Origin of the sequence: Natronococcus sp., from assembly GCF_047921035.1 — an archaeon.
Taxonomy (GTDB): Archaea; Halobacteriota; Halobacteria; order Halobacteriales; family Natrialbaceae; genus Natronococcus.
In genome coordinates, this window is record NZ_JBLRWX010000004.1 from 1 (window position 1) to 55360 (window position 55360).

Annotated in this window: 51 protein-coding genes and 1 tRNA gene (1 of these 52 cut by a window edge); 28 read left to right on the plus strand and 24 right to left on the minus strand. The window is 66.8% G+C overall.

Annotation, left to right across the window (positions count from 1 at the left end):
* The first annotated feature begins 828 nt into the window (after positions 1 to 828).
* The gene (locus ACNA7R_RS01635; protein WP_416281790.1) at positions 829 to 2727 is read left to right on the plus strand and encodes an asparagine synthase-related protein; all 1899 of its coding nucleotides are present in this window, start codon (positions 829 to 831) and stop codon (positions 2725 to 2727) included.
* The gene (locus ACNA7R_RS01640) at positions 2720 to 3922 is read left to right on the plus strand and encodes a carboxylate--amine ligase (RefSeq protein ID WP_416281791.1); all 1203 of its coding nucleotides are present in this window, start codon (positions 2720 to 2722) and stop codon (positions 3920 to 3922) included. The genes ACNA7R_RS01635 and ACNA7R_RS01640 overlap by 8 nt, the downstream gene beginning before the upstream one ends.
* A gap of 39 nt (positions 3923 to 3961) precedes the next feature.
* Here ACNA7R_RS01640 and ACNA7R_RS01645 read toward each other — a convergent pair whose 3' ends face one another.
* A complete protein-coding gene (locus ACNA7R_RS01645; protein ID WP_416281792.1) occupies positions 3962 to 4861 on the minus strand; it encodes a polysaccharide deacetylase family protein in 900 nt (299 codons plus the stop codon).
* A 115-nt stretch (positions 4862 to 4976) separates the two neighbouring features.
* On the opposite strand from ACNA7R_RS01645, the gene ACNA7R_RS01650 reads away from it, so the two are divergent.
* Together ACNA7R_RS01650 and ACNA7R_RS01655 are read left to right on the plus strand one after the other, a co-directional pair.
* Entirely contained in the window at positions 4977 to 5642 is a 666-nt protein-coding gene (locus tag ACNA7R_RS01650; protein ID WP_416281793.1) for a peptide-methionine (S)-S-oxide reductase MsrA, read from the plus strand.
* A 55-nt stretch (positions 5643 to 5697) separates the two neighbouring features.
* Positions 5698 to 6366 carry a DUF502 domain-containing protein gene (locus tag ACNA7R_RS01655; RefSeq protein ID WP_416281794.1) on the plus strand — a complete coding sequence of 223 codons (669 nt, stop codon included), beginning with the start codon at positions 5698 to 5700 and terminating at the stop codon, positions 6364 to 6366.
* Between the two features lie 23 nt (positions 6367 to 6389).
* On the opposite strand, the gene ACNA7R_RS01660 is transcribed toward ACNA7R_RS01655, so the two are convergent.
* On the minus strand, positions 6390 to 6731 hold the full coding sequence (locus ACNA7R_RS01660; protein WP_416281795.1) for a hypothetical protein: 342 nt from the start codon (positions 6729 to 6731) through the stop codon (positions 6390 to 6392).
* Positions 6732 to 7183: 452 nt separating this feature from the next.
* On the opposite strand from ACNA7R_RS01660, the gene rdfA reads away from it, so the two are divergent.
* Together rdfA and ACNA7R_RS01670 are read left to right on the plus strand one after the other, a co-directional pair.
* Positions 7184 to 7792, plus strand: coding sequence for a rod-determining factor RdfA (gene rdfA, locus ACNA7R_RS01665; protein ID WP_416281796.1), 609 nt, complete (start codon positions 7184 to 7186; stop codon positions 7790 to 7792).
* A 72-nt stretch (positions 7793 to 7864) separates the two neighbouring features.
* The gene (locus ACNA7R_RS01670) at positions 7865 to 9832 is read left to right on the plus strand and encodes an archaea-specific SMC-related protein (RefSeq protein WP_416281797.1); all 1968 of its coding nucleotides are present in this window, start codon (positions 7865 to 7867) and stop codon (positions 9830 to 9832) included.
* A 64-nt stretch (positions 9833 to 9896) separates the two neighbouring features.
* Here ACNA7R_RS01670 and ACNA7R_RS01675 read toward each other — a convergent pair whose 3' ends face one another.
* A complete protein-coding gene (locus ACNA7R_RS01675) occupies positions 9897 to 11060 on the minus strand; it encodes an acyl-CoA dehydrogenase family protein (protein ID WP_416281798.1) in 1164 nt (387 codons plus the stop codon).
* A gap of 207 nt (positions 11061 to 11267) precedes the next feature.
* Between ACNA7R_RS01675 and ACNA7R_RS01680 the strand changes: the two genes are divergently transcribed.
* Complete coding sequence (locus ACNA7R_RS01680; protein WP_416281799.1) at positions 11268 to 12407, plus strand: acyl-CoA dehydrogenase family protein; 1140 nt, start codon at positions 11268 to 11270, stop codon at positions 12405 to 12407.
* Between the two features lie 733 nt (positions 12408 to 13140).
* Entirely contained in the window at positions 13141 to 16260 is a 3120-nt protein-coding gene (locus ACNA7R_RS01685) for an FAD-binding and (Fe-S)-binding domain-containing protein (protein WP_416281800.1), read from the plus strand.
* 62 nt (positions 16261 to 16322) lie between these two features.
* On the opposite strand, the gene ACNA7R_RS01690 is transcribed toward ACNA7R_RS01685, so the two are convergent.
* The gene (locus tag ACNA7R_RS01690; protein ID WP_416281801.1) at positions 16323 to 17075 is read right to left on the minus strand and encodes a hypothetical protein; all 753 of its coding nucleotides are present in this window, start codon (positions 17073 to 17075) and stop codon (positions 16323 to 16325) included.
* 226 nt (positions 17076 to 17301) lie between these two features.
* On the opposite strand from ACNA7R_RS01690, the gene ACNA7R_RS01695 reads away from it, so the two are divergent.
* Together ACNA7R_RS01695 and ACNA7R_RS01700 are read left to right on the plus strand one after the other, a co-directional pair.
* The gene (locus ACNA7R_RS01695; RefSeq protein WP_416281802.1) at positions 17302 to 17736 is read left to right on the plus strand and encodes a universal stress protein; all 435 of its coding nucleotides are present in this window, start codon (positions 17302 to 17304) and stop codon (positions 17734 to 17736) included.
* A gap of 159 nt (positions 17737 to 17895) precedes the next feature.
* Positions 17896 to 18978: an anthranilate phosphoribosyltransferase gene (locus ACNA7R_RS01700; RefSeq protein ID WP_416281803.1), complete on the plus strand. Its 1083-nt coding sequence runs from the start codon at positions 17896 to 17898 to the stop codon at positions 18976 to 18978.
* Positions 18979 to 18994: 16 nt separating this feature from the next.
* On the opposite strand, the gene ACNA7R_RS01705 is transcribed toward ACNA7R_RS01700, so the two are convergent.
* Both ACNA7R_RS01705 and ACNA7R_RS01710 read right to left on the minus strand, forming a co-directional pair.
* Entirely contained in the window at positions 18995 to 19501 is a 507-nt protein-coding gene (locus ACNA7R_RS01705; RefSeq protein ID WP_416281804.1) for a DUF3368 domain-containing protein, read from the minus strand.
* On the minus strand, positions 19488 to 19736 hold the full coding sequence (locus tag ACNA7R_RS01710; protein ID WP_416281805.1) for a UPF0175 family protein: 249 nt from the start codon (positions 19734 to 19736) through the stop codon (positions 19488 to 19490). Before ACNA7R_RS01710 ends, ACNA7R_RS01705 begins: the two co-directional genes overlap by 14 nt.
* A 295-nt stretch (positions 19737 to 20031) precedes the next feature.
* Between ACNA7R_RS01710 and ACNA7R_RS01715 the strand changes: the two genes are divergently transcribed.
* Together ACNA7R_RS01715 and ACNA7R_RS01720 are read left to right on the plus strand one after the other, a co-directional pair.
* Complete coding sequence (locus ACNA7R_RS01715; protein ID WP_416281806.1) at positions 20032 to 20442, plus strand: DUF5518 domain-containing protein; 411 nt, start codon at positions 20032 to 20034, stop codon at positions 20440 to 20442.
* A gap of 118 nt (positions 20443 to 20560) precedes the next feature.
* Entirely contained in the window at positions 20561 to 21322 is a 762-nt protein-coding gene (locus ACNA7R_RS01720; RefSeq protein ID WP_416281807.1) for an SDR family NAD(P)-dependent oxidoreductase, read from the plus strand.
* A gap of 7 nt (positions 21323 to 21329) precedes the next feature.
* Here the strand turns inward: ACNA7R_RS01720 and ACNA7R_RS01725 are convergent, their stop codons facing one another.
* Entirely contained in the window at positions 21330 to 22301 is a 972-nt protein-coding gene (locus ACNA7R_RS01725; RefSeq protein WP_416281808.1) for a succinylglutamate desuccinylase/aspartoacylase family protein, read from the minus strand.
* Between the two features lie 108 nt (positions 22302 to 22409).
* Between ACNA7R_RS01725 and ACNA7R_RS01730 the strand changes: the two genes are divergently transcribed.
* From ACNA7R_RS01730 to ACNA7R_RS01745, 4 genes are all read left to right on the plus strand, one after another.
* Entirely contained in the window at positions 22410 to 22928 is a 519-nt protein-coding gene (locus tag ACNA7R_RS01730; protein WP_416281809.1) for a peptidylprolyl isomerase, read from the plus strand.
* A gap of 172 nt (positions 22929 to 23100) precedes the next feature.
* On the plus strand, positions 23101 to 25164 hold the full coding sequence (locus ACNA7R_RS01735; protein WP_416281810.1) for a bifunctional metallophosphatase/5'-nucleotidase: 2064 nt from the start codon (positions 23101 to 23103) through the stop codon (positions 25162 to 25164).
* 83 nt (positions 25165 to 25247) lie between these two features.
* Positions 25248 to 26204, plus strand: a complete 957-nt coding sequence (locus ACNA7R_RS01740; RefSeq protein ID WP_416281811.1) for an oxidoreductase — start codon at positions 25248 to 25250, stop codon at positions 26202 to 26204.
* A 58-nt stretch (positions 26205 to 26262) separates the two neighbouring features.
* Positions 26263 to 26601: a ferredoxin gene (locus ACNA7R_RS01745; RefSeq protein ID WP_416281812.1), complete on the plus strand. Its 339-nt coding sequence runs from the start codon at positions 26263 to 26265 to the stop codon at positions 26599 to 26601.
* 37 nt (positions 26602 to 26638) lie between these two features.
* Here ACNA7R_RS01745 and ACNA7R_RS01750 read toward each other — a convergent pair whose 3' ends face one another.
* Positions 26639 to 27160, minus strand: coding sequence for an OsmC family protein (locus ACNA7R_RS01750; RefSeq protein ID WP_416281813.1), 522 nt, complete (start codon positions 27158 to 27160; stop codon positions 26639 to 26641).
* 124 nt (positions 27161 to 27284) lie between these two features.
* On the opposite strand from ACNA7R_RS01750, the gene ACNA7R_RS01755 reads away from it, so the two are divergent.
* Positions 27285 to 27368: transfer RNA gene (locus ACNA7R_RS01755), tRNA-Leu, on the plus strand.
* A gap of 373 nt (positions 27369 to 27741) precedes the next feature.
* On the opposite strand, the gene ACNA7R_RS01760 is transcribed toward ACNA7R_RS01755, so the two are convergent.
* From ACNA7R_RS01760 to ACNA7R_RS01800, 9 genes are all read right to left on the minus strand, one after another.
* Complete coding sequence (locus ACNA7R_RS01760) at positions 27742 to 30816, minus strand: PAS domain S-box protein (protein WP_416281814.1); 3075 nt, start codon at positions 30814 to 30816, stop codon at positions 27742 to 27744.
* Positions 30817 to 30991: 175 nt separating this feature from the next.
* The gene (locus ACNA7R_RS01765; protein WP_416281815.1) at positions 30992 to 32488 is read right to left on the minus strand and encodes an aldehyde dehydrogenase family protein; all 1497 of its coding nucleotides are present in this window, start codon (positions 32486 to 32488) and stop codon (positions 30992 to 30994) included.
* An 87-nt stretch (positions 32489 to 32575) separates the two neighbouring features.
* A complete protein-coding gene (locus tag ACNA7R_RS01770; RefSeq protein WP_416281816.1) occupies positions 32576 to 33271 on the minus strand; it encodes an RNA 2'-phosphotransferase in 696 nt (231 codons plus the stop codon).
* A gap of 60 nt (positions 33272 to 33331) precedes the next feature.
* Positions 33332 to 34156 (minus strand): carboxylating nicotinate-nucleotide diphosphorylase, encoded by an 825-nt coding sequence (gene nadC / locus ACNA7R_RS01775; RefSeq protein ID WP_416281817.1) that lies wholly within the window; start codon positions 34154 to 34156, stop codon positions 33332 to 33334.
* A gap of 2 nt (positions 34157 to 34158) precedes the next feature.
* On the minus strand, positions 34159 to 35679 hold the full coding sequence (locus ACNA7R_RS01780; protein WP_416281819.1) for an L-aspartate oxidase: 1521 nt from the start codon (positions 35677 to 35679) through the stop codon (positions 34159 to 34161).
* A gap of 6 nt (positions 35680 to 35685) precedes the next feature.
* Positions 35686 to 36819, minus strand: a complete 1134-nt coding sequence (gene nadA / locus ACNA7R_RS01785) for a quinolinate synthase NadA (protein WP_416281820.1) — start codon at positions 36817 to 36819, stop codon at positions 35686 to 35688.
* Between the two features lie 235 nt (positions 36820 to 37054).
* Positions 37055 to 38032: an LLM class flavin-dependent oxidoreductase gene (locus ACNA7R_RS01790; protein WP_416281821.1), complete on the minus strand. Its 978-nt coding sequence runs from the start codon at positions 38030 to 38032 to the stop codon at positions 37055 to 37057.
* A gap of 76 nt (positions 38033 to 38108) precedes the next feature.
* Positions 38109 to 38870: a GIDE domain-containing protein gene (locus tag ACNA7R_RS01795; RefSeq protein ID WP_416281822.1), complete on the minus strand. Its 762-nt coding sequence runs from the start codon at positions 38868 to 38870 to the stop codon at positions 38109 to 38111.
* Between the two features lie 109 nt (positions 38871 to 38979).
* Positions 38980 to 40557, minus strand: a complete 1578-nt coding sequence (locus tag ACNA7R_RS01800; RefSeq protein WP_416281823.1) for an amidohydrolase — start codon at positions 40555 to 40557, stop codon at positions 38980 to 38982.
* Positions 40558 to 40675: 118 nt separating this feature from the next.
* Between ACNA7R_RS01800 and ACNA7R_RS01805 the strand changes: the two genes are divergently transcribed.
* The 3 genes from ACNA7R_RS01805 to ACNA7R_RS01815 all read left to right on the plus strand — a co-directional run bounded on the left by ACNA7R_RS01805 (position 40676) and on the right by ACNA7R_RS01815 (position 43170).
* Positions 40676 to 41068 (plus strand): hypothetical protein, encoded by a 393-nt coding sequence (locus tag ACNA7R_RS01805; protein WP_416281824.1) that lies wholly within the window; start codon positions 40676 to 40678, stop codon positions 41066 to 41068.
* Between the two features lie 52 nt (positions 41069 to 41120).
* Positions 41121 to 42347, plus strand: a complete 1227-nt coding sequence (gene hmgA / locus ACNA7R_RS01810; protein WP_416281825.1) for a hydroxymethylglutaryl-CoA reductase (NADPH) — start codon at positions 41121 to 41123, stop codon at positions 42345 to 42347.
* Positions 42348 to 42489: 142 nt separating this feature from the next.
* Complete coding sequence (locus ACNA7R_RS01815) at positions 42490 to 43170, plus strand: potassium channel family protein (protein WP_416281826.1); 681 nt, start codon at positions 42490 to 42492, stop codon at positions 43168 to 43170.
* A gap of 34 nt (positions 43171 to 43204) precedes the next feature.
* Here the strand turns inward: ACNA7R_RS01815 and ACNA7R_RS01820 are convergent, their stop codons facing one another.
* Together ACNA7R_RS01820 and ACNA7R_RS01825 are read right to left on the minus strand one after the other, a co-directional pair.
* The gene (locus ACNA7R_RS01820) at positions 43205 to 43561 is read right to left on the minus strand and encodes a hypothetical protein (RefSeq protein WP_416281827.1); all 357 of its coding nucleotides are present in this window, start codon (positions 43559 to 43561) and stop codon (positions 43205 to 43207) included.
* Between the two features lie 81 nt (positions 43562 to 43642).
* Positions 43643 to 44167 carry a DUF5817 domain-containing protein gene (locus ACNA7R_RS01825; RefSeq protein ID WP_416281828.1) on the minus strand — a complete coding sequence of 175 codons (525 nt, stop codon included), beginning with the start codon at positions 44165 to 44167 and terminating at the stop codon, positions 43643 to 43645.
* A gap of 105 nt (positions 44168 to 44272) precedes the next feature.
* Here ACNA7R_RS01825 and ACNA7R_RS01830 point away from each other — a divergent pair, with 105 nt between their 5' ends.
* The 3 genes from ACNA7R_RS01830 (at position 44273) to ACNA7R_RS01840 (ending at position 47681) form a co-directional block, all read left to right on the plus strand.
* Positions 44273 to 44611, plus strand: a complete 339-nt coding sequence (locus ACNA7R_RS01830; RefSeq protein WP_416281829.1) for a cupin domain-containing protein — start codon at positions 44273 to 44275, stop codon at positions 44609 to 44611.
* 232 nt (positions 44612 to 44843) lie between these two features.
* Positions 44844 to 46229, plus strand: a complete 1386-nt coding sequence (locus ACNA7R_RS01835) for a DoxX family protein (protein ID WP_416281830.1) — start codon at positions 44844 to 44846, stop codon at positions 46227 to 46229.
* A gap of 72 nt (positions 46230 to 46301) precedes the next feature.
* Complete coding sequence (locus tag ACNA7R_RS01840; protein ID WP_416281831.1) at positions 46302 to 47681, plus strand: NRAMP family divalent metal transporter; 1380 nt, start codon at positions 46302 to 46304, stop codon at positions 47679 to 47681.
* Positions 47682 to 47700: 19 nt separating this feature from the next.
* On the opposite strand, the gene ACNA7R_RS01845 is transcribed toward ACNA7R_RS01840, so the two are convergent.
* The 4 genes from ACNA7R_RS01845 to ACNA7R_RS01860 form a co-directional block, all read right to left on the minus strand.
* Positions 47701 to 48129, minus strand: a complete 429-nt coding sequence (locus tag ACNA7R_RS01845; protein ID WP_416281832.1) for a GNAT family N-acetyltransferase — start codon at positions 48127 to 48129, stop codon at positions 47701 to 47703.
* Between the two features lie 75 nt (positions 48130 to 48204).
* Positions 48205 to 49275: a polysaccharide deacetylase family protein gene (locus ACNA7R_RS01850; protein ID WP_416281833.1), complete on the minus strand. Its 1071-nt coding sequence runs from the start codon at positions 49273 to 49275 to the stop codon at positions 48205 to 48207.
* A gap of 393 nt (positions 49276 to 49668) precedes the next feature.
* Positions 49669 to 50931 carry an isocitrate dehydrogenase (NADP(+)) gene (gene icd, locus ACNA7R_RS01855; RefSeq protein WP_416281834.1) on the minus strand — a complete coding sequence of 421 codons (1263 nt, stop codon included), beginning with the start codon at positions 50929 to 50931 and terminating at the stop codon, positions 49669 to 49671.
* A 197-nt stretch (positions 50932 to 51128) separates the two neighbouring features.
* Entirely contained in the window at positions 51129 to 51419 is a 291-nt protein-coding gene (locus ACNA7R_RS01860) for a hypothetical protein (RefSeq protein ID WP_416281835.1), read from the minus strand.
* A gap of 92 nt (positions 51420 to 51511) precedes the next feature.
* On the opposite strand from ACNA7R_RS01860, the gene ACNA7R_RS01865 reads away from it, so the two are divergent.
* The 3 genes from ACNA7R_RS01865 to map all read left to right on the plus strand — a co-directional run bounded on the left by ACNA7R_RS01865 (position 51512) and on the right by map (position 53764).
* Positions 51512 to 52426, plus strand: coding sequence for an isoaspartyl peptidase/L-asparaginase (locus ACNA7R_RS01865; protein ID WP_416281836.1), 915 nt, complete (start codon positions 51512 to 51514; stop codon positions 52424 to 52426).
* A 261-nt stretch (positions 52427 to 52687) separates the two neighbouring features.
* Positions 52688 to 52813 carry a hypothetical protein gene (locus ACNA7R_RS01870; protein WP_416281837.1) on the plus strand — a complete coding sequence of 42 codons (126 nt, stop codon included), beginning with the start codon at positions 52688 to 52690 and terminating at the stop codon, positions 52811 to 52813.
* A 54-nt stretch (positions 52814 to 52867) separates the two neighbouring features.
* Positions 52868 to 53764, plus strand: coding sequence for a type II methionyl aminopeptidase (gene map, locus ACNA7R_RS01875; protein WP_416281838.1), 897 nt, complete (start codon positions 52868 to 52870; stop codon positions 53762 to 53764).
* A 3-nt stretch (positions 53765 to 53767) separates the two neighbouring features.
* On the opposite strand, the gene ACNA7R_RS01880 is transcribed toward map, so the two are convergent.
* Positions 53768 to 53968: a hypothetical protein gene (locus ACNA7R_RS01880; protein ID WP_278290227.1), complete on the minus strand. Its 201-nt coding sequence runs from the start codon at positions 53966 to 53968 to the stop codon at positions 53768 to 53770.
* Positions 53969 to 54220: 252 nt separating this feature from the next.
* Here ACNA7R_RS01880 and ACNA7R_RS01885 point away from each other — a divergent pair, with 252 nt between their 5' ends.
* Both ACNA7R_RS01885 and ACNA7R_RS01890 read left to right on the plus strand, forming a co-directional pair.
* The gene (locus tag ACNA7R_RS01885) at positions 54221 to 54760 is read left to right on the plus strand and encodes an HIT family protein (protein WP_416281839.1); all 540 of its coding nucleotides are present in this window, start codon (positions 54221 to 54223) and stop codon (positions 54758 to 54760) included.
* A gap of 78 nt (positions 54761 to 54838) precedes the next feature.
* Positions 54839 to 55360, plus strand: partial view of a mechanosensitive ion channel family protein gene (locus ACNA7R_RS01890; protein ID WP_416281840.1) — the 5' portion only. The gene runs 357 nt beyond the window's last position; 522 of the gene's 879 nt are visible here — the first part of the coding sequence; it begins with the start codon at positions 54839 to 54841; the stop codon falls past the right edge of the window.

Genomic DNA, 55360 nt, shown 5'->3' on the forward strand with positions numbered 1-55360 from the left:
CCATTGAAGACATTCGCAACTCGCTGATTGAAGCATAAAACTACATTTGGCTACCAGAAGTTAGAACTTCGCCACATACTCGTCTGTCCCAGACAATCTCTCCCAATGAGAGGAGTAACTGTTATGTACCACCTGTGGAGTAGTGTTATTCCACCAACTTTTGCAGGTCGGTGAACTGCAATACCTTGGTGCTACTTGTGTTCCGGTCAGAGAATATCTGCTCATGACCAGCGTGAGAGTGTTTTGAATTCCTTCGGACGCTTCGAACGTCACGGCTCGTCCTTTCGCCGTCGATCATCGCACTCAACATCGACCGAAGCCGCGAGGCGGTCAGCCGACGGTTGAACGCGCTGGCCGAACAGGGGCTGGTCGAACGGGTCGACCGGGGGAAGTACCGGATCGCTCCGGTCGGCGAGCAGTATCTCGAGGGAAAGCCGTCGATAACTCGGACGACTCGGGTACTCGATAGCTATCACTAGTCGAACTGGTATGAGTGAGTGTCTCATTCTGTCCGTTTCGCCCGTCGTTGCAACAGTTCGATCCGAATCGCGACGGTACGGTAGCTCTCCCGTCAGATCGGTTAACAGTTGGTTAAGCGTTTTTCGAGGGTCGATTAGCGAACTCACCGTTTCGTGACTGCGGATGTACCGATCCGTCTCCGAACCGATCTCGCAGCGGGTGATCCTTACCGACGCTATAATAAACAGTCAGAATAGATTTCCCCTGACTGTGATGTTGCCAGTCTCCACGTACCGACTGCTACCGATCGGCCGGGCCGGTGTCGCCGATCCGGAGCTGAGGTGATCTTTCGTGAGGTATACGCACGGTGTGGTCTGTGCTGACGGGTCGCTGTCCGGGGGGACGTTCGATCAGTGGCTTCCGTCCGAGCCGGCGATCCAGTACAGAACCGACCACGTCGCGATCGCAACCGATCCTAACGAGTGTCACTCGTCGGGCCAGTCGACGGGTGCCGAAAACGAGTCGGTTCGCTGCTGGCTGCTCGGCGACGTCTACGGCTACGAGGCCGGCAGTATGGGTCGGTCCGGTGGCTACGAGCCCCGACCCGCCGACATCGACCCCGCACAGTACTGTCTCTCGCTGTACGAACGGAAAGGACTCGAGTTCCTCGAGGGACTCAACGGGAACTACACGCTGTTGCTCTACGATCGAGAGCAACGGCACTTCACGCTCTGTACCGATCGGTTCGGAACGGTTCCGGTCTACTGGACGCGGACCGACGACGACCGGATCGTCTTCTCGACGAACGTCCAGCTGGTTCCGTTCCATCCGGCCGTCGACACTGCGTACCACCCGGCGTACCTCCACGAGTATCTCGCGTTTCGGCGCACGTTCGGCGTCAAGACGCCCCTCGAGGGCGTCGAAAAGCTCGAGCCGGGAACGATCACGTCGATCGCGCTCGAAGACGGATCGGTTCAGACCGACCAGTACTGGCGACCCCGGTATCGGCCGCGCGACGAATCCTTCGAGTGGTTCGTCGAGGAGTTCACCGACCGGTTTCAGACCGTCGTCGACGAGTGGACACACACAGACTGCGAGTACGGCGTCTTGCTGTCGGGGGGTAGCGACTCCCGGCTCGTCCTCGCCGCCCTCGACAACGCCACCGCGTTCCACATGAACGACTGGATGAACCGCGAGGCGCGCATCGCCGAGCGGGTGGCCCTCGAGGCCGGCGCGGAGTTCAAACTGCTCGAGCGCGGGCCCGAGTACCGTATCGGCGCCCTCGAGCGAAACCGCTGGGCCGACTCGTTCAACGGCTGGTTCAGCCAGCCGTACACGAGCGGGTTCGAAACCGAGATCACCGACCGGGTCGACGGGTTGCTGTCGGGACTGTACAGCGACTCCCTGTTCGGCAAGTACGGCGTGCCGTCGCCGCACGTCTCGCTCGGCCCGCTGGGTTCGATGACGGTACCGATCGAACGCCCGGTCGACACCGTCGACGAGTACATCGACCTGCTGCTCGAGACCGCGTCCGACGACCTCGAGATGCCGACCGACCTCCGCACGATCCTCGAGTCGAACATCTACCGGGACGGCGATCGGATCGTCCACCACGGCGTCACCTACGAGTCGCTCGAGGACGTGGTCTACTACGGCGACTGCTATCCGCTCTCGAACGACGACGATATGCGGTTCCACAGCGATCTCCGTCGGATGCTTCCGTACCGATCGCCGTTCCTCGACAATCGGCTGCTCGATCTCTCGCTGTCGATGCCGCCTCGGTACAAGCTCCGCCGAGACCTCATCGGTCAGGCGGTCACCCGTCTCGACCCCGGTCTCGCGGCGATTCCACACGCCAGCACCGGCGTCTCGCTCTCGCGGTCGTTCCCGGTGGAGTACGCCGGCGAACACTTCCTGGAGTTCTGGCGAAAGCACGTGACCAACCGGACGCCGCCGAAACCGTACCTGACCGACGGTCCCTGGCTGGACGACGCCGAACTCCTCCGGTCGTTCGACTTCACCGGCGAGGTCCTCGAACAGCGCGGTCACCTGGCCGACGCGTTTCCCGGCCCGAACGCGGACGCGATTCGTAGGTTGTATCACACCCACTGCCACGACGAGGATCGTGTCGGAGAGCTCTACACGCTGTTGACCGTACTGACGATGCCAGTCACCGACTACCTCACCGATTCCGAGACGACCGATTCGACTCGAACGAACCCGAACGCCTCGCGGTACCGTCAATCACGGGTGATCGACGTTGAGTGACGAACGCGACGCGGTCGTCATCCCCGCATCGCGGTATCCACACGGCTACACCTCGGTCCGCTCGCTGGGGTCGAAGGGCGTGTACACGATCGCCGCGGTCGACGATCCGAATCTCAGCGTCACTGCCTCGCGGTACTGCGACGAGGCCGCGCTCGTGCCGCCGCCGAGCAACCTGCCGGCCTACCGGGACGCGCTGCTCGGCCTGGCCGCCCGCCCGGACGTTCGTACCATTATACCGCACCGCCCGCACGACACGTACATCCTCTCGCGGGAGTACGAGGCGTTCGATCGCCACGTCGACCTCGTCGTGCCGCCGATGGAGATGCTCCGCAACGTCCACGACCGCAAGCGACTCGCGGAGATCGCGACCGACGCGGGCGTGGCGATCCCGGAGACGCAACTGCTCTCGGAGGTCGAGGACTGGAGCGACAACCGGATCGTCAAGTCCCGGTACAACCTGCTGACCGACGCCTACCTCGAGGAGTTCGAACTCGAGGACTCGAAGATCGCCAAATCCGTCGAGCACATCGCACCAGGCGAGACGCCCGACACCGACGCGCTGATCGAGAAGATGGGCCACGAGCCGATCGTCCAGGAGTACGTCGAGGGCGCCGGCGAGTACGTCTTCGGCGCGCTGTACGAACACGGCGAGGCGCTGGGCACCTTCCAGCATCGCCAGCTTCGCGGCGACTCCTACACCGGCAGCGGCGGGGTCTACCGCGAGTCGGTCCACATCCCCGAACTCGAGGAGGCGGGCCGGGCGATCCTCGACGAACTCGAGTGGCACGGGCTGGCCTGCATCGAGTACATCGAGGACGCCGAGACCGGCGAGTTCTCGATCGTCGAGATCAACCCCCGGATGTGGCAGTCGCTGGCCTGTGCGGTCAAGGCGGGCGCGGACTTCCCGGCCTGGTACTGGCTCGCCGCCACCGGTCGCAGCGAACTGATCGATCCCTCCTACGAGACCGGCGTCAGCACGCACTACCTCTACGGCGAACTCGAGCACCTCGTCAGCGTCGCCCGCGAGGAGTCGCCGTTCGTCGAACGGCCCTCGCTCGCGGGACGGGCCGGCGAGATCGCGAAATCGTGCGTCGAGGATCGATCGTTCGACTTCCTCCACCGCGACGACCCGATGCCGATCGTCCGCCAGGTCAGGACCGAACTCGAGGACGCGGTCGGGCGACGGCTCGGCTGACCGACGCCGTCGACGCCGACCGCTCTCGAGGACCACCCGTCAGACGTAGTTGCTCTCGCTTTCGTACACCGACGGATCGTCCCTGAACCGCTCGGCGACCGTCTCGAGGGTGACGAACTGCGCGTTCTCGTGACTCTTGACGTACTGGATGAACTCCTCGAACAGCGGGATCATGTGCGGGAGTCCGTGGAGATCGGGGTGGATCGTAAACGTGTAGACGCCCGCTCCGCGGCGGTTGTAGAGGTAGTCGAACTGCCGTTTGTAGTACTGTTCGTACATCATCTCGGGATCCTTGTAGCCGGCGTGGTAGACCGGCTGCTTGATGAACAGCATCGGCGGGATGTCGTCGCGGTACCAGCTGATCGGAATCTCGACGACGTCGGTCTCCTCGCCGTACTGGTACGGCTCCATCCAGGTCTCCGGATCCTTGTCGTAGTCGATCTGCTCCCAGCTGTCGCCCTCGCGCATCCAGCCCGGCTCGAACTGTCGTTCCATCAGGCTGCTGTCGTAGTCGAAGCCGTGCTTCTGGACGAGCTCCGGCGTGTTCTCGCTGAACTCCCACCAGCTGGCGCGGTGGCCGACCGGCTCCGAACCGGTGACGTCCTCGATCAGCTCGATCGAGACCTCGAGGATCTCGTCTTCCTGCTCCCGCGAGAGGTCGGTCGGGTTCTCGTGGGAGTAGCCGTGGACGCCCAGCTCGTGGCCGGCGGCCGCGACGGCTTCGATCTCGTCGCGGAAGGTCTCGATCGTGTGTCCCGGGACGTACCAGGAGGTCTCGACGTCCTGTTCGTCGAACAGCGCGAGCATCCGGGGGATCCCCTCGCTTCCAGCCGACAGGCCTCGAGAGAGGTCCGCGGGCGAGTCCTCGCCGCCGTACGAGCCGAGCCAGCCGGCGACACAGTCCGCGTCGACGCCGATCGCTACGTCAACTGTTCCCATAGCGTTCGGAGAGCCACCGACGAGGAGCAAGGAACTAGGGGCTGCACGTGCCGACGGACACGGACCCACCCGGTGGACGGCGACAGCCCCATCAGTCTCGGGCCGAAGAGCGAGTATGGAACCGACTGAGTCCGCGCCCGACGAGCCGGCGTTACTCGAGGACGCCCCTCTCGACCTCCCGGAGGCGACCGAGACGGCGACGTTCGGGATGGGCTGCTTCTGGGGACCCGACGCCCGCTTCGGCGCGCTCTGCGGCGTCGACCGGACGCGGGTCGGCTACGCGGGCGGAACCGAGCCGGACCCGACCTACTTCGCGCTAGGCGATCACACCGAGGTCGTCCGGGTCGCCTACGACCCCGAGTTGCTGTCCTACGAGGACCTCCTCGAGACGTTCTGGACGAACCACGACTGGCACTCGAGCGCACCGAAACGGCAGTACCGAAGCGTCGTCCTCGCCCACGACGACGATCAGTACGAGATCGCCCGTCGGGAGCGAGCCGCGCTCGCGGAGCGAACCGGGCGGTCGCCGGCGACCGCCGTTGAACGGCTCTCGGCGTTTTACTCGGCCGAGCCGTCCCACCAGAAGTATGAACTCCGCTCGCGGCCGACCGTCGGGGACGGACTCGAGGCGCTGTACGGCGACGCGTTCGTCGACTCGACGATCGTCGCGCGGCTGAACGGGTTCGCGGCCGGACACGGCGATCGGAGCCAGCGCGAGACGCTGCTGGCGGGGCTGGATTTGCCGGCACCGCTTCTCGCGGAGCTCCGACGGACGCTTTGATTCCGTTCGATCGCGATCTAAACCTATTCATAGGACGAGGCGTCTACCCGTGTGTGTGGAACGAACCGATCCGAGCACGTGGAAAGGGGACTTCGGGCGCGGACTCGTCGTCCTCGTTCCGATCGCCATCACGGGGTTTCTCGTCTACGTGCTCTACTCGTTCGTCTCGACGTTCGTTCCGACGATGCTGCTCGACGGCGCCGTCCTCGAGCCGATCCTCCCCGGCGTCGGCGACCGCGCACGCGAGGTCGTCGCGGGGCTGTTGCGCGTCGTCATCGTGCTCTCGATCGTCGCCGGACTGATGTACCTGCTCGGCCACCTCGCGCGGACGACGGCCGGCGAGCTGTTCGAGGCCTGGCTCGACCGCGCCGCGAACCGCGTGCCGGGGTTGCGACTCGTCTACAACGCCTCGAAGACGACGACCGAGGTGACGGTCGGCTCCGAGTCGGTCCAGGGCCCGGTCAAACTCGAGATCTGGCGCGGGATCCGAATGACCGCGTTCAAGACCGGTCACCAGACCGCGGACGACCGGGTGATGTTGTTCCTGCCGACGGCGCCGAACATCTCGACGGGGTTCGTACTCGAGGCCGACCCCGACGACGTCACCGAACTCGACGAAAGCACCGAGTCGGCGCTGACGCGGATCATCAGCGCCGGGTTCGGCGGCGACGACGAAACGGCTGCCCGTGAGGAACCCCGTTCGAAACGCAGCCCGAAGTCGTAACGTCCGTCTCGTCCGCCTCTCGGTCAGGGTCGACCGGTGCTCTCGGGCTTTTCCGGAAGGTGCCGGTAGCTGCAAAGCGCTCCGTTCTCGACGACGACGAGCAAAACGTCCCGCTCGGCGATCTCCTCGAACTCGTCGACGTCGACGACGAGCTGGTCGACCACCCGGTTGTCCTCCTCGAGCAGGATCACGACGTGTCGACCGTCCACGATCCGATCGACGACGCCGATATACTGGTCGACGCCCTCGCTCGCGGTCGGCTCCGACTGCGCACCGACCGCACTCGAGCCGACGATCGAAGCGATCCCGAGCGCGCCGGCGGTTCGGAGGGCGGTTCGTCGTGACAGGTTCGTTCGGTCTGTCATACCCCGGTTGGCCTCGGTTTGATACATAAACTCGCGGACCCAGTGTGACGTGCTTCGACAACCCACCCCGTGAAATACCACTATAGCTGATATTATGGTACATGTATTATAACCTCTATCTGTAGTATGAACCTGATATACTGTCACCATACTCCGATTGACTGATCGAGTGACGGGAAATATCTACAGCTATCCGAAAAAGGGGGTAAACAGACTCAATACACCAGGTTAATATTACAATTAATGGCATGTTTACGAATATTTATTTTTCCTCGATCTCGTACGTTCGGTCACCGTTCTACTACAGCTGTTTGTCTATAGCTCTCTACTATGTTACTATTATACCAATCTGGTACTTTCTGTCGATCTTCCAGTCGGGATTACGGACATACCTATGTAAACAGATTGCGGTCTCGGAACGCTTTTTGCTCGGTACGCCGTTCGCCGTACCAATGGCTGACCGTGACGCGGCGTGTTGTAAGCTCGGTCGAGTGGCCGAACAGTATTCGCTCTCCGGGCTCGACGAGGATCTGGTCTCGTACTGGACCGGTACGGGCGACGAACAGTACAGCACTCGAGAGCTGGCGACGATCGTCAACCAGCGGGTCCTCGAGGCGGCGTTCGAGACCGCCGGCGTCTCGTACAAGGAAGGGGAGATCGAGAACACCTATCGGCTGCTCAGCGCCGACGACGTCACGAGCGGGACGCGGGTCCAGACGCGCAACGAACTCGAGCGCGACGGCGTCCCCGTCGACGACGTCGAGTCGGACTTCGTCTCCCATCAGACCGTCTACAACCACCTCACCAAGTGTCTCGAGGCCGAACTCGCGACGCCGAGCGACGAGGAACGGCTCGAGCGAGCCGAGGAGAAACTGGGCGCGCTTCAGAACCGGACCGAGGCGGTCACGGGCGATACGATCGCCCAGCTGCGACGCAACGACGTCGTCGACATCGGCGAGTTCGACGTGCTCGTCTCCGTGACGGTGACCTGCGAGGAGTGCCAGCAGCAGTATACGGTCCGCGAACTCCTCGAGGAGCGGGCCTGCGACTGCTCGGCCTGACGAGAGCCGAATCCGGCCGCGATGGGAGGTGAATGGACAATACCTATTTGTCCGGCCGCGCTACCCGGCTGTATGAAGACGAGCCAGAACGTATCGGACCGAGAGACTCCCGGTCAGGCGACGCTCTCGGTGAGCAACATCGGCGGTATCGAGGAGACGACCGTCTCGTTCCAGCAGGGGATCACCGTGCTCTCCGGCCGAAACGCGACCAACAGAACGTCGCTGCTCCAGGGAATCATGGCCGCGCTCGGCAGCGACCGGGCGAGTCTCAAGGCCGACGCGACGGAAGGCGAGGCCGTCCTCGAGTTCGGCGACGAGCGGTACCGCCAGACCCTCCATCGACGGAACGGAACCGTCGTCACCGACGGCGACCCCTATCTCGAGGATCCGGAGATCGCGGATCTGTTCGCGTTCTTGCTCGAGTCCAACGAGGCCCGCCGAGCCGTCGCACGGGGCGACGAACTGCGGGACCTGATCATGCGTCCGGTCGACACCGACGCGATCAAAGCCGAGATCCAGCAACTCGAGCAGCGAAAGCAGCGTATCGACGCCGAGCTCGACGAACTCGACAATCTCGAGGATCGGCTTCCCGACCTCGAGGCGAAGCGAACCCGAGTGAGCGACGAGATCGAGTCGCTCCGCGAGGAGCTCGAGGAGGCCGAAGCACAGCTCGAGGCGACGAACGTCGACGTCGAGACCCGCCGCGAGGAGCGCTCGGAACTCGAGACGAAACTCGACGAGCTGCGCGAGACGCGATCGGAGCTCGAGCGCACCCGCGACCGGATCGACACCGAGCGCGAGAGCATCGAGGCCCTCGAGGACGAGCGCGAGGAGGTCGAAACCCAGCTCGAGGAGCTCTCGACGGGCGAGAACGTCGACGTCGGCCGGCTGGAGGCCGAGATCGACTCGCTGCAGGCCCAGAAGGACGATCTCAACGAGGAGATCTCGCAGCTCCAGCGGACGGTGCAGTTCAACGAACGGCTGCTCGAGGAGGCCGGGGAGTTCCTCGGCGACGGCGATCACGAGCACGACGGCGGCGCCGTCACCGACCAGCTGCTGGCCGACAGCGACTCCGAGACGGTCACCTGCTGGACCTGCGGCTCGTCGGTCGCTACCGAACAGATCGAGAGCACGCTCGAGCAGCTCCGCGGGGTCCACCAGGACCGACTCGAGGAGCGCTCGGCGATCGACGACGAACTCGACGAGAAGCGGGCGACGCTGACCGAGATCGACGAGAACCGAACGGAGTACGACCGAGCGGACCGTCGACTCGACTCGATCGACGACGAGATCGACCGCCGGCGCGGCCGGATCGACGATCTCACCGAGGATCGGGAGGCGCTCACCGAGGAGATCGACGACCTCGAGAGCGAGATCGACGACCTCGAGAGCGACGGCTCCGAGGACATCCTCGAGCAACACCGCGAGGTCAACCAGCTCGAGTTCGAACTCGAGCGCAAGGAGCGCGAGCGCGACGAGATCGAGGACGAGATCGCCGACGTCGAGGAGCGACTCGACGAGCGCGAGGGCCTCGAGAGCCGCCGCGAGCAAGCGACCGAGGAGTTAACCGATCTGCGCACCCGCATCGATCGGATCGAGGAGGACGCCGTCGAGGCGTTCAACGAGCACATGGAGAACCTCCTCGAGACGCTGGGGTACAGCAACCTCGATCGGATCTGGATCGACCGAACCACGCGGGAGGTCCGCGAGGGTCGCCGGAAGGTGTCGCGGTCCTCCTTCGACCTCAAGATCGTCCGCAGCACCGAGGAGGGCGCAGCTTACGAGGACGCGATCGAACACTTAAGCGAGAGTGAACGCGAGGTGACGGGACTGGTCTTCGCGCTGGCGGGCTATCTCGTCCACGACGTTTACGAGACGGTGCCGTTCATGCTGCTCGACTCCCTCGAGGCGATCGACGCCGAGCGGATCACGGCGCTGGTCGAGTACTTCGAGTCGTACGCACCCTACCTCGTCGTGGCGCTGCTCGACGAGGACGCCGAACAGCTCGCACAGAGCCACGACGTCGTCACCGAGATCTAGCGGTTCGGCTCGAGCGGACGCCGTTTTCGGCGATAGGCGGATCAACCGACGCGGATCGTCACCGCTACGTGAACGCCTGAAAGCCCGTCAGCTCCTCGCCGAGGACGAGCGTGTGGATGTCGTGCGTTCCCTCGTAGGTGTAGACCGTCTCCATGTTCGCCATGTGGCGCATCGGCGAGTAGTCGGTCGTGATCCCGTTTCCGCCGAGCATCTCGCGGGCGACCCGCGACTGGTCGCGGGCCGTTCGGACGTTGTTGCGCTTCGCCATCGAGACGTGCTTGGGACGCATCTCTCCCCGTTCCTTGAGGTCGGCGAGCCGGTAGGCCAGCAGTTGGGCCAGGGTGATCTGGGTCGCCATCTCCGCGAGCTTCTCCTGTTGAAGCTGGAAGCGACCGATGGGACCGCCGAACTGCTCGCGCTCGGTGGCGTAGGCGCGGGCCTCCTCGAAGCAGTCGCGGGCGGCCCCGACCGCACCCCAGGCGATGCCGTAGCGGGCCTGCGTGAGACACGACAGCGGCCCCTTCATCCCCGAGACGCCGGGCAGGACGTTCTCCTCGGGTACTCGAACGTCGTTGAGCCCGATCTCGCCCGTGATCGACGCGCGAAGGGAGAGCTTTTCGGTTATTTTGTTCGTCGAGACGCCGTCCCGGTCGGTCTCGACCAGGAACCCGCGGACGGGGTCGTCCTCGCTCGAGCGATCCCGGGCCCAGACGACCGCGACGTCGGCGATCGGCGAGTTCGTGATCCAGGTCTTCGAGCCGTTGAGGACGTAGCCGTCCGCGTCGGCCTCGGCGTACGTCTCCATCGCCGAGGGGTTCGAGCCGTGCTCGGGTTCGGTGAGACCGAAACAGCCGATCGCCTCGCCCCGGCCCATCGCCGGGAGCCACTCCTCCTTCTGAGCCTCGCTGCCGTAGGCGTGGATCGGATACATCACGAGCGCGCCCTGGACCGAGGCCATCGAGCGCAGCCCCGAGTCGCCGGCCTCGAGTTCCTGCATCAGGAGTCCGTACGCCGTCTCGGAGACGTTCGGCGAGCCGTACCCCTCGAGGTTCGGCGCGTAGAAGCCGAGCTCGCCCATCTTTGGGATGAGCTCCTCGGGGAAGGTTCCGGCCTCGAAGTGGTCGCCGATGTCGGGTTTGACGTGTTCCTCGACGAACTCCCGGGCCGTGTCCCGGATCATCCGCTCCTCCTGGTCGAGTTCGGCCTCGAGTTGGACGAAATCCAGCATACCGGATAGTACGCCAACGACCCAATAGGTATTGTGGTACGCATTCTATCACACGCCGAGAACGGGTTTCGTTCGTTCGATCCACGAGAGATGCTCGAGCGACGCCTCGATCCGATTTATCTTACACTGTTCTCAGTTGTTCCGCACTGTCTGTACGATGTTCGGTATCGGCGAAGATATTTTGTACGTAGCTTCCTATTTCCGGATATGGCATTCGCTCTGTCCGACGAGCACCGCGCGATCCGCGAGGCCGTCCGCGAGTTCGGCGAAAACGAGATCGAGCCGGTCGCCGAGGAGTACGACCGGAACTGCACGTACCCCGAGGAGATCCGCAGGGAGGCGGCGACGTACGACTTCGTCGCACCGGGGATTCCCCTCGAGTACGACGGCGCGGGGATGGACAAGCTCTCCTCGACGATCGTCACCGAGGAGCTGTGGCGGGCCGATCCCGGGATCGGCTCCGCGGTCGGTTCCGCGGGGTTCGGGACGAACATGATCCTCGAGTTCGGCGACGAGTGGATGAAAGAAGAGTGGCTCCCGAAGATCGCCAACGGCGAAACGGCGTCGTGTTCGATGATCTCCGAACCCGCCCACGGCTCGAACGTCGCGGGGATCGAGACGGTGGCCGAAGAGGATGCGGACGGCTACGTCCTCAACGGGAACAAGATGTGGATCACCAACGGCACCGTCGCCGACGTCGGCGTCCTGATGGCCAAGACGAGCCCCGACGAGGGCCACCGCGGTATCACCGCCTTCCTCGTCGAGATGGATTCCGACGGGATCCAGACCGAGAAGATCGACAACAAGCTCGGAATTCGAGCGTCGGATCTCGCGGAGGTCATCGTCGACGACGTCCGCGTCCCCGAAGAGAACGTCATCGGCGAGGTAGATCGGGGCTTCTATCAGCTGATGGAGTTCTTCGCCGCCGGTCGCACCAGCGTCGCTGCCCAGGCCGTCGGTGCCGCTCAGGGTGCGCTGGACGCGGCGCTCGAGTACGCCCAACAACGCGAGCAGTTCGACCAGCCGATCGCGGAGTTCCAGGCGATCGAGCACAAACTCGCCGAGATGGCGACGAACGTGGAGGCGGCCCGGTCGCTGACCTACCGCGCTGCGACCCAGGTCGAGCAGGGTAACCAGGAGATCGCCGCGCGGTTCTCGAGCATGGCGAAGCTGTTCGCCTCCGAACACGCGGTCGACGTCGCCGACGAGGCCGTTCAGGTCCACGGCGGCTCGGGCTACGTCACGGACTACCCCGCGGAGCGGTACTACCGCGACGCCCGGATCACGAAGATCTACGAGGGAACGAGCGAGATCCAGAAGAACATCATCGCCGATCGACTCCTGTAGGTGTTCTCGCGGAGGGGACTCGATCCGAGCCGGCTCGGGACGTCCTCGACGGCGCTATGAACTCGTTTCCGATATCGTAAGGTGAAATCCGATCAATACCTACTCGGTTAAAATACAGATAAACTATACGATATTTATGGCTATATCTACGATAGCATATACTTATTCTCATCGGACGTTGACGGAGGAGCGAAGCTCGCTACCTCGAATCTCCGGTACAAACCGTCGAAGTTCGACAGTCAGCGTGAACCTCGAGTGCATCGATCACAAAAAACCGGCTCCACTCCTCTGTTCCCCTTTCACATATTTTATCCGGGACTTCAGAACTACTGGTGATTCCGGGATCGTTCGGCCCGGTCGGACGGTGGGGCTCGCGCTCGCACAACGTTCCGACGTCTGCACTGGCAGTGTCGACGAGAACGGACCGGTCGAATCCTCGAACCCATCGCGAGGGCGGGACTCTGCGGCCTACTGTCTCGGGCTGTAGACGCAAACGTCCCGTATCGCTACGAGAGACCACCCGGTCGGTCGCGCGATCCCGCTCGAGCGGGTTCCGGGACCGGGCGAAACACCGTCCTCTAGCCCAGCAACTATATGCGGAGTCCACTCATGGTCGGATGATGGCCGTTCGACCTTCCCTCGAGTGCGGCGGTGACCGTCCCCCTGCGGTTCTCGGCGGTCGTTCGAGTATCGCGACAGCAACGCTCAGCGCGGACGAACCCCGAACGCCGCTATGACGACGACGCCACCTTCCGGATCGGGTCCCGCCGACGATCCCAGAGCCGACTTCGACTACCGGAGCGACGACGTCGATCGGCCGGCGTTGGTCGAGGACATCGGTCGGTTGATCGAGGGCGATGTCCGTGCGGACTCCTACTCCCGGGAGCTGTACGCGACCGACGCGAGCATCTACGAGGTCACCCCGGTCGCGGTCGTCTTCCCGCGCTCGGCCGGCGACGTCGCCGCGACCGTCGAGTACTGCGCCGAGCGGGGGATCCCGGTGCTGCCGCGGGGCGGCGGGACGAGTCTCGCCGGCCAGACCGTCAACGAGGCCGTCGTCCTCGATTTCACGCTGTACATGGACGGCGTCGTCGACGTCGACCCCGACGCCCGCCGGGCGACCGCCCAGCCCGGGATCTACCTCGAGACCCTCAACGAGGGCCTCGAGCCCCACGGCCTGAAGTTCGCGCCCGACCCCGCCTGGGGCGACAAGAGCGCCCTCGGCGGCGCGATCGGGAACAACTCGACGGGCGCTCACTCCCTGCAGTACGGCAAGACCGACGCCTACGTCGAGGAGGTGGAGGTCGTCCTCGCGGACGGCACCCGGACCCGGTTCGGGGAGGTCGCCCTCGAGGACCTGCCCGAACTTGCCGACGGCGACGACCTCGAGGCGGCGATCTACGCCGAAGTCGTTCGGATCCTCGAGGAGCGGGGCGACCTGATCGAGGAGACGTACCCCGACCTCAAGCGCAACGTCTCCGGCTACAACCTGGACTGGTTGGTCGAGGACGCTCGAGGCGGGGCGCGGGGTGTCGGCGAACCCGACGCCGAGGGTGGGACGGTCAACCTCGCGAAGCTGCTCTGTGGCAGCGAGGGCACCCTCGCGATCGTCACCGAGGCGACCGTCTCGCTCGAGCCGATCCCCGCCGAGAAGAGCATGACGCTGCTCGCCTACGACTCCGTCCTCGAGGCGATGGACGACGTGGCGTCGATCGTCGATCACGACGCGGCCGCGGTCGAGGTCATCGACGACGTGCTGATCGACCTCGCGCGGGGCACCGCCGAGTTCGCGTCCGTCACCGAGATGCTGCCCGAGGGGACCGGCGCGGTCCTCATCGTCGAGTTCTACGCCGAGAACGACGCCGACGGAAAGCGACGAGTCGCGAACCTGCTCGCGGACCGCTGTCCGTCAGTGGATCCCGTCGGCGAGATCGATCCTCCCGAGAAGCGGGTCGTCGCCGACGAGGAGAGACGAGCCTTCGACGCGATCGAGGCCCACGACGCCGAGAGCCGCAGCCAGATCTGGAAGCTGCGCAAGTCCGGGCTCCCAATCTTGCTCTCGCGGACGACCGACGAGAAGCATATCGCCTTCCTCGAGGACACCGCCGTCCCGCCGGAGAACCTCCCGGCGTTCGTCGCGGACTTCCAGGCCGTACTCGAGGATCACGACACCTACGCCAGCTTCTACGCCCACGCCGGCCCCGGCGTCCTCCACATCCGCCCGCTGATCGACACGAAGACCGAGGCGGGGCTCGAGGAGATGTCGTCGATCGCCGACGCCGTCACGGATCTGGTCGTCGAGTACGACGGCTCGGTCTCGGGCGAGCACGGCGACGGCCGCGCCCGCACCCAGTGGAACCGCAAGCTGTACGGCGAGGAGCTGTGGGAAACCTTCCAGGAGCTGAAAACGGCGTTCGATCCCGACTGGCTCCTGAATCCCGGCCAGGTCGTCTTCCGCGACGACGACCCCACCGACATGACCGAGCACCACCGCTTCGGTCCCGACTACGAGTTCGAACCCGGCTTCGAGCCCACCCTCGAGTGGGACAACGACAACGGGTTCCAGGGGATGGTCGAACTCTGTCACGGCTGCGGTGGCTGTCGGGGCGAGCAGTCCACGACCGGGGGCGTGATGTGTCCGACGTTCCGGGCGAGCCACGAGGAGATCACCAGCACGCGCGGTCGGGCGAACGCGCTCCGCCAGGCCATGAGTGGGGACTTAGCGCCCGGAGAGGCCTTCTCCGACGAGTTCGTCGAGGAGGTGATGGACCTCTGTATCGGCTGCAAGGGCTGTGCGATCGACTGTCCCAGCGAGGTCGACATGGCCAAACTCAAAGCCGAGGTCACCCACGAGTACCACGAGCGAAACGGCTCGTCGCTTCGGGATCGGCTCTTCGCGAACGTCTCGACCCTCTCGAGGTGGGGCTCGAAGTTCCCGCTGCTCTCGAGTGCGGCCCCGAAGCTCCCCGGCGCCCGCAAACTGCTCGAGGCGACGATCGGGATCGACTCGAGCCGACCGCTGCCGTCGTTCCGGCCGATGACGTTCCGAGACTGGTTCGAAGAGCGAGGTGGCGCAGCTACCTCGGAACGGCGAGCGCTGGAAGCGCAAGGTGGCTCGCGCATTCCCGAGCGCGGCGCCGACCGGAAGGCGATCGTCTACCCCGACACCTACACCAACTACAGCCACCCCGAGGCGGGGAAGGCCGCCGTTCGGGTCCTCGAGGCCGCGGGCGTCCCCGTCAAGGTACCCGACGACCTCGACGACACGGGCCGACCCGCGTTCTCGAAGGGGTTCCTCGAGCGGGCCGGCGAGACCGCCCGCGAGAACGTCCGGGCGCTCGCCCCGCTGGTCGAGGAGGGGTGGGACGTGGTCGTGATCGAACCCTCCGACGCGGTGATGCTCCAGTCGGACTACCTCGACTTGCTCTCCGACGAGGAGGCCCGAACCCTGGCAGAGGCGAGCTACGGGATCTGCGAGTACATCGACACGTTCCGGCTGGACGAACGGCTCGCGTTCGACGCCCCCGCGGAGTCGCTGACCTACCACGGCCACTGCCACCAGAAGGCGACGGCAAAGGATCACCACGCGGTCGGCGTCCTCCGGCGGGCCGGGTACGCCGTCGACCCCCTCGACTCGGGCTGCTGTGGCATGGCCGGCAGCTTCGGCTACGAGGCCGAACACGGCTCGATGAGCGACGCCATCGCCGCCGTGCTGTACGACCAGGTCGAGGAAAGCCCCGGCGAGCGGGTCGTCGCGCCCGGCGCTTCCTGTCGCACCCAGCTGCAGAACCGCAACGGAGACACGGAGGAGCCCCCGACGCCGATCGAACTCGTCGACGCGGCGCTCCGGTAGCCCCCGCTCGAGCCGTCCTCGCTGCAAAAAGTCACCGCCCGGTAGCGCATCGCGCTACCCGGTTAACAGTCGTCCTCTTCCTCAGGCTCGGGTTTCTTCTTCTCTTCCTCTGGACAGTCGTCCTCTTCGGGTTCTTCCTTTTTCGCTTCCTCCTCGGGACAGTCGTCTTCCTCGCGTTCGACTTTCTTTTCGGTCTCTTCGTCCTCGGGCTCGGGCTCCGGCTCGTCGAGTTCCTCTTCGACGTCTTCGGGATCTTCGTCTTCGGGTTCTTCGTCCTCCGGTTCCTCGTCTTCGGGCTCTTCGTCCTCTGGTTCCTCGTCTTCGGGCTCTTCGTCCTCCGGTTGCTCCTCGTCCTCGGGGTCGTCGACGGGATCGTCGGGCTCGGTCTCCCCAGTCGACGTGTCGTAGACGGAGACAGCGTTGGACCGACTCGGCGTGTAGAGGGCGATCACGTTCGTGTGATCGTTGTTGATCCGCCCGGCGGCGTAGTCGTAGGTGACGTCGGCCTCGGTGTCGTAGTATCCCGAGGTGATACGGAGCTCTCCTCCCGCTTCGATCTCGGTTCCGCTCGGTAGCGAGTCGGACTGGTCGTAGTCCGGGTTGTTGTACAGCCAGTCGACGATGTAGCCGGAGAGATCGACGGTCGACTCCCCCTCGTTGCGCAGGACGATGAGGTCCTGTTCGGGCGTCACCGACTCGATGACGACCGACACGTCGTGTCCGTCGGCAGCCACCTGGGATCCGATCCCCACGAGTCCGGCAACTGCAGCGCCCGCCCCCGCCAGTACTGCTCGACGCGATCTGTTTCGTGTCATACGGCGAGAGATACGTTACCAAGACAGTGTAAAATAATCTATGGATACAACCGATCGATATATTCTGTGAACCATATACGTTTAATCCGAATATTACTCGTCAGAAATGTCAAAAGAGGAACCAACCGACGGACGGAGTGCGAGTCAGTGCGTCGACTCGAGCGAGCCGTCGACCGGTCAGCGCTCGAGAATTCGGTTTATCACGCTGCTTCTCGTAGGGTGTGACATGAGATCCACCGTACTCGTCCCGATCGACGATTCGGAACGCTCGAGCGAGGCCCTCAAGTACGCTCTCGAGGTCCACCCCGAGGCGACGATCACGGCGCTCTACGTTGTCGATCCACGGAAGTTCTACGCGGGGACCGGGATCGAGGGTAGCGTCACGACCGACTACAAACGGATTCAGGAGAACTACGAGCAGCAGGCCCAAAAGCTGCTCGAGAAAGCCAGCGACGCGGTTGCCCAGCAGGGTGCCGAGATCGAGACGGAGTGGGTCACCGGCGCGGTCGCCCGATCGATCGTCGACTACGCGATCGACCACGACGTCGACGCGATCGTCATGGGGAGCCACGGCCGTTCGGGCGCGAGTCGCATCCTGCTGGGCAGCGTCGCCGAGACCGTCACCCGCCGCTCGCCGATCCCGGTGACGATCGTCCGCTGAGACGGCTCCCGGAGCTGTCCCGCAGTACGGTCACGGACCGCGAAGATGCCTCGAGAGCGAGGCCCGTTCCGGCTCGCTTGTGTCGCCCGACGTCGGAGACGGCCCCGGAAAAGCGCCGGAAACGGGAGCCTTTTGCGCCCGCTTCGCCAACGGCGGCCTATGACTCAACCGTCCGATGCGTTCGGCGAGTGGCCGCTCAAACGGCTGCTGACCGAGGTCGTCGGCTCCGGCCCCAAATCGGCCGACGACATGAGCCGCGAGCAGGCCCGCGAGGCGTTCCAGCGCATCCTCGCCGGCGAGCCCGAAGAGACGACGCTCGGCGCGTTCTGGCTGGCGAACCGCTGGAAGCGAAACACCCCCGAGGAGCTGGCGGCGTACACCGACGTCATGCGCGAGGAGTCGGTGGTTACGGCTGAACCCGACGCCGACCCGGTCGACTGCGGCGCGAACTACGACGGCAAGCATACGTCCGCGCTGCTCGGCGTTGGCGCCGGCGTCGTCGCCGCAGCCGCCGGCACGCCGGTCGTCGTCCACTCCGGCGACGGTGTCCCGACCCAGAAGGAGACCGCCTACAAGCACGTGCTGGACGAACTCGGCGTCCGGACCGACCTCGAGCCGACCGAGAGCGCGGAGATGGTCGACGAGACCGGCTTCGGCTTCTACTACCAGCCCGCGTTCAACCCCGGCGTCCACGACCTCTTCGAGCGACGCGACGAGATGGGCGTCCGGACGTTCGTCAACACCATCGAGACGGTCGCCAACCCCGCCGAGGCCGACGTCCACCTCGGCTCCTTCTACCACCTCGCGTTCGCGAAGAAGCTGACCGACCTCCTCAAGGAAAGCGAACGGCTCGACTACTCGCGGGCGATCTTCTTCCAGGGAATGGAGGGGTACGACGACATTCGACCGGGGTACACGAAGGTCGCCGAATGGAACCGCGAGGGAGAGGACGGCGAGGAATCCTTCGAGGACTACGAGATCGAAACCGCCGAGTACGGCATGGAAATGGAGAGCGATGATCTCGCGGTCGACGACGTCCGGGCCGACTCCGCCGAGATCACCGAGGCGGTCCTCGCCGGCGAGCGCGAGGACGATTTCGCGGACGCTATCGCGCTCAACGGCGCGTTCCGGATGTACGCCCGCCAGGACGTCGCCACCCTCGAGGAGGGGCTCGAGCGGGCTCGCGACGTGATCGCCGACGGCAGCGCCCAGGCGACGCTCGAGGAACTGCGCGAGTTCTGAAACGCCGATTCACGAATCACGTTCCGTCTTGACCGTCGTCGACGGCATCGATTGCCTGCTGATACAACTCGTCGCCGATCCAGAAGCCGACGTCACGAAGCGAATCGAGCGCCGGCTCGAGTTCGATTCGATCGTGTCTGGCAGCCTTGAGCAGTATCCCGACGATACCCGTCACCTGAAGGTCGTGACGGCGCGCTACCTGTCGTCCGTCCCGTTCGTCGATCAACACCAGTTCGGCCTCGCGCTCGATTGCCAGTGCGATCGCGGCGGCCTCGCCCCCGTCGAGCTCCGCCCGAAGCTCCCGAACGAGATCGGTCCGCCGTGGCTGAGCAGTCGTCACGAACTCGCTCTCGAGAAGTGACTCGAGCCGTTCGTGCCCGTCTTCTCCGGCGAGCAGCTCCGTGCGGACCGCTTTCGGAACGGTGATCGACCGGAACTGCGAACGGAGTAACTCGAGGCGATCGATCAGCGCGAGATTGAGAAGCGGCGAGGTATCGGCGACGACGAGTTTATCGTTCGGCATACTCGAGATCTTCGGCTAGCTCCTCGTCGGTGTAGTGTCGTTCGATACCGCGTTCACCGAGGAGTTCGCCGAACTCCCGCTTCGATACCCCCGTGAGTTCTCGAGCCTTGCCGAACGAAAGGATTCCTCGGTCGTACAGCGAACACGCGAGTTCCTCGCGCATGACTCCCTCTCGCTCCTCCTCCGGAAGACGAAGCGCGTCGTAGACTTCTTCCGGGATTTCGATTACCGCCATAGTAGGCAGTACGGAAGAACGCCGGATAAACGTTCGTTCGGTTTCGCCAGCAGTCGTGAGAGCGTCGATAGCCCGGACGTCTCGACCGTGATCGCCGACGGCAGCGCCCAGGCGACGCTCGAGGAACTGCGCGAGTTCTGAGCCGAGGGGTTCCCTTCGAACTCGCACAAGGAGCCGTCTCGGTCGAGCCTGCTGGCGGTCGGAACGTGACGACTGGCGTCCTCGTCGGAGTTCGATCAGTCAACTCCGTCGACCTGACAGGTAGATATATAAAATATCGACTACTAGTTGGCGTATGGCTCCCGACGACCCGCCGCCGTCGCTCGAGAACTCGACGCCGCCGCCGGTCGACGAACAGGATCCCGGGCGTGGCACGAGTACCGCACTTAACGCCGTCATCGGCGGCGCCGTCGGGATCGTCCTCTCGTTCGTCCCGCTGTCGCCGGTGCTCGGGGGTGCCGTCGCCGGCTACCTCGAGGGCGGTGATACCGACGACGGACTGAAGGTCGGCGCGCTCGCGGGGCTGGTCGCGCTGCTCCCGATCGCTCTTATCGGCTTTTTCTTGCTCTTTCTCCTCGGTTTCGGCGGGACGCCGGCGGCATTCGGTATTCTCGGGCTCGTCGGACTGTTCTTCGTCGCGATATACACCGTCGGACTGGGTGCTCTCGGCGGTGTTATCGGGGTTTCTGTCGAGGAGGAGCTCTGACGACCGCGCGCTGTGAACCTACCACCGTTTGGAAAACAGGCGTCTACTCTGAACACTGATTTCGAATCCGTTCCTGACGACGAACGAATTTATATAACGGGCGTCCGAGTATCGCCGTATGCGACTCGAGAACGAGACGGCCCTCATCACGGGAGCGGCGTCGGGAATCGGACGCGCGACGGCCGAACGCTTCGCCGACGAGGGAGCCAGGGTGATCGTCACCGACATCGACAGCGACGGCGGGGAGGCGGTCGCGGACGAACTCGCCGACGGCGGCGCCGAGGCGGAGTTTCACGACCTGGACGTCACCGACAGCGAGACGTTCCACGCGGTCGTCGACGCCGTCGCCGAGGAGTACGGGCTCGATATTGTCGTCAACAACGCCGGAACCGGCCATCCCTCCTCGCGGCTCGAGGAGACCGACGACTCGATCCGGGACTTCGTCATCGACGTCAACGTCAAGGGCGTCTGGAACGGCTGTCACGCCGCCCTCCCTCATATGAAAGAGCAGGGTCACGGGTCGATCGTCAACGTCGGCTCGCTGGCGAGCATCCTCGGGCTACCGAAGCAGGCGGCCTACTCGCTGAGCAAGGGCGCCGTGCTCAACCTCACGCGAGCGATCGCCGCTGAGGCGGGTCCCTACGGCGTTCGGGCGAATACCGTCTGTCCGGGCTTTACGGATACGTCGCTGCTCGAGCAGTACCTCGCCGCGCAGGACGATCCCGAGGCCGCCCGCGAGGCGATGGCCGAAGACTACCCGCTGAAGCGGCTCGGCGAACCCGAGGAGGTCGCCGACGCGATCCTGTTTCTCGCGAGCGACGAGGCCTCGTTCGTCAGCGGCCACGGGCTGGTCGTCGACGGCGGGTTTTCGACCTGCTGACCGTCGCTCACTCCTCGCGGATCAGCGCGACGCTGGCGAGTTTGTCCCCCGCCGAGACGGTCGCTTCCTGCGTGAGCGTGTACAACAGCCCCTCCCGGCCGACGACGGCCTCCTCGAGCGCCTCGTAGGTCGCCGGATCGTACACCGTTCCGAGGACGTCACCCTCCGAGACGGGTTGGCCGATCTCGAGGGCGGGATCCGGCCGGAACAGCCCCGAGTGGTCGGTAACGACCTGCCCGAGGTGGTTCCTGGCGAGCGTCTGCTCGCGCGCGGGAACCTCCCCGGGAAGCAGTCCGAGCTGACGGCAGACGTCGAGCAGCCCGTCGACGCCGAGATCGACGGCGTCCTCGAGGATCTGCTTGTTGTGGGCCAGTTCGGGCGTGATCGAGGGGATCCCCTCGTTTGCGGCTGCGACCCGCAGTTTGCCGGCGAAGCCCCGCCGGTGCCACTCCTCGCTCGCCTCGTCGTCGGCCTCCTCCGACAGCAGGAGATCGGTGCCGAACGCCTCGGCCAGCGCGCGGGACTCCGCGTCACCCTCGAGGAAGACGACGTGGGGGAGCATCTCCGGACTCCCGGTGTGGAGATCGATGACGGCGTCGGCGTCGCCGACGTACTCCCAGAGCCGGGCGGCCATGCGCTGGTGGAGGCTACCGTCGGCGTTACCGGGCCACACCCGGTTCATGTTCGGGTTGACGCTGTCGATGATCTCCGGGGTCGTGTAGGAGACCCGGTCGAACGTCAGCGGGTTCGCGACCGGGACGGCGACGATCCGTCCCGACAGCGACTCGAGCGGGAGTCGATCGTGGAACCGGCGAAGCACTTCGGTGCCGTTGATCTCGCGGCCGTGCTGGGCGGCCTGGACGTACAGCGTCGGCCCGTCGTCGGCGCCGTCGTAGGTGTGTACCGTCGTCGTGATCTCGACGCCCGACGGCAGTCGTGCGAGCGTCACCTTCTCGGCCGTGTGCGTTCCGGCGGTCATGGTCGTCCGTTCTTCGTCGGGTAGTATGTACTTGCGGCAGGCGGTTACACCGTCGGGTTCCGTTCCGAGACCACTACCGTTTTCACCCGTCCGGCCGTCGGCCGAGGTATGGGCAACGTTACTGCAACCCTGCACACGAGCAAGGGCGACATCGAGGTCGAACTCTACGACGAGCGCGCGCCACGGACCGTCGACAACTTCGTCGGACTCGCGACGGGCGGCCAGGAGTGGACCGACCCCGAGACGGGCGAGGAGGTCGAGGGCGAGCCGCTGTACGACGACGTGGTCTTCCACCGGATCATCGAGGACTTCATGATCCAGGGCGGCGACCCCACCGGAACCGGTCGTGGCGGCCCCGGCTACCAGTTCGACGACGAGTTCCACGAGGAACTGCGCCACGACGACGCTGGCATCCTCTCGATGGCCAACTCCGGGCCCGACACCAACGGTTCGCAGTTCTTCATCACGCTCGACGCCCAGCCCCACCTCGACGACCGCCACGCCGTCTTCGGCAAGGTCACCGACGGGATGGACGTCGTCGAAGAGATCGGCGACGTCGAGACCGACGCCAACGACCGCCCGCGCGAGGACATCGTCCTCGAGTCGGTCTCCGTCGACTACGAGTAGCGACTCGAGCGTTTTCTCTCGTTCCGCGCACCGTCGTTTCTGCAGTTTCGAGCCGCGACTCCGCCGGTTTGATACGTTACTCGAGCGAGTTGCTTCACCCGCCGTGTCGATTGGATTAGGAACGGACCGTGTATGAGAACTACTTTCACGGATGATTTTCAATAATCGACCGATGTCTTCCGACAAGTCGGACTGCGGGCGGCGAACGGCCGCTCGAGCGAGGCGGGGCGAACCGGCGAGCGAACGGAGTCAGGTGTACGCGGTCGAGGACGACGGCGACCTCCGACCGAAAGAGCCCGCGGAGGTCGAATCGGACTGCGGCTGCGGGCGAACCCACACGCGACGAACGTTCATGGGGGCGACCGCGGCAGCCACCGGCGCGCTGACGCTCGGCTCGCAGGTCTCCGGCGTCGCGGCCGACGAGCCCGAGGGCGACACCGTCACCATCGTCCACGACCTCCACACTCACAGCGAGATCGGCGAGCCCGGCGAGCCGAACATCGCGCGGTACTGGAACGTGGTTCAGGAGCAACTCGCGGACCGGGAGGACGCCGTCTTCCTCGCGAACGGGGACGAACTCGGCTCGTCGACGATCTCGTTTTTCACCGAGGGCGAGCACAAGATCGACTTCATGAACGACATGGATCTCACCGCCGCGGGGGTCGGCAACCACGACTTCGACTACGGCGTCGAGACCGCCGAGCAACGGTTCGCCGACAGCGAGTTCCCGTGGCTGAACTCGGCGCTGTACACGCCCGAGGGCGACCTGTTCCCGGAGACCGAGCGATACACCACCCTCGAGATCGGCGACCTCACGGTCGGCCTCTTCAACGTCGTCCTGCGGGGCTTCCACGGGATCACGGACTATCCCGACGACTACGAGCAGCGCGATCCCGTCGAGACGGCCCAGGAGATGACCCAGCTGCTCCGGGAGGAGGAGGACGCCGACGTCGTCGTCTGCTCGTCGCATACGCCTCACGAGACCCACTTCGAACTTGCGGAGGAGGTCGACGGGCTGGACGCGATATTCGGCTCGCACTCTCACTACACGATGGACGCCGCGGAGGAGCACGCTGGAACCGTCATCAGCGAGGTCGGCTACGCCTACTTCCACCTCGGCGTGATGACGCTGGACTCGGAGGGAAACCTCGTCAGTTGGGAGCGCATCGACTTAGACGAGGACACCGAGCCGGATCCGGAGTTCAAGGAGCGCATCGAGGCCCAGTACGACGACCTCGACGACGAACTCTCGGAGACGATCGGCGAGACGGCCGTCGAACTCGACACCTCCGGCTCGATCACCTACGGTCGCGAAGCCCTGATCGGCAACCTCATCACGGACACGATGCTCGACTTACACCCCGACGCGCAGGTCGCCTTCCAGAACGGCGGCGGGATCCGGACCAACACGACGTACGGGCCGGGCGAACTCACCGCAGGCGACGTGCTCGGCATCCTCCCGTTCGGCAACGAGGCGGTCGTCTTCGAGGCGACCGGCGAGGAGATCCTGCAGGTGCTCGAGAACCGCATCGACACGCTCCCGGACAACGCCTTCGGCGCCCAGCAGGGCCAGCAGGTCGGCGGCCTCCAGTACGAGTGGAGCGGTCACGAGGTGCCCGAGGTCGGCGACGTCTACATCGAGGGCGAACCCCTCGATCCCGACGAGACGTACGTCGTCTCGACGACCGACTACCTGAAGGATACCGCGGAGGACTACGCCCCCTTCCGCGACGCGGAGCTGCTCTGGGAGGGCGGGATCGTCCTCGGACCGGCGCTGATGGAGTACGTCGAGGAACACAGCCCCGTCGAACCCGAACTCGAGAACCGTATCCTGCGAGTCGACGAGGACGTCGGGAGCCACCGGGGCGTTCGTCGGGAGGACGGCCGGACGTTGCTCTGTTTCGACGTCCCCGAGGGGGCGACCGAGATCGGCGACGTCGAAACGTTCTTCGGCGTGACGGCCGACGTCGACGAGGATGCCCCGGACCCCGTCTCCGTCGACATCGAGGACGGCCTCCTCTGGATCGGGTACGACACCGGCGACCTCGAGCAGTTCCTCGCCACCACCGACGCCGAGGAGCTGCGGGTCTTCGGCGAGTTCGAGCCCGACGCCGAGCACTACGGCTACACCGGCACCGACGGCGACCTCCTCGAGTTACCCGTCGCCGCCGCCTACGACGGCTTCAAGCTGAAGGCGACGATCGACGCCGCCTCCCCGTCACTCCGGTCGGACTGAGGGCGACGGAGCCGGAACCGATCCCCGGCTCGGCCAAACGATGCAACGGCTACGCTTAGGGGGGCGGCTCCCCTGGCTGTCGTATGAACTGGACGGCTGCGGACATCCCCGATCAGAGCGGCCGGACGATCGTCGTCACGGGCGCCAACAGCGGCATCGGCCTCGAGACGACCCGCGAACTCGCCCGCAACGGCGCTCGGGTGATCATGGCCTGCCGAGACACCGATCGAGCCGAACAGGCGGCGCGCGACGTTCGGCGGGACGCACCCGACGCCGACCTCCGCGTCGAGGAGTGCGATCTGGCCGATCTCGAGTCGGTTCGGGCCTTCGCCGATCGGCTCGACGACGTCGAGATCGACGTCCTGATCAACAACGCCGGCGTCATGGCGATCCCCCGTTCGGAGACCGAAGACGGGTTCGAGACCCAGTTCGGCGTCAACCACCTCGGACACTTCGCGCTGACCGGCCTGCTCCTCGAGAACCTCGCGACCGACGGCGACGAGCCCGCTCGAGTGGTCACCGTCTCGAGCGCCGTCCACGAGCGGGGTGAGATCCAGTTCGAGGATCTCCACGGCGAGCGCTCCTACGACGAGTGGAGCGCCTACGCCCAGTCGAAACTGGCGAACGTGCTGTTCGCGTACGAACTCGAGCGTCGGTTCCTCACGGCCGGGCTGAACGCCGACAGCATGGCGGTGCATCCGGGCTACGCAAACACGAACCTGCAGTATCGGGGCCCCGAACAGCGGGGCAGCCGGCTCCGGATGGCGGCGATGAAGCTCCTGAACGCGGTGGTCGCCCAGCCGTCCGCGGACGGCGCGTTGCCGACGCTGTACGCCGCGACCGCGCTCGAAGCTGAGGGCGGCGCCTACTACGGTCCCGGCGGATTCGGGAACATGCGCGGCCCGCCCGAGCGCCAGGCCTCCTCGGAGCGATCCTACGACGAGGAGACGGCCCGCTGGCTGTGGGCGGTCTCGAGCGATCTGACGGGCGTCAGCTACGACCTGCCGCGGCCGAAAGCCCGCGTGCCGGCGAGGGGCTGACCGCTCGATCCTCGAGTCGACCGCAACGGGAAAGACGATCCGGTCGAACCCCTAGGCAATGAGCGACGAGGAGATCACGCACGCGAGCGACGTCGGCTCCGCGGACGCGCCCCCGGTCTCGGAGAAACCGTACAAGATCGTCTTCGAGGCCAACAAGTGTTTCGGCGCGGGCAAGTGCGCCGAGGTCAGCGACAACTGGCAAATGTCCATCGAGTCGGGGATCGCTCAGCCGACGGCCTACTTCTTCGGCGAGGAGGACCTCGAGCACAACGTCCGTGCCGCCGAGGTCTGCCCGGCGAAGAAGGACGACGGCTGCATCCACGTGATCGACCGCCGCACGGACGAGGAGATCGCCCCGAATCCCCACGGCGACGGCACGCTGAGCGTCGACTGGTAGCGACGGCGCAGCCTCGACGCGGCCGTCGCTCGCTCGATCAGTTCCCCTCGCCCTCCCGGAACGTCCACTCGGTCTCGAGGGTCGACGGCTCCGCGAGCGTCTGGTAGACGACGCAGTACCGTTCGGTGTACTTCTGCAGCGCGGCCTTCGTCTCGTCGTCGACGTCGCCGTCGACGGTGACCTCGAGGCGGATATCTTCGAAACCGACGGGTGCGTCCTCGTCGACGCCCATCGTCCCGCGGAGGTCGAGGTCGCCGCTGGCCTCGACGGAGACGTCGAGCTCGAGGCCGAAGTTCTCGGCGACGGCCTGGGCGGTGAGCTGCGAGCACGCCGCCAGCGCGCCCAGCAGCAGGTCGCCCGAGCAGGCCCCCGTGCCGGGGCCGCCGGCGCCCTCGTGGAGTTCGGCCTCGTAGATCGCCCGGCCGATGTCTACGCTACAGCTCCGGCTGTCGCCCTGCTCTTCCCCAGTCGCGGTCAGCGTGATCCGTGCCGACTCCGGGTTCTCCTCGTACTCGGCCTTCAACGGTTCCTGCTCCTCCTGCAAGTTACTCTCACTCATACACTCTCGATACTCGGTCACTTCTCAAATAACTACGCTCCGACGTCGGCCGACCGAAGCGAGGAGCGAGCGAACACCGAAACACACATTCCAGCACGGCGACTACCCTCGAGCGCGCTTCTGTGCGAGGGTAGCCAAGCAGGCCAACGGCGGTGGGCTTAAGACCCGCTCCCGTAGGGGTCCGAGGGTTCGAATCCCTTCCCTCGCATTTCCGCTGCGAGCAACTCGCGAGCAGCGGGAATCGGACGGAGGGATTTGAACGAGAGAAACGCGAGCGAGAGCGAGCGTTTCGCGTGGTTCGAATCCCTTCCCTCGCACCGCTGTCGCTCGTGAGTTGCTCGCGACAGCGATCGAACTGAAGGATTCGGATCAGACCGGGTCCTGCGAGCGGAGGGAGCAGGTTCTCGGTCGTGGTTCGAATCCTCTTCCCCCGCAGTTCAAAAAATCGACGAGCCCCGCCTCGAGCGAACCGGCTACGCCGGCACCTCCGAACGAGACGCGCGAGACGCGGGAGCGTGCTTCCCGAGGTCCCGACTCGAGAGCATCCGTCGACGCGATTCCCTTCGACGATCGACGGGCCGCTACGACCCGTCGACCGATGGGAGCGTAACGAAGACCGTCGTCCCCGCTCCGGGTTCGGAGTCGATCCAGATCTCGCCGTCGTGGCGCTCGACGATCCGCTGACAGAGCGCCAGCCCGATCCCCATTCCCTCGTGTTCGCCGCGGTCGTGGAGGCGCTGGAAGACCTCGAACACGCGCTCCTGATCGTCTGGATCGATCCCGATTCCCTCGTCGCGGACCGCGATCTTCCACGTCCCGTCCAGTCGCTCGGCGTCGACGCGGATCGTCGGCGGCTCGTCGCCGCTGTATTCGATCGCGTTCTCGAGCAGGTTCTGAAACACCTGCCGCAACTGGCCCGCGTCGCCGTTCACCCGGGGGAGGGTTTCGACCGTCACGTCGGCACCGCTCTCCTCGAGCCGAAGTTGGAGGTCCGCGAGGACGTCGTCGACGACGTCCTCGAGGTCGGTCGGCTCGAAGGGATCGCCCTTCGTTTCGACGCGGGAGTACGCGAGCAGGCCGTCGATCATGTTTCGCATCCGATCCGCGCCGTCGATGGCGAACTCCAGAAACTCCTCGCCGTCCGTATCGAGGGCGTCGCCGTAGCGGTCCTCGATCAGCCGCAGGTAGCTCGAGACCATCCGCAGCGGCTCCTGGAGATCGTGGGAGGCCGCGTACGCGAAGTCTTCGAGGCGTTCGTTCGAGGTCTGGAGTTGCTCGATCGTCTCCTCGAGTTTCCGCTGGTACTCGCGGCGCTCGGTGATATCCGTAACCGTAACGACCGCGCGACGCACGTCGCCACGTTCGTCCCTGACCGGCATCCCGTGTTCCATGACGATTCGCCGTTCTCCGTCGAACGTCCGGATCTCGTAGACGTTCGGTTCGGTCACCTCCTCCCCGCGGAGCACCTGGGACATCGTCCGCTCTTCGAGTTCGACCGGCTCGCCGGAGTCGGCCCAGACGGCGGTGTACTTCTCGTACTCGGCAACGGAGTCGGCGTCGAAGACGTCGCCGCCCCAGATCTCTTTGGCCGTGGCGTTCGCCCTGATCAGCGCCTCCTCCCCGTCCGCAACCACGGCGCCGACGGGCAACACTCGAAACAGCGTCTCGAGTTGCCGGCGCTGGTTTTCGGCCTCGAGTTCGGCCCGTTTGCGCTCGGTGATGTCGGTGAGCGCACCGGGGAACGTCTCGGCGTTCCCGTCCTCGTCGCACTCGACGTGGCCGCGAGCGAAGACCCAGCGGATCTCGCCGTCGGCGTTCCGGACCCGGTACTCCGCCTCGTACTCGCCGCCGGTTTCGAGGACGTCCTCGATCCGCGCGGCGACCCGGTCGCGGTCGTCCTCGTGGATCGACGACAGCACCCGCTCGAGCGGGAGCCCCTCTCGTGCCCGCTCCGGATCGAGTCCGAACGTTCGCGCGAAGGAGGCGCCGGCGACGAACGCGTCCTCGTCGACGTCCCACTCCCAGGTGCCGACCGCACCGGCCTCGGTCGCGGCCTCGAGCTGTTCCTTGGCGTCCTCCAGGTACTCTTCGCGCTCCTTGCGTTCGGTGACGTCACGGAAGTAGACCGAGATGCCGGTTTCGGAGGGGTAGAGGTTCGCCTCGACCCAGAACCCGAGCGTGTCGTAGTAGAGTTCGTAGCTGGTCGCCTCCTGGGACTCCCGTGCCGCGTGGAACGCGTCCCAGACCTCGTCGAGTTCGGCGGCGGACGGGAAGACGTCCCAGAGGCGTTCGCCGAGCAGTTCGTCCGCGGAGTGCTGGAGGAGCTCCTCGGCGCGGTCGTTGACGTGGGTAAACCGAAACTCTTCGTCGACCGCGTAGAACGCGTCGGAGATCCGTCCGAAGACCTCCTCGAGTTCGCTCTCGAGTCGCTGTTCGCGCCGTCGGCGCTCGGTTATGTCCCGGGTCACTTTCAGGTAGCCCCGGTGGGTGCCGTCGGCGTCCCGAATCGGCGTGATGGTGACGTTCGCCCAGAACTGCGAGCCGTCCGCGCGGACGCGCCACCCCTCGTCCTCGACCGAACCGCGCTCGGTCGCTCGCTCGAGGTTCCGCTCGGGAACGCCCGCCGCGCGGTCCTCGGGCGTGTAGAAGACCGAGAACTCCTCGCCGAGGATCTCCTCGCGGTCGTACCCCTTGATCCGCTCGGCGCCCGTATTCCAGCTGATGACGCGACCGTCCGGATCCAGCCGGAAGATCGCGTACTCCTCGATCGCGTCGACCAGGGAGCGAAACTCCTCTCTGCTCTCCCGGAGGGCGCTCTCCGAGCGTTTTCTGTCGGTGATGTCGTAGTAGAACTCGATCCGTCCGCCGGCGTACCGACCCGACTCGATCGGTTTGCTGTAGTGTTCGAGCCACCGCCCGTCGCGACCGTCGCCCGCCGTGACGCGACACTCGAAGCGCTCGATGTAGCTGTTGTCGTCGTAGGTGGCCAACACGGTCTCCGCGAACCGTTCCGGATCCTCGAGTTCGTGTTTTACCGTTTCCTCCACCAGCGTCCGTTTGTCGCGGCCGACGATCGCGTCCCGATCCAGTCCGAAGTACCGTTCGACGGTCTCGTCGGCCCAGGCGACCTCGAACTCGTCGTCGAGGACGAAGACGCCGATGTCGGCCTCGTCGAGGACGTCGGTGACGGGATTCGACGGCGCGTCCGGCGACTCGAACGATTCCAGCCGTCGGTTCGGCTCGGTTCGGTCCCGCACCACGCCGATCGCGCCCCGGAACTCGCCGTCGTCCGCGAGCGGATTGACCCGAAGTCCGCACGGGACGACCTCGTCGGTGGCGGCCCGAACGCCCAGTTCGAACGTTTCGATTCCATCGTTCGTTCCCTCGAGACGGGCCGACACCGCGCTCTCGATGGCTGATACGTCGTCGTTGTCCAGAATCAGCGAGACGTGTTCCCCCAGGAGTTCGTCCCGTTCGTAGCCCGTTATCTCGACGATGACGTCGTTGACCGCGACGAAGCTCCCCTCCGCATCGAGTTGATAGACGCCGTCGTCGATCGCACCGACGAGCGTCCGATACCGCTCGAGTGCCGCGTCGTCGTCGACGCTCCCCCAGAGCCGTCCGTCCCCCTCGTCGGGACTCGCTCCCGTACTCATGTCCACGCAATGGTCGGTGAAACGGATAAGGTTCCTGTCGGCACCTGATAGCAGTCCGCAAACGGAGGCCGTCTATCCAGCGATTCGCGAGCCGAGAATCGACGATCGAAGCCGGAACCGGCACGGCCTCGTCCTCGCCGGGCTCGCCCTCCGGAGCTGGCGACGGGTTCCCCCGCTAGAACGGGTACTCCCGCGGTTCGCGCTGGATCGAGACCCACTTCGTCGTCGTCAGCTCCTCGAGGATCGACTCGCCGTTGTACCGACCCAGCCCCGACTGCTTCACGCCGCCGAAGGGGACGTGGGGTTCGTCGTTGATCGGCTGGTCGTTGATGTGGACCATCCCGGTGTCGATCCCGTCGGCGATCCGTCGGGCCTGCGCGAGGTCCTCGCTGTGGACCGACCCCGACAGGCCGTGGATCGTGTCGTTGGCGAGTTCGATCGCCTCCTCGTCGCTCGAGTAAGGAATCACGGGCGCGACGGGGCCGAAGTGTTCGTTACAGGCCGCGGCCATGTCGTTGCTCGCGTCCGAGAGGACGGTCGGTTCGACGACCAGCGAGTCGTCGATGTCGTCGATCGCGGCCGTCTCGCCGCCCGTCTCGAGGGTCGCGCCCGCCTCGACGGTCTCCTCGACGAACTCGACGATCTGGTCGCGCTGGTCCGCGTCGATGATCGGTCCGATGACCGTGTCATCGTCGGTGGGATCGCCCGTCGGCAGGCTCGCGGCGCGGTCGGCGAGCGCGTCGACGTACTCGTCGTAGACCGACTCGTGGACGAGGTGGCGGTTGATCGAGATGCAGGCCTGGCCCTGATGCAGGAACGAACCGAAGACGCCGCCGTCGACCGCCCGCTCGAGGTCGGCGTGCTCGGTGACGACGTGGACGTTGTTGCCGCCCAGCTCGAGGGCCGGCAACGCGTTGTTTCCCGCGGCCAGCTCGGCGACGCCCTGCCCGATCGGGGTCGAGCCCGTAAAGGCGAGCACGCGGGGAATCTCGTGGCCCGCCATCTCGTCGCCGATCTCCGAACCTCGGCCGGGAACGACGCTGAGCAGCCCCTCGGGGACGCCGGCTTCCTCGAAGATCCGCGCGAGCAGCAGGCCGCCGGTGATCGGCGTGTTCGAGGCCGGCTTGAGGACGACGCCGTTGCCGGCCGCCAGCGCCGGCGCGACCGCGCGCATCGACAGATGGAGCGGGAAGTTCCACGGCGAGATGACGCCGACGACGCCGACCGGCCGGCGCTCGACGACGTTCTCCTTGCCGGGAATCGTCGACTCCGCGTGCTGGCCCTGCATCCGGAACGGGTAGCTCGCGGCCTCCTGCATCATCCCGCGAGCGGTCTGGAGTTCGGCCTCGCTTTTCGTCCGGGTGCTGCCGGACTCGACGGCCAGCAGCTCCGCGATCTCCTCGCGGTTGTCGCCGACGAACTCGAGGGCGGCCGACACCAGCTCCGCCCGCCGCTGCGGGGGCTGTTCGGCCCAGGACTCCTGGGCCTCGCGGGCCCGCTCGTAGGCCCGGTCGACGTCGTCGGTCGTTCCCGCCGGGACGGTCGCGACCTCCTCGCGCGTGTAGGGGTTCTCGACCGCGATCGACTCCCGATCGCCGGGATCGACCCACTCGCCGCCCAGGTACAGCGCGTTCCAGCCCGCGTCGGGTGCCAGGTGGAGTTCGTCCGTCATAGCCCGAGCTACCCCGACGGGATGGATAAGCCACCGACCCGCATCTGCAACGCCGTTGGGCGCCCGAGGCCCCTCGTGTCTTCGGTGCTACCGATCATCGCCGGACGCCGACTCGGCGCCGTGCTCGGCGAGGTACGACGGTGGTACCCGGTCCGTCGTGTACGTCTCGCGGCCGCGCTTCGTGATCCGACGGCCGTCCGCGAGCATTCCCGCGGCGTCGACGGCGAGGACGACGGGGTCGTCGGTACGACGGCTCCCGACGCGGCGGGCTTCGTCGGGACTCCCCGAGAGGTGGACGTGCTGGCGGGACATCGGCCGCAGGCCCGACTCGCGGATCGACTCGAGGTGCTCCGTGGCAGTGCCGTGGTAGAGTTCGTCGGGGACGGGCGCGTCGGTCGGCTCGAGGTCGACGTCGACGGAGTGGCCGTAGGCGGCCCGAACGCGGTCGTTGCTGTCGTCGTCGGTCGAGCCCGTTCCGCGGGTGCGTTCGAACCGCCCCTTCGGATCGGTCGCGATCACGGCCGCGACGTGGTCGGCGCCCGCCCAGTCGTACTTCCGCTCGACCGCGGCGACGACCTCGTCGTACTCCGTCCAGCCCCGGTCGTCGAGCTCGAGGCCGGCGTCGTCGGGGAAGTGTCGCAGCGCGCCGCTCGTAAACTTCGAGAGCCGGCGCCGTCGCTCCCCCGAGAGTAACTCCGTCCCGCTGGCGCCACAGCGGGGGCAGGTTCCGTCGTCGGTCGCGAACGGCCCGTGGTCCGGACAGGTTCGGATCGGCTCGGTCACGGCGGTCGGTGAGCGCTCGAGGACAAAAAAGGTCGTGCGCGGAGCTGCGCCCCACGGCGGCTACGAGCCGGTTCGGAGGGACAGATCCAGCGCGGGCGCCGAGTGGGTCAGCGACCCCATCGAGATCACGTCGACGCCCGTCGCGGCGTAGTCGGCGACGTCCTCGAGTCCGATCCCGCCGCTGGCCTCCGTCAGCACGCCCTCGCGGTCGGCGAGCAGGTCGACGCCCTCCCGAGTCCGTGCGGGGGACATGTTGTCGAGCAGGACGACGTCGGCGCCGGCCTCAACGGCACGGGGCGCGTCACCCGGCGTCTCGACCTCGACTTCGATCTTCGTCGTGAACGACGCCCGCTCCCGGAACCGCGAGACGGCGTCTTCGAGGCCCAGCTCGGCGACGTGGTTGTCCTTGACCATCACCATGTGCGAGCAGTCGAGGCGGTGGGTATCGCCCCCGCCGGCGACGACGGCCCGCTTCTCGAGGGCCCGCAGCCCGGGGGTGGTCTTTCGGGTCGCGGCGATCCGAACGTCCTCGTCGACCCGTCGCCCTTCGCGGGCCGCGTCGACCGCCTCGCGGGTTCGCGTCGCGATTCCCGAGGCGTGCCCGGCGAGGTTGACGGCGACGCGCTCGCCCCGGAGCACCTCCCGCGCGGGGCCCTCCACCTGGAGAACCGCGTCGCCGGGCTCGACTCGAGCGCCGGGCTCGAGCGCCTCGAGCACCGCGACGTCCAGGTAGTCGAAGACGGCCGTCGCGGCCTCGAGCCCCGCGGCGATCCCCCGTTCTTTCGCGACGAGACGCCCGATCGTCTCGCCGGGTACCCGGTTCGTGACGTCGTGGTGGCCGACGTCCTCGCAGAGCCAGCGTTCGACCTGTGAGTCCGTAATCATGGTCAGTCGTCCGCCGTGGATTCGGCCGCCGTCGATTCGTCCGTCACGAGGTGGTGACAGCCCCGCGACTCCCCGTTCTCGCCCGCGGCCCGCGCGATCAGCAGGGCGGTGACGCAGGCGTTCCGGAGTTCGTAGAGCTTCCGCGAGGTCCGCGTGCGGGTGTAGGCGTCGACCTCGCCCTTGAGCCGCCGGAGGGCGGCGCTCGCGCGGGCGATCCCCTCGGGGTCGCGCTCGAGGCCGAGGTAGTCGTCCATCGTCCCCTGGAGCCGGGTAAACTTCTCGGCGGCGAACCGGTCGGGGAGGACGGGGTCGCTGTCGCGGAGGGTGGGCGCCTCGACGATCCGGGGTTCGTCGCCGCTTGCGGCACCATCCTCGCCGGCCCGGAGCCCCCAGACCAGCCCCTCGAGCAGGCTCGTGCTCGCCAGTCGGTTCGCGCCGTGGACGCCGGTGCAGGCACACTCGCCGACGGCGTACAGTCCCTCGAGGCTCGTCCGCCCGCGGTCGTCGACGTCGATCCCGCCACACAGGAAGTGCTCGCAGGGGGCGACGGGGATCTCGTCGCCCTCGAGCCCGCGCTCGCGACACCGCTCGGCGATGGTCGGAAACGCCGACTCGAACTCGAGCGGGCTCACGTCGAGGACGACCTCCCCGGTCGCCTCACGCTCGCGCTCGACGGCGCGGGCGACGACGTCCCGCGGCGCGAGTTCGGCGTCGGGGTGGTACTCCGCCATGAACCGCCTCCCGTCGCCGTTGCGGAGGACGGCGTCCTCGCCGCGGAGGGCTTCCGAGAGCAGGAACGGCTCGTCCTCGTCGAAGGCGGTCGGGTGGAACTGCACGTACTCGAGGTCCGCGACGTCGGCGCCCGCAAGCGCGGCCATCGCGATCCCGTCGCCCGTCGCGCCGTCGGGGTTGGTCGAGCGACCGTAGAGCGCGCCGATCCCGCCGGTGGCGAGGACGGTCGCGCCGGCGTAGATCGGGTTACCGGTCGAGGCCTCGTCCGTGAGAACGCCGTGAACCCGCCCCTCGTGGGTGACGAGCTCGAGGGCAGCGGTGTCCTGGCGAACCTCGATGCGCTCGTGGCCGTCGACGTAGTTCAGGAACGGACGCAGAACGTGAGTCCCCGTCGCGGCGTCGACGTGGAGAATGCGCCGTTCGGAGTGGGCCGCCTCGCGGGCGTAGTCGAACTCGCCGTCTGTGCGCTCGTCGAAGGGGATCTCGAGGGTCTCGAGGAGCACATCGGCGACCGCGTCGTCGGCGTTCTCGACGAGGACGTCGACGGCAGTGGGGTCGGCCGTGTCGTCGCTGGCTGCGAGAACGTCCGCTTTGACCGAGTCGGGATCGCCGCGAGCGACCGAGATCCCGCCCTGTGCCCGGTCGGTGCTGGCGTCGGCGGGTCGGGTGGCTTTGGTCACGAGGCGGACGTCGCTCCCCTCGCGGGCCGCGGCCAGCGCGGCCGCACAGCCCGCGATGCCGCTGCCGACGACGAGGACGTCCGCGGTGTCGTGGGGTGGTGTCTCGGGCATGGTCGATCAGAGCTCGAGCATGCGATCGAGGGCCAGTTCGGCCAGTTCCTTCTCCTCGGGGGCGACCTCGATGGCGTTGCGCTCCCGGCCCGCGACGAGCTCCTCGAGGACCCACGCGAGGTAGTTGGGATCGATCTGGCGCATGGCGTTGCAGTCCATGCAGGCGTCGCCACACAGCGGGACGACCTCGACCTCGGGGTGCCACCGTTGCAGGTGCTCGGCGAGGTGGATCTCGGTGCCGATCGCCCACGTCTCGCCGGGCTCGGCGTTCGCGATCGTCTCGCGGATCGTCGCCGTCGAGCCGACGACGTCGGCGGCCTCGACGACCTCGCGGCGGCACTCGGGGTGGACGACCACGTTCGCGTCCGGGTACTCCTCCCGAACTCGCTCGACGTGGGTCTCCTCGAAGCGCTCGTGGACCTGGCAGTAGCCGTTCCAGAGGATCAGGTCCCGATCGGCGACCTCCTCGGCGTCTTTTTCCTCGGGATCCCACGGATCCCACGTGACGGTCTCGTCGGCCATCCCCAGCCGGTGGGCCGTATTCTCTCCGAGGTGTTTGTCGGGGAGAAAGAGGACCTTGTCGCCGCGCTCGAGGGCCCACTCGAAGGCGCGGTGTGCGTTCGAGGAGGTACAGACCAGCCCGCCCTGGCTCGCACAGAACGCCTTCAGGTCCGCGTAGGAGTTCATGTACGTGATCGGGACGATCTCGGCGTCGGGTGCGGCCGCCGTGATCTCGGCCCAGGCGGCGTCGACCTGCAGCGCCTCGGCCATCCCGGCCATCGGACAGGACGCCTCCATACTCGGCAGGATCACCGTCTGGTCGTCGTCGGTGATGATGTCGGCGCTCTCGGCCATGAACGTCACGCCGCCGAAGATCACGTACTCGGCGTCGGTGTTCGCCGCCTCGCGCGAGAGCCCGTAGGAGTCGCCGACGAAGTCGGCGTGTTCGACGATCTCGCGTCGCTGGTAGTTGTGTCCGAGGATCACGACGTCGTCGCCGAGCGCCTCGAGCGCAGCCTCGATCCGTTCCGTTCGCTCGTTCTTTTCGAGATCCCGGTATTCAGTGGGAAGTTGTTCAAGCGTGTCGTACTTGAACAAGCTCAGGTCCGTTTCGAATTCCGTTGTTTGCATCTCTGCCATTCTGATCTACCGTAGCTGAAAGTACCTCATTAGGGAGTATCGAATAAACTTTTCCTTCAATACCGATTACTGGCGATGCACCACTACACAATACTCCTCGAGAATACCGGAGAGCGACCCCTCGCGGAGCGAACCGGCGACTGCGCGCTCGAGACCGCGAAAACGGGTCACCGGACGCCGACCGCCGGTCGTCGCGACGGGACGGAGGCGGCGGCTCGACTCGACTTTCGGTCCGCTACCGATCGGGCGCGAGCGTCTCGAGTGTCAGCTCCGTGACCTCGCTCGAGGCGGGGTCGGGGACGACGACGATCGGATGGTCGATCACGGTGTCGGCGACGAGCGCCTCGAGCCGTTCCTCGGCGTCCTCGGGCGTCCCGGCCACGCCGAGGTCGGCGACCATCTCGTCGGTGACGGCGTCGGCGGCCTCCCCCCTGTTCCCCTCGCTCCACGCCGCGGCGACCCGCTCGGCCTCGTCGGGGAAGACGGTCCCGACGGCCCGCCGATACCCCTCGCCGCTGCCGACGTAGTAGGCGAGGTGCTGGCGGACGGCGTCGCGGGCCGTCTCGAGGTCCTCGGCGACGGCCGTGGGGACGTACGGGGCGACGGTGATCTCGCCGGGGTCGCGCTCGCGCTCCCGGGCCGCCTTCGCGACCTCCTCGAAGGCGTCCTCGAGCCCCGAGAAGGGAATGTTGTGCGGGATCCAGCCGTCGGCGAGCCGGCCGACGACCCGGCGGTTCGCCGGCCCCAGCCCGGCGTGGTAGATCGGGACGGGCGTCTCGAGGGAGGGGAAGTCGCTCACTTCGAGTAACTCGCCGTCGTAGTCGACGCGTCCCTCGCCAGCGGTGTACGCCCGGACGATCTCGATCGTCTCGTGGGCGCGTCGCACCGGGCGGTCGAACGCGGCGCCGTGGAGGTCCTCGACGGCCTTCGACGTACTCGTTCCCACGCCGAGCGCGAACCGCCCGTCGGAGACCCGCTGCAGCGAGGCCGCGGTCATCGCGAGCACGGCCGGCGAGCGCGAGTAGACGTTGAAGATCGCCGACCGGATCCCGATCTCCTCGGTCCGGGTCGCGATCTCGGTCGCTTGGACGACCCCGCTCTCGCCCCAGAGTTCGGGCAGCCAGACGTCGTCGTACCCTTGCTCCTCGGCCCGAACGGCCACGTCCACGTCCTCCAGTTCGTCGGTGCTCGTCGCCAGCAGTCCGATCTTCATAGGCGACCCGACGACCGGCGGGGACAAAAGCGTCGGTGCCGGCTCACGCTCGCGAAGTTGAACCGGGACCGTCCCGTCAGAACAGCGTTGACGTGGGCAACAGCCAGACGCCGACGCCGATCATGAGGAGCCCGCCGACCAGCCAGGGAAGCTGTCGCCTCGCGAGCAGCCGCGCCGTCCCGTCCCGGCTGGAGTCGGAGACGACGAACGCCGGCGTCCCGTCGCCGTCGCTCACGACCGCGCTGATATCCCGCATCGTCTCGCGGGCGTCGATGTCGTACCGGGACTGGCCGAAGGCGTACGCCTCGCCGCCGGGCTCGAGCCGCCGTTCGTGGTATCGGCGGTCGTTCCCCGTCGCGAGTTCGACGACCTTCAGGTCGATCGAGGTGTTCTCGGACTCGAGGTCGGACTCGTGGGCGAGAAACTCCCTGATCGGCTCGGGTTCGGGCTCGCCACCGTCGACCTCGATCGTCGTGTCCGTCGACAGCGCCAGTTCGGCGCCCGCGGGCTCGACGCGAACGCTCGCGGTCTCGTCCTCGAGCCGAAACGCCGTCGCCTCGCGGCCCTCGTCGACGGTCTTCCACGAGGAGTTCTTCCCGCTGGACTGGTACTCCTCGACCTCGTACTCGTAGGCGAGCGCGGCCGTTCCCGTAAGCGGCGCCCGAAGCCGGTCGCCGATCGCGGTCGCGGTTCCCTCGAGTTCGACCGGTCCCGCCGCGCGCTCGACAGCGACGACGTCGTCGGTCTCGCCCCGATAGACGTGGTAGGCGGGCCGCAGTTTCAGGCAGCCGACCACGAGGGCGACGAGCCCGCCGAGGACCAGCAGTGGACCGAACATACGTCCGTATCGTCGCGAGATGACAATAACGATACTGGTCCGAAATACGACACGTCGGTGTCGGGATGTCACCGCTTTGAGCGAGCACCCGAGGGCCGGCCCGCTGCGTTCAGCGCTCGAAGGCGACCTCGCCGTCGACGAGCGTCATCGACACGTCGATCTCGTCGATCCGCTCCGGCTGGGCCCACGGCGACTCCGCGAGCACCACCAGATCCGCGCGCGTGCCGACCTCGAGCGTTCCCAGCCGGTCCTCGTCGAAGCCGGCGTAGGCCCCGCCCCGGGTGTAGGCTCGGATCGCCTCGGTGACCGAGAGGCGCTGGGCCTCGGTCGGCGCGTTCACGGCGTAGTGGATCCCAAGCAGCGGATCGAGGGGCATGCAGTCCGAGCCGAACGCGAGGTCGATTCCGCGCTCGAGGACCTCCCGAAGACGGTTCGTCCGGTTCCGTCGCTCCCGCCCGAGGCGCTGGTCGTAGAGGCCACCGTCCCGGGCCCACTGGTGGAAGTTCGGCTGCATCGAGGCGACGATGCCGGCGTCGGCCAGCCGCTCGAGGTGCTCGTCGGTCGCCAGCTCGAGGTGTTCGATCCGGTGGCGCGACCCTGCGGGATCGTCGGTCGCCTCGAGCGCCGACAGGGCCTCCTCGATCGCCTCGTCGCCGATGGCGTGGGCGGTCGCCTGGAAGCCGGCGTCGTCGGCCTGCTCGACGATCTCCTCGAGTTCGTCGGGGGTGATGACCCACTCCCCATCGTCCTCGGGATCGGGTTCGGCCTCGTTCTCGTCGGGCTCGTAGGGTTCGAACAGCTTCGCCGTCCGCGCGCCGATGCTGCCGTCGGTGTAGGTCTTGATCGCGCCCGTCCGGACGCGCTCGCTCCCCGCGTTCGTGGTGAGTCCGACCTCGATCACGCTGTCGGCGTGGTCGGTCCAGTAGTTGATCCGGACCCTGGCCGGGAGTTCGCCCGCGGCCTCGAGGTCGCGGTAGACCTGCGGCGACCGGGAGTGACGCACCATGTCGTGGACGGCGGTCACGCCCTTCGCGACGGCGTGGTCGAGCCCCGCGGTCACCAGCTCGCGGGTCTCCTCGTAGTCCGGCGAGATCCGCGAGCGGACGATTTCGGCGGCGTCCTCGACGACGACGCCCGTCGGCTCGCCGTCCTCGCGGCGGACGTCGCTCTCCGGCAGGTCACCCTCGAGTTCCGCGAGGGCGACGGAGTTCAGCGAGGCGGCGTGCATGTCCACCCGCAGGGCGACGACGGGTCGCTCTTCGCTGACTCGGTCGAGCTGGTCCCGGGTGAGGTAGCTCCGGTTGTCGCCGTCCCACTCGCTCTCGTCGTAGCCGAAGCCCTGGACCCACCCCGACTCGGTCTCCGCTTCTCGCTCGGCGAGGCGCTCGAGGCAGTCCTCGGAGCCGTCCGCACCCGAGAGGTCGGCGTGGACCAGGTACCGGCCCGTGTTCTCGACGTGGGTGTGGGCGTCGATAAAGCCCGGCAGGACGACCCGTCCCTCGCAGTCGATAGTTTCGGTCTCGACGCCCTCGAGAAACTCGATCTCGTACGTATCCCCGACGCGGACGACCTCGCCGTCCCGGACGGCCAGCGCCTCCTCGGGGTCGGGTTCGGCCTCCCCGTCGTCGTCGCCCGCGAGCGTGTAGATCCGCGCGTTCGTCACCACCAGATCGGCAGCCTCGGTCATAGGTGAGATCCCACACGCGAGGAGCAAAACGGTAGTGGTCGCCGGCCCGCCCAACCCGGCTCCCGGTTCCTCTCAGGCCAGAAACTATTACCCCCTCCCGTTCGAAGATTCGCCCGTGATGAGCCGCGAAAACCGGGCGATCCTGGCCTCCTTCGGGCTGTTCGTGCTCGCTCTCGGCGGACTCGCGGTCCTCGAGGGAACGCTCGGCGTCCCGGTCGGCGACGGTCCGCTCGCCGCGCTGGCCTTCGCCATTGCGATCGTCCTCCCGCAGCTGTACCTCGCGCGGACCGACGACGAGGTCGCGCCCCGGACCAGGCTGGGAGTCGCCGCCGTCCTCGCGGGGCTGTTCGCGCTCGGGTTCGCCGCGGCACCGACCGGGACGCCGTCGGTGCTGCTGTTCGGCGCTGCGGGACTCGCCTTGCTGGTCGTCTGCCGGCGCGAGATCCGGGCGGCCTACCGGGAGTCGATCGGAAGCGACGACCTGAACGACGACACTGCGTCGCGACCGTAGCGCCGCGCGCCGATCAGCAATCCTTAGGGCCGGGCCGCGTGTTGGCCCCACCATGACAGATCCCGCGTCCCTTGCCGACAGGGTCCAGGAGGGGGAGCTTCGCATCCACGAACTCGAGGCCGAAGCCGACTTCGACACCGCCGCGGAGGCTCGCCGGCTGCTCGTCGAGCGCAAGACCGACGCCGACCTCGAGGCGATCGGTGACTACGCGTTCCCGGCCGAACGAGCCGAACCGAACATCGAGAACATGATCGGCGCGGCCCAGGTGCCGATGGGCGTCGTCGGTCCCGTTTCCGTCTCGGGCGGCGCCGTCGAGGGCGAACGCTACCTGCCGCTGGCGACGACCGAGGGCGCGCTTTTGGCGTCGGTCAATCGCGGACTCTCGGTGATCGGATCCGCGGGCGGAGCCGACGCTAGGGTCACCAAGAACGGAATGACCCGTGCCCCCGTGTTTCGGGTCGACGGCGTCGCCGAGGCTGCCGAAACCGTCGAGTGGGTCGAGGACAACCTCGAGGCGCTCCGCGAGGCTGCGGAGTCGACGACGAGCCACGGCGAACTGCTCGGCGTCGAGCCGTACGTCGTCGGCGACTCGGTCTATCTGCGCTTCGCCTACGACACGAAGGACGCGATGGGGATGAACATGGCCACCATCGCCACCGAAGCGGCCTGCGAGGTCGTCGCCGAGGAGACGCCCGCCTCGCTGGTCGCCCTGTCGGGGAACCTCTGTTCGGACAAGAAGCCCGCGGCGATCAACGCCGTCGAGGGTCGCGGACGGTCGGTGACGGCCGACGTCGTGATCCCCGGCGACCTCGTCGAGGACCGCCTCCACACCACCGCCGAGGCCATCGTCGAGGCCAACACCCGGAAGAACCTCGTGGGCAGCGCGAAGGCCGGCAGCCTGGGGTTCAACGCCCACGCCGCCAACGTCGTCGGCGCCGCCTTCCTCGCGACCGGCCAGGACGAGGCCCAGGTCGTCGAAGGGGCGAACGCGATCACGACGATGGACGCTCGGAACGCGGAGGACGGCGCCACGGACCTCTACGCCTCCGTCTCGCTGGCCTCCCTCGAGGTCGGCACCGTCGGCGGCGGCACCAAACTTCCCACGCAGTCGGAGGCGCTCGACGTTCTCGGGCTCCGGGGCGGGGGCGATCCCGCGGGCTCGAACGCCGACGCCCTGGCCGAAATCATCGCCGTCGGCGCGCTGGCGGGCGAACTCTCCTTGCTCGCGGCGCTGGCGTCGAACCACCTCGCGAGCGCCCACGAGGACCTCGGGCGGTAGCGTCAGCGGGAGTCGAATCCGTTTTCCGCATAACGTGAACCGTCTCTCGAGTCGCTTCGCTCGGCTGAGGGCGTATCTGATGGGTTGTGTGTTGGCATACCACTAAGAAAGCCGAGCGCGAAGAGGAGAAACGATCGATCGCATGTCTACAGATTCGCTGCGCGTCATCATCGTCGGCGGCGGTCGCGTCGGCTACCGCGCGGGCCGACTGCTCGACGGCTACGGCCACGAGGTCGTCGTCATCGAGCGGGATCCGTCCCGCTGTGCGGAGATCGACGAACACTTCCCGACCGTGATCGAGGCCGACGCGACCCTGCCGCCCGTGCTGCGGGAGGCCGACCCGGCGGCGAGCGAGACGATCGCTGCGCTGACGGAGGACGGCGCGACGAACCTGGCGGTTTGCCTGGCGGCCCAGCGAATGAACGAGTCGATCTACACGATCCTGCGAACGGACACCGAGTCCAGACACGAGTACGGCGAACTGGTCGACAGCGTCGTCTACCCCGAGGCGGCCGGGGCGAGGCTCATCGCGAACGAGACCGTCGGCAACGCGCCCCGCGTATTCAACGCGTTGGCCGGGGATATCGAGATCGTCCGGGTGAAGGTGGGAGCCGACGCCCCGCTCGCCGGCGAAACGCTCGCCGACGCGCCCCTCCCCGAGGGCTGTCTCGTCATCACGGACGCGGACGCGAGCCACGTCGCCAGGGCCGATACGATCCTCGAGGCGAACCACCAGTACATCATCGCGGTCGATCCCGACGACCTGGACGAAGTGGCAACGCTCCTCTCGGGAACGGTCAGGACGGTCGGAACCGGCCCCTGATCGGTAGCCGCCGTCGAGAGTCGTCCCGGTCGCGCTACTGCGCCAGCGTCCGGGCGTCGTCTCGAGCGCGGATCGTCGCGACCGCGACGTATCCCCCGCCGACGGCGAGCAGGAGGTAGCCGCCGAGCACCCCGAGCCCGCTCGAGGCGACGGCGACGAGGCCCAGTCCGAGTCCGGCGACGCCGTAGGCGGCGGCGAAATCCCGCCGGCCGTACGCGCCGTGGAGGACCGCGAGGGCGACGAACGTCAGGGCGAACGCGCCGACCGCGAGCGTCGTGGTGTCGGCGCCGAGCAGCGAGTCGCCGACGGCGGCGCCGTAGCCGAGGAGCGCGATCGCGACCACCGTTCCGACGCCGATCGTCGTCGCCTGCACGTCGACCGTCTCGTCCATTGTCGTTTCGTACTGGCTGCGGGTGCAAAGAACTGCCGCTCGAGGGCGTTCGGCTCGGGCGCGCAAGACTGGCCGTTGCGCTCACAGCCGACGATACTGTCCCCGACTCTCGCTGACCTCGCCGCGCCTCGTGAGCTTCTCGAGCGCCTCGCGAACGTACTCCGCCGACACGCCGCGCTCGCCCGCGTAGTCGACGACCTCCTCGGCGGTCGGGCGCTCGAGGTCCGCGAGCGCTTGCTCGACGATCTCCTTCTTGCTGCCGCTGTCGGTCGAACCGCGGGGGTCGCGTTCGCCGGCGGCCGCGAGTTCGTCCGCGTCGAGTCCCGACTCCTCGAGGTACTCCTCGTCGTCGACGACGCCGTCTTCGACGTCGCGCTCGAGTTTCGAGAACGAGTCGAGCTTCGCGAAGGCCTCGCCCTCGCCCTGGCGGTTGGCGAGCATCGAGGCGCGGACGTCACGGGCGTGGTCGGCGTCGTCCGTCTCGACGAACTTCTTGCGGCGCTCGTACGCTTTCCGTGAGCCACAGCGGGGACACTGCGTGGTCTCGGAGCGGCCCTCGATCATCCAGAGGTGCGAGCACTCGCTGCAGCCGACGACGGCGTACATGCTAGCTCGAGGTGGGGCGGCCCCGTAGTTCAAGCTTCGCCACGCGGGGTGAAAGTGGTCCTCGACGCGTAGTACTATTAGCACCGCCCTCGCCTTTCGGAACGTATGGAACACGTATCCCTGTCCGACGTCGAGAGCTCGGAAGCGGCCGACGGCGTTCACCTCGCGATCATGGCCGGCGCCGAGGAGATGAACGTCCAGCACTTCGAGATCGAACCCGGTGCGACCGTCGAGGAACACAGCCACCCCCACGAGCAGACGGGGTTCATCTACGAGGGCGAACTGACCTTCCACACCGAGGGCGACGAGATCGTCTGCGGGCCGGGCGACTCCTACGCGATTCCGGGTGAGCAGGCTCACGCCGCCGAGAACCGCGGCGACGAGACGGTCCGGGGCGTCGACATCTTCAGCCCGCCCCGTGAGAATCCGACCTGGCAGGACTAATACGGATTGCTGTACCGATGTACCGGCGCAACCGCGACGCGGGCGGCGGTTGCGCCGGAACTGGCTGACAGTAAACCGTATGACGGCTTCGCGGGCACTGTTTTCGATGTTCGACCGTTCTCGCCGGCGTTGATCAGCCGCGGCCCCCGTCACGCTCGAGGGACGAAGCTCGAGCAGATCATAATAATAATGTCGAATAAATTATCAATATCTACTAATTTATACCAAGTGTATGCTAAACAGTACGACGACAACGGAATCGGCGTTCGACGACCGTTCGGGACCGTGGATCGCGTTCACACGGGTCTTCGCGGGACTGTTGCTCCTGTATGAACTGACCCTCGGCGGGTGGTGGAAGCTCGGCTGGGTCACGACCGGGCCGAACCCGGAGTGGGTCGGTGCCGACGCTGGCGCGGAGGTGTACGAGGTTTCCGAACAGGCGATCGAGGAGGGAACGTTCGGCTGGTTCGCGGCGCTGCTCGAGGCCGTCGTCCTCCCGGCCCCCGAACTCTGGACTGTCCTCGCGCTGGCGGCCCAGGTCGCGACCGCCGTCGGCCTGATTCTCGGGCTCTGGACGCGACCCGCTGCACTGCTCGGCATCGTCTACTTCCTGCCGGTCTTTCACCTCGGCATGATTCGGACGTCGCCGCTGTTTACCGTCCCGATCGCGTTCGCGTTCGTCGCGAATGCCGGTCGCTACCGCGGCCTCGATGCCGTGCTCTGGAACCGCTCCGACGCGCTCGGACGGCTGACTCGAGCCCTCAACGCGGCGCTGCCGTTCCGGCGGGCCTGGTACCCGCCGCTGGCCGCGGCAGTCGCCGTCGTCGGCGCATACTACCTGCTCTCGATCCCGGAGACGGTCGACACCCGCGTCCACCTCACGAGCCTCGAGCTGACCGTCTTCGCCGGACTCGTCGCCGGCGGCCTCTCGTACGTCTACCGAGGGGCGAACCCGACGGCGGTCGCGGCCGACGCGCTTCGGGTCTTCGTCGGCTACCGCTTCCTCCAGGAGGTCGTCGTCCGGTCCGAGCCGGGCGTGAACGCCCTTCCGGGCTGGGCGAGCGCCGACGCCCAAGCCGAGGTGTTCGAAGGGATCGCCGCCTCCCACGTCGCTCCGGTGAGCGCGGTCATCGAACTCGCGGTACTGCCGGCGATGAGCGCGTGGATCCTCGCGTTCGCCGCCGTCCAGACCGCCGTCGGAATCGCCCTGCTCGTAGGCTACCGGACGAGAGTCGCCGGAACCGTCGCCGTCGGTTACCTCGCCGTCCTGACCGCGCTGGGGCTCGTTCGCCTCGCTCCCCTCGTCTTCGCGAGCGCGGTCGTCGCCGCCACTCTCGCCGGCCGTCACGCGAGTCTGGACGCGGTCGCCGGGCGCGTCCCTCGACCGCCCGTGATTTCGGCTCGAGCCTCCCTCCCGGCTGCGGCCGTCGCCGTCGCGTTCCTGAGCGGCGCCGCCGCGATCGGGATCGATCCCGAGGCCGGCTACGGCGAGGTCGCCGGGCCGGTCGCGCTCGTGATGCTCGCGTTCGGACTCCTCTCGCTCGCGTTCGTCTCGCGGCCGTCCGCGACGCCCTCGCCGGATGCGGCCGCGACGGACAGCGCTCCGGGTGACGACTGATGGGCGACACGTCGCCGTCCCTTCACTGGTAAATACCACAGGGTTATATCCGTCTCGCCGAAAGGGAAAGCGATGGAAACCGAAACGGGATCGTCTGGCCAGTGGAGTGTCGGACGCGTTGCCGGCTATCTCGAGCGACTGGGACCGACCTGGCTCGCGGGGGCGATCGCGGCCGGGCCGGCGACGATGGTCAGCCTGCTCGTCGCGGGCGCGAGCTTCGGCTACACGCTGCTGTGGGTCGTCGTCCTCTCGGCGATCCTGGGGACCGTCGGCCAGTACCTCGCGATGCGGCTCGGCCTGCTCACCGAGGCGGGGATCGTCGCCGTCGTCGAGGACCGCCTCGGCACCTTTTGGGCGTGGGTGCTCGTGATCGACGTCGTGCTCGCGGCGGGGCTCGCCCAGCTCGTGATCATGAAGACGCTGGCCGACGTCAGCGCGACGATCGTCGGGAGCGCGGGCGTCGCCACGCTGGCCGACCCCCGACTGTGGGGCGTAACGTGGGCGATCATTCTCGCGCTGGGGCTCGCGGGCGGCGGGTACAGAGTTGCAGAGATCGGCGCGAAGCTGCTCGTCTCGCTGGTCGTGCTGGCGTTCGTCGCCTCGGCGTTCGTCGTCCCGATCGACCCGACCGAGGTCGCGGCCGGACTCGTTCCCTCGATTCCGGCCGGCGTCGGCGGGGCGGTCGTCGCCGCGGGCGTCCTCGGCGGTGCGGTCCACATCACGCTGCTGACGATGCAGAGCTACACGATGCGCGCTCGAGGATGGACCGAACGCGACCGCGGAATCGCGCGGTTCGACGTCGTGAGTTCGATGCTCGTCGCCTTCGGGATCTTCAGCCTCGCCGTCTTTCTGGTCGCCGCGAGCGTGCTGCCGGGGGTCGTCGATCCCGCGACGATCGACGAGATCCAGGCCGCCCAGGCGCTCGGCCCGGTCGCCGGCGAGTACGCGACCTGGCTGTTCCTGCTGGGACTGTGGGGCGCCGCGGTCTCGACGCTCGGCGGGAACACGATCGTGCCGCCGTACCTGCTGGCCGACAAGCTCGGCTGGGCACAGTCCGTCGAGGACCCGCGCTACCGGGGCGCGCTCGTTGCCGTCGCGCTCGCCTCGGCGATCGGCGCCTTCCTCGAGGGCGCGTTCTTCGAACTGCTCGTGCTCGTGCTCGCTTTCGGCCTCGTCGGGACCCCCTTCGCGCTCGCGATCATCCTCGTTCTGCTGAACGATCCCGACGTCGTCGGCGAGACGAACTCGCTCCTCGAGAACGTCGGCGGACTCGCCCTGTTCGCGGTGGCGGTCGTGCTGGCGGTCGAGTTCGTCCTCGAGGAGCTGCCGGCGGCGACCGCGGGCGACCCGACCGCGCTGTTCGTCGTCGCCTTTGCCGCGTCGATGGTGCTCGCAATCGCCGGGCTCGTTGTGGCCGCGGTTCGGGATCGGCTCCGCACCCGTTCGGGGTAGCGCCAGCACCTCCTCGAAGCTACAGCTCCTTTCGCATCTTCACGTGTGGAATGCCGGCCTCCTCGAACGGCTCGCCGTATCGGTCGTACCCCAGATCCCCGTAGAAGTCGGCCGCGTGCGTCTGGGAGTGGAGTTTCAGTTCGTCGAACCCGTCCGCTCGAGCTCGCCCCTCGAGGCGGGCCATCAGCTCACGGCCGATCCCCTCGCCGCGTCGCGACTCGAGGACGGCCACGCGCTCGACCTTTCCGGCGCCGTCCTCGAGCTCCCGGAGCCGCGCGGCGCCGACGGACTCGCTCCCGTCGTAGGCGACGAAGTGGACGGCGTCGGGGTCGTGCTCGTCGTACTCGAGGTCCTCGTCGACGCCCTGCTCCTCGACGAACACCTCGTGGCGAACGGCGAGGGCGTCCTCGCGCTCGGCGTCGGACTCGACGACGCGGGTTTCGATCATGGCCGGAGGATACGGCGATACGATTCGAGAGCGTTACGGTACGGACCTCGAGAAACCGCGGCCGAAGAACGTCGGCTACAGCGTTCCGAGTTCCGCGAGCGCCTCCTCGATCGTGAGGATCGCGAGGTCGTGCTCGAGGGCCGACTCGATCGTATAGCGGAGCCGTTCTTCGGTGAACGTCTCGAACTGGGAGTGGGCGCCGACGATCGAGAGGACGTCCTCGTCCGCCGCTCGTCGCATGAACGCGTCGACGTCGTCCTCGCTGGCCTTGTCGGTCTCGACGTACATTCGCTGCATCGTCGTCGGGTCGAGTCCCTCGAGTTCGTTGTGGCCGCCGCCGTAGCGGTGGTTCGCGACCGCCTCGTAGTGATCGCGGACGACGTCTTCGGCGACGCCGTGGTAGCGACCGTAGGTGTAGACGAACCCGGTCGCGTCGAGTCCCCACGCCTCGAGCTGGTCGTCGGTCTTCTCGAGGACCTCGCGCATGAGCGACTCTGGATACCGAACGTAGCCCGACGGGCCGACGGTCTCGGGGAGGGGTTCCGCGAGTTCGACGTACTCGCCGTTCGCGTCGCTGCCCCTGCCGGCGACCGTCGCGGTCGCCTCGCGTTCCTCGTCGAAGACCACGAGCGGGTCGCCCTCGATGGCGCCGTGTCGGTTCGCCTCGACGTAGAGGCGCTCGTCGCCGGCTCGAGCGGGCTCGGTCAGGCGGATCCGGCCGAGCGCGCGGTGGTAGTAGGTGTGGGACATGACGCCCCAGCCGTCGGCCTGCATCTCCCGGAGCTGTCCGGGCTCGAGGTAGGCATCGTCCGTTCCCATCAGGCCGGGACAGGCCGCGACGCAGCCGGGAACGTCGTACTCCCGGTGAACCTCGTAGGACAGTGTGTAGTCCTCGATCGGGCTGTCGTCGTAGGTGAACACGAGCATCCCCTCGCTGTCGGCGATCTCGCTCGAGCGCTCGTCCGTTTCGGGTTCGGGCTCGGCGCGCTCGCTCTTGGCGGCCAGCTCTCGGGATCGACCCTCGCTGCTCGCGTTTCGCCCGGCATCGTTCGCGGGGTCGTCCTTGGATTCCGAGAGTCCATACGTCGTGGCGACGCCGCCGGCGAGCGCGACCCCGGTCGCCGACAGCAGACTCCGTCGTCGCATCTATCGCCCTCCGTCGTCGGAACGCAGCCGACCGCGACCGCACGCCGTCCCGACTCGAATCGAGACTTCTGGAGACGCCTTCCCTTGATTCGGACCGCGTTCGGACGCTTCCGCACCACCGAGAGCGGAGTTGTTTCGACTACCACCTTTGTTGTTTGTGTCCCACCAGACCATGTATTTAATACGCCAACCTTGGCCGAGCCACCGATATAAGCTTTCCGCCGGTCGGCTGGAGAACGCTTCGTTCCAGCTTCGGACGGGTGGAACGGCGATACGGAGCTACACGACAAAAAACGACGATGCGGCGTGTCGGGTTCGCGAGCGTTCGAACCCGAGACAACCGGTCTCCCGAACGCGTCAGACCGCGTGCGGCCCGACTGCCCGAAACGTTATCTACGAGAGATTTTCAATGTTGCTGATGACTTCGTCGGCGTACTCGCTGGTGGCGAGTTTCTCGGCGTCCTCGAGCTGGCGCTCGAGGTCGTAGGTGACTTTGCCCGAGGAGATGGTCTCCTCGACGGCGTCGCGGACGAGGTCGGCGGCGTCGTCCCAGCCGAGGTACTCGAGCATCATCCGGCCCGAGAGGATCATCGCGGTCGGGTTGACCTTGTCCTGGCCCTCGTACTTGGGCGCGGAGCCGTGGACGGGCTCGGCCAGCAGGCGGCCGTCGCCGAAGTTCGATCCGGGGGCGATGCCGAGACCACCGATCTGGGCGCCGGCGGCGTCGGACATGTAGTCGCCGTTCAGGTTCATCGTCGCGATGACGTCGTACTCGTCGGTGCGGGTGAGGATCTGCTGGAGCATGTTGTCGGCGATGCGGTCGTTGACGACGAGCGTGTCGTCGTCGGCCTCGCCGTCCTGCTCCTCCCAGAGGGTGTCCTCGGTGATGACCTCGTCGCCGTACTCTTCTTCGGCGACCTCGTAGCCCCAGTCGCGGAACTGGCCCTCGGTGAACTTCATGATGTTGCCCTTGTGGACCAGCGTGACCGAGTCGCGGTCGTGCTCGAGGGCGTAGTCGATGGCGCGGCGGACGAGTCGCTTCGTTCCGAACTCGGTGATCGGCTTGACGCCGATGCCGACGGGGCCGTCGTGGATGACGTCGTCGAAGCCCATGTCTTCCTCGACGAACTCCTTGACCTCCTCGACCTCGTCGGTGCCTTCCTCCCACTCGATTCCGGCGTAGACGTCCTCCGTGTTCTCACGGAAGGTGACCATATCCATCTGCTCGGGCTCGGAGACGGGCGACGGAACGCCGTCGAGGTGGTAGGTCGGCCGGACGTTCGCGTAGAGGTCGAGCAGCTTGCGCAGACCGACGTTCAGCGAGCGGAAACCGGCGCCGACGGGCGTCGTCAGCGGGCCCTTGATCGCGACGCGGTGTTCCTTGATCGCCTCGACGGTCTCGTCGGGCAGGTTCTCGTCGTACTTCTCGCGGGCGGACTCGCCGGCGTAGACTCGCATCCAGTTGATATCGTGACCGGTCGCCTCCGCGGCGGCGTCGAGAACTTTCTGGGCGGCGGGACCGACGTCGCTGCCGACGCCGTCACCGTAGATAATCGGGATGATCGGGTTGTCGGGGACCTCCAGCTCGTCGTCGCTTCCCTCCTTCAGCGTGATCTTCTCCCCCTCCTCGGGGACCTCGATCTTGTCGTAGCTCATCTCGTCTGTACCGTGCTCCGATGGGGCTAAAAGACCTCCCATTTCCGTCGATGTTGCGCCGGATTTTCCCCGTCAGCCGGTCGACCGCCGCCGATCGTGGAAAAATCCGCTCGAGGACCCCTCATACCGGTAAAACACAGTTTCGATCGTGACACACCTCTTCGTCGGCTGTCGAACCGGGCTGCGACGAACGGCGATTACGACACCGGGTCGTCCCCGCTGTCGGCCGCCGCCTCCCAGTGGCGGGCGAGGAGGACGGCGCCGACGATCACGATAATGACGCCGCCCGCTCCAAACAGCGCTCGTCCCGTCGCGGTCGACCACCCCAGTCTGCTCGCGCTCCAGAACCCGGCCAGCACCGTGATACCAAACACGAGGAGTGCGATTCCGCCCTGATACGGGGTGGGCTCGTCGCTGGCGAGTAGCCGCCCGACGGCGAGGACGGTCATCGCGGCGCAGAACCCGGCCAGCAGGAGGGCCGACGTCATCCTCCACGGTGCTACTCAGCCCCGGCTGGTAAGTGTGTAGGGTTTCAGGCCGTCGCGAAACCGTTACCGTGCTCGCCTCACCAGAGACCGGTATGCAGCTACTCGTCCACGGCGGCGCCGGAAGCACGCCGGAAGAGCCGGAACCGAGACAGGAGATCCTGCAGCGAGCAGCCGAAACCGGCGCCGAGCGATCGACCCCGGTCGAGGCCGTCGAGGCCGCGGTCGGCGTCCTCGAGTCCTCACCCCGGTTCAACGCGGGCGTCGGCAGCGCCGTCCAGAGCGACGGCCGTATTCGGACCGACGCGGGGATCATGACCGACGATCGCTCCGTCGGCGCGGCCTGTTCGATGCCCGACGTCGAACACGCTGTCGAGGTCGCTCGAATCGTCATGGAGGAGACGCCCCACGGGTTCGTCTCGGGCAAGCACGCCGTCTCGCTGGCCGAGGCGTTCGGTGTCGAGACGGGGGGCGACCTCTGGTCGGAGCGCACCCGCGAGAAGTGGGCCGACCTCGAGGCGCCCGCCGGCGGTGTCGAGAGCGAACTCGAGTGGATCCGAGAACACTACGGCCGAACGGATCCCGACGGCCGCGAGGAGGAAACCGAGATAGATGCGGACGCCACGGACCTCGATCACGACACAGTGGGTGCGGTCGCCTTCGACGGCGAGAACCTCGCCGCCGCGACGTCGACGGGCGGGCGCTGGCTCGCGCTCGCCGGCCGCGTCGGGGACGTCCCGCAGGTCGGCTCGGGCTTTTACTGCTGTCCCTCGGCGGCGGTGAGCGCGACCGGCGCCGGCGAGGACATCGCGCGGGTAACCCTCTCGCGGCGGGTCGCCGGCCACGTCGAGCGCGGCCTCGACGCCGACGTAGCGGCCGAGCTCGCGATCGAGGAATTCGCCGAACTCACCGGCTCGACCGCCGGCGTCATCGCCATCGACGCCCGGGGACGGCTTGGCTCGGCCTACAACAGCGACGGGATGCAGACCGCTCGAGCGAGCGATCGCTAACGACCCCCAGGTCTTCCGCCGGGTACGGGGCGTCGCCCTCGGGGATCGGTCGACGCCCCGTGTGGCGCCCGTACTGGCGTCTCTCACGCCGCGAGCGAAGACGCCCTCGAGCGACAAAACCGCGACGACCGTTTCGCGTGGTTGCGCTCCGTTTCTCCGAGTAATGGCTTGTTCCTCGGTCCCATCGCCCCCAATTCGCCGGCTCGTATCGACGATCGTCGTGAAGTACTTTTATTTATCGTCGTATCGAGTTCCGACCCGATGCTCAAGCCACCCCACCACGGCGCTCGACAGTGTCCGGAGTGCGAGACTACCCTCTCGAACGTCCAGGGCCTCGAGACCTGCCCGGCGTGTCGCTGGATCGCGTCGTCGACCTCCGAGCGGTAGCCCGGACCGGCGGGAGACGGAACCTCTTTTTGCCGACCGGTGTAACTCCGGTACATGGCCGAATCCGAGGTGGACTTCGACTCCGAAAAGTACGAGAAGCTCCGCGAAGCCGGAGAGATCCTCTCGCAGGTGCGCGCAGAGACCGCAGACCGCGTCGAGGTCGGCGCGAGCCACCTCGAGGTCGCCGAGTACGCCGAGGACCGCATCCGGGAGATGGGCGCGAAACCGGCGTTCCCGGTCAACATCTCGATCGACGAGGAGGCGGCCCACGCGACGCCGTCGATCGACGACGAGTCGACGTTCGGCGAGGAGATGATCAACCTCGACATCGGCGTCTGCATCGACGGCTGGCTCGCCGACACCGCGATCACCGTCGACCACTCGGGCAACCCGGAACTCGCCGAGGCGCCCGAACAGGCGCTGGAGGCTGCGATCGACATGATCGAGCCCGGCGTCGAGACCGGCGAGATCGGCGCCGAGATCGAGGACGTCATCACCAGCTACGGCTACAACCCCGTTGTCAACCTCACGGGCCACGGGCTGGGCCACTGGGAGCAACACACCAGCCCGACGATCCCAAACCGCGCGGTCTCGCAGGGAACGACCCTCGAGGTCGGCGACGTCGTCGCGATCGAGCCGTTCGCGACCGACGGCGGCGGGAAGGTCACCGAGGGCGCCAGCGAGGAGATCTTCGCCCTCGAGCGCGAGGGATCGGTTCGGAACCGGGACGCCCGAAAGGCCCTAGAGCAGATCACCGAGGAGTTCCGCACGCTCCCGTTCGCGACCCGCTGGCTCGAGACGAACCGGCCGGAGATGGCGCTGCGTCGACTCAAACGCAACGATATCGTCCACGGCTACCCCGTGTTGAAAGAGGACGAGGGCTATCTCGTCAGTCAAAAAGAACACACGGTTATCGTCACCGAGGACGGCTGTGAAGTGACGACGGCCTAACCCCTAGGCGTTGTTCATCCGCTGGCTGGTTCGGGTTCCGCAGCGTTTGCACTCGGCGACGCGGTAGGGTTCCCGGGAGAACTGCGCGTTTTCCTCCTTGCGGCTCTCGGTGCGGAGCTGGACCGACACCTCGTGAGGGGTGTCGAGCCCGCAGTCCTCGCAGTGTTCGGTCAGCCCGTTGAAGGAGTCGTCTGTGGTTGCCATTACCTATCCGTTCTCGCAGCACCATCTTAAACCTCTGTATCGTTTCGAGAAGTATACTGACCTGTTCGACGGGCCGATGGCGGGGTGTAAAATCGATCGAGAGCGGTCGATATCGTTCATCGGGGATGCTACAGCCGCTTTCACATCCGGTGTGCCGATTCGTCATACAACGGTCGGACTGTGGTTCAGCTCTCGAATCGTTCCGTCGTCGTCGGTCGGTTCTACTATAGGCGTCCCTCGAGTGGCGAACGTATGGAGCAGGTGTTCGCACCCTGGCGGATCGAATGGATCAGACGCGAGAAGAAGAACCCGGACGTCGACTCCTGTGTCTTCTGTGAGTTCCCCGAGCGGGAAGACGACCGGGAGAACCGCCTCGTCGCGCGCAGCGAGCACGCGTTCGTCCTGCTGAACAACTACCCGTACAACCCCGGCCACGTGATGGTGATTCCATACGCCCACACGGGCGAGTACGGCGACCTCGAGGACGAGCAGCTGCTCGACCACGCGCGCCTGAAACAGCGCACCTTCGACGCCCTCGAGACGGGACTCGAACCCGACGGGTTCAACGCCGGCCTCAACCTGGGCGACGGCGCCGGTGGCTCGATCGACGACCACCTCCACACCCACGTCGTCCCCCGCTGGGAGGGCGACACCAACTTCATGCCCGTCATCGGCGACACGTCGGTGATCGTCGAGGCCCTCGAGGACACCTACGACCACCTCCACGAGGCCTTCGCCGACCAGGAGGGCGCGACCGTCCCCGACGAGGGTGGGGCCGTCGTCTTCGAGTGAGCTGTGACGTCCCCGACCGCCACATCGCCGCGGGTGCTGGCCGAACCCTTGTATGGTTCGGCACCGAATCCGGAGGCCGTGCCGGAGCTGAGTTCGATCGAGGAGTTACTCGGCGCGTACCTCTCGCTGCTCGATAACTTCGCGACGTTTCTGGTGACGTTCGCCCTGATCTACGCCGTCGGACGGTTCGTCGTGCTCCCGGTTCTCCGGCTCGGACTGGAGTACCGGGAGACCGAGCGCACCCTCCGGGAGGGGCTCGAGCGGGTCGCCGCGTTCGGCGTGGTCGTCGCCGCGCTCGTTGCCGGCCTCTCGCTGGCCGGGCTCGATTTCATCCTCGAGCGCGCCGCGATCCTCGTCGCCGCCTTCACCGTCGCGCTCGGGTTCGCGGCCCAGAACGTGGTCGGCAACCTCGTCAGCGGCGTCTTCATCGTCACCGATCCGACCTTCAACATCGGCGACTGGATCCGCTGGAACGACAAGGAGGGCGTGATCAAGGACATCAGGTTCCGGTCGACGCGGGTCCGAACCTTCGACAACGAGGTGATCGCGGTGCCCAACTCCGAACTGACCGCGAACGCCGTCACGAACACCGTGCTCAAC

What these genes read in the sequence shown, in the direction of transcription:
- ACNA7R_RS01815 (WP_416281826.1), top strand. Translation starts at nt 42,490, where the DNA reads ATGTCTACAGATTCGCTGCGCGTCATCATCGTCGGCGGCGGTCGCGTC.
- icd (WP_416281834.1), bottom strand. Translation starts at nt 50,931, where the DNA reads ATGAGCTACGACAAGATCGAGGTCCCCGAGGAGGGGGAGAAGATCACG.
- ACNA7R_RS01820 (WP_416281827.1), bottom strand. Translation starts at nt 43,561, where the DNA reads ATGGACGAGACGGTCGACGTGCAGGCGACGACGATCGGCGTCGGAACG.
- ACNA7R_RS01735 (WP_416281810.1), top strand. Translation starts at nt 23,101, where the DNA reads ATGTCTTCCGACAAGTCGGACTGCGGGCGGCGAACGGCCGCTCGAGCG.
- ACNA7R_RS01800 (WP_416281823.1), bottom strand. Translation starts at nt 40,557, where the DNA reads ATGACCGAGGCTGCCGATCTGGTGGTGACGAACGCGCGGATCTACACG.
- ACNA7R_RS01840 (WP_416281831.1), top strand. Translation starts at nt 46,302, where the DNA reads ATGGAAACCGAAACGGGATCGTCTGGCCAGTGGAGTGTCGGACGCGTT.
- nadA (WP_416281820.1), bottom strand. Translation starts at nt 36,819, where the DNA reads ATGGCAGAGATGCAAACAACGGAATTCGAAACGGACCTGAGCTTGTTC.
- ACNA7R_RS01720 (WP_416281807.1), top strand. Translation starts at nt 20,561, where the DNA reads ATGCGACTCGAGAACGAGACGGCCCTCATCACGGGAGCGGCGTCGGGA.
- ACNA7R_RS01715 (WP_416281806.1), top strand. Translation starts at nt 20,032, where the DNA reads ATGGCTCCCGACGACCCGCCGCCGTCGCTCGAGAACTCGACGCCGCCG.
- ACNA7R_RS01860 (WP_416281835.1), bottom strand. Translation starts at nt 51,419, where the DNA reads ATGACGTCGGCCCTCCTGCTGGCCGGGTTCTGCGCCGCGATGACCGTC.
- ACNA7R_RS01675 (WP_416281798.1), bottom strand. Translation starts at nt 11,060, where the DNA reads ATGCTGGATTTCGTCCAACTCGAGGCCGAACTCGACCAGGAGGAGCGG.
- ACNA7R_RS01690 (WP_416281801.1), bottom strand. Translation starts at nt 17,075, where the DNA reads ATGACACGAAACAGATCGCGTCGAGCAGTACTGGCGGGGGCGGGCGCT.
- ACNA7R_RS01650 (WP_416281793.1), top strand. Translation starts at nt 4,977, where the DNA reads ATGGAACCGACTGAGTCCGCGCCCGACGAGCCGGCGTTACTCGAGGAC.
- ACNA7R_RS01680 (WP_416281799.1), top strand. Translation starts at nt 11,268, where the DNA reads ATGGCATTCGCTCTGTCCGACGAGCACCGCGCGATCCGCGAGGCCGTC.
- ACNA7R_RS01645 (WP_416281792.1), bottom strand. Translation starts at nt 4,861, where the DNA reads ATGGGAACAGTTGACGTAGCGATCGGCGTCGACGCGGACTGTGTCGCC.
- ACNA7R_RS01805 (WP_416281824.1), top strand. Translation starts at nt 40,676, where the DNA reads ATGAGCCGCGAAAACCGGGCGATCCTGGCCTCCTTCGGGCTGTTCGTG.
- ACNA7R_RS01670 (WP_416281797.1), top strand. Translation starts at nt 7,865, where the DNA reads ATGAAGACGAGCCAGAACGTATCGGACCGAGAGACTCCCGGTCAGGCG.
- ACNA7R_RS01750 (WP_416281813.1), bottom strand. Translation starts at nt 27,160, where the DNA reads ATGAGTGAGAGTAACTTGCAGGAGGAGCAGGAACCGTTGAAGGCCGAG.
- ACNA7R_RS01730 (WP_416281809.1), top strand. Translation starts at nt 22,410, where the DNA reads ATGGGCAACGTTACTGCAACCCTGCACACGAGCAAGGGCGACATCGAG.
- ACNA7R_RS01765 (WP_416281815.1), bottom strand. Translation starts at nt 32,488, where the DNA reads ATGACGGACGAACTCCACCTGGCACCCGACGCGGGCTGGAACGCGCTG.
- ACNA7R_RS01795 (WP_416281822.1), bottom strand. Translation starts at nt 38,870, where the DNA reads ATGTTCGGTCCACTGCTGGTCCTCGGCGGGCTCGTCGCCCTCGTGGTC.
- ACNA7R_RS01835 (WP_416281830.1), top strand. Translation starts at nt 44,844, where the DNA reads ATGCTAAACAGTACGACGACAACGGAATCGGCGTTCGACGACCGTTCG.
- ACNA7R_RS01660 (WP_416281795.1), bottom strand. Translation starts at nt 6,731, where the DNA reads ATGACAGACCGAACGAACCTGTCACGACGAACCGCCCTCCGAACCGCC.
- ACNA7R_RS01705 (WP_416281804.1), bottom strand. Translation starts at nt 19,501, where the DNA reads ATGCCGAACGATAAACTCGTCGTCGCCGATACCTCGCCGCTTCTCAAT.
- ACNA7R_RS01745 (WP_416281812.1), top strand. Translation starts at nt 26,263, where the DNA reads ATGAGCGACGAGGAGATCACGCACGCGAGCGACGTCGGCTCCGCGGAC.
- nadC (WP_416281817.1), bottom strand. Translation starts at nt 34,156, where the DNA reads ATGATTACGGACTCACAGGTCGAACGCTGGCTCTGCGAGGACGTCGGC.
- ACNA7R_RS01685 (WP_416281800.1), top strand. Translation starts at nt 13,141, where the DNA reads ATGACGACGACGCCACCTTCCGGATCGGGTCCCGCCGACGATCCCAGA.
- ACNA7R_RS01850 (WP_416281833.1), bottom strand. Translation starts at nt 49,275, where the DNA reads ATGCGACGACGGAGTCTGCTGTCGGCGACCGGGGTCGCGCTCGCCGGC.
- ACNA7R_RS01710 (WP_416281805.1), bottom strand. Translation starts at nt 19,736, where the DNA reads ATGGCGGTAATCGAAATCCCGGAAGAAGTCTACGACGCGCTTCGTCTT.
- ACNA7R_RS01865 (WP_416281836.1), top strand. Translation starts at nt 51,512, where the DNA reads ATGCAGCTACTCGTCCACGGCGGCGCCGGAAGCACGCCGGAAGAGCCG.
- ACNA7R_RS01760 (WP_416281814.1), bottom strand. Translation starts at nt 30,816, where the DNA reads ATGAGTACGGGAGCGAGTCCCGACGAGGGGGACGGACGGCTCTGGGGG.
- ACNA7R_RS01695 (WP_416281802.1), top strand. Translation starts at nt 17,302, where the DNA reads ATGAGATCCACCGTACTCGTCCCGATCGACGATTCGGAACGCTCGAGC.
- hmgA (WP_416281825.1), top strand. Translation starts at nt 41,121, where the DNA reads ATGACAGATCCCGCGTCCCTTGCCGACAGGGTCCAGGAGGGGGAGCTT.
- ACNA7R_RS01790 (WP_416281821.1), bottom strand. Translation starts at nt 38,032, where the DNA reads ATGAAGATCGGACTGCTGGCGACGAGCACCGACGAACTGGAGGACGTG.
- ACNA7R_RS01780 (WP_416281819.1), bottom strand. Translation starts at nt 35,679, where the DNA reads ATGCCCGAGACACCACCCCACGACACCGCGGACGTCCTCGTCGTCGGC.
- ACNA7R_RS01725 (WP_416281808.1), bottom strand. Translation starts at nt 22,301, where the DNA reads ATGACCGCCGGAACGCACACGGCCGAGAAGGTGACGCTCGCACGACTG.
- ACNA7R_RS01845 (WP_416281832.1), bottom strand. Translation starts at nt 48,129, where the DNA reads ATGATCGAAACCCGCGTCGTCGAGTCCGACGCCGAGCGCGAGGACGCC.
- ACNA7R_RS01740 (WP_416281811.1), top strand. Translation starts at nt 25,248, where the DNA reads ATGAACTGGACGGCTGCGGACATCCCCGATCAGAGCGGCCGGACGATC.
- ACNA7R_RS01885 (WP_416281839.1), top strand. Translation starts at nt 54,221, where the DNA reads ATGGAGCAGGTGTTCGCACCCTGGCGGATCGAATGGATCAGACGCGAG.
- rdfA (WP_416281796.1), top strand. Translation starts at nt 7,184, where the DNA reads ATGGCTGACCGTGACGCGGCGTGTTGTAAGCTCGGTCGAGTGGCCGAA.
- ACNA7R_RS01870 (WP_416281837.1), top strand. Translation starts at nt 52,688, where the DNA reads ATGCTCAAGCCACCCCACCACGGCGCTCGACAGTGTCCGGAGTGCGAG.
- ACNA7R_RS01880 (WP_278290227.1), bottom strand. Translation starts at nt 53,968, where the DNA reads ATGGCAACCACAGACGACTCCTTCAACGGGCTGACCGAACACTGCGAG.
- ACNA7R_RS01700 (WP_416281803.1), top strand. Translation starts at nt 17,896, where the DNA reads ATGACTCAACCGTCCGATGCGTTCGGCGAGTGGCCGCTCAAACGGCTG.
- map (WP_416281838.1), top strand. Translation starts at nt 52,868, where the DNA reads ATGGCCGAATCCGAGGTGGACTTCGACTCCGAAAAGTACGAGAAGCTC.
- ACNA7R_RS01830 (WP_416281829.1), top strand. Translation starts at nt 44,273, where the DNA reads ATGGAACACGTATCCCTGTCCGACGTCGAGAGCTCGGAAGCGGCCGAC.
- ACNA7R_RS01825 (WP_416281828.1), bottom strand. Translation starts at nt 44,167, where the DNA reads ATGTACGCCGTCGTCGGCTGCAGCGAGTGCTCGCACCTCTGGATGATC.